The 57,671-nt window shown below is 47.9% G+C and carries 47 protein-coding genes and 1 pseudogene (1 of these 48 running past the window's edge); 30 read left to right on the top strand and 18 right to left on the bottom strand.

Annotation, left to right across the window (positions count from 1 at the left end; genetic code table 11):
* Together PAHA3_RS25100 and PAHA3_RS25090 are read left to right on the top strand one after the other, a co-directional pair.
* On the top strand, positions 1-701 hold the 3' portion of the coding sequence (locus tag PAHA3_RS25100; RefSeq protein WP_062837402.1) for an amino acid ABC transporter ATP-binding protein. The gene continues 55 nt to the left of window position 1, outside the view; the window shows 701 of its 756 coding nt (coding positions 56-756); its start codon lies off the left edge, out of view; its stop codon occupies positions 699-701.
* A 564-nt stretch (positions 702-1,265) separates the two neighbouring features.
* Positions 1,266-1,610 (top strand): DUF4190 domain-containing protein, encoded by a 345-nt coding sequence (locus PAHA3_RS25090; RefSeq protein ID WP_153028301.1) that lies wholly within the window; start codon positions 1,266-1,268, stop codon positions 1,608-1,610.
* 128 nt (positions 1,611-1,738) lie between these two features.
* On the opposite strand, the gene PAHA3_RS25085 is transcribed toward PAHA3_RS25090, so the two are convergent.
* Together PAHA3_RS25085 and PAHA3_RS25080 are read right to left on the bottom strand one after the other, a co-directional pair.
* The gene (locus PAHA3_RS25085; RefSeq protein ID WP_062837399.1) at positions 1,739-3,925 is read right to left on the bottom strand and encodes a YhgE/Pip domain-containing protein; all 2,187 of its coding nucleotides are present in this window, start codon (positions 3,923-3,925) and stop codon (positions 1,739-1,741) included.
* A gap of 76 nt (positions 3,926-4,001) precedes the next feature.
* Positions 4,002-4,580 carry a TetR/AcrR family transcriptional regulator gene (locus PAHA3_RS25080; protein ID WP_062837398.1) on the bottom strand — a complete coding sequence of 193 codons (579 nt, stop codon included), beginning with the start codon at positions 4,578-4,580 and terminating at the stop codon, positions 4,002-4,004.
* Positions 4,581-4,885: 305 nt separating this feature from the next.
* Between PAHA3_RS25080 and PAHA3_RS25075 the strand changes: the two genes are divergently transcribed.
* On the top strand, positions 4,886-5,248 hold the full coding sequence (locus tag PAHA3_RS25075; protein ID WP_062837397.1) for a hypothetical protein: 363 nt from the start codon (positions 4,886-4,888) through the stop codon (positions 5,246-5,248).
* Between the two features lie 231 nt (positions 5,249-5,479).
* Here the strand turns inward: PAHA3_RS25075 and PAHA3_RS25070 are convergent, their stop codons facing one another.
* Positions 5,480-7,216 carry a methyl-accepting chemotaxis protein gene (locus PAHA3_RS25070; RefSeq protein ID WP_062837558.1) on the bottom strand — a complete coding sequence of 579 codons (1,737 nt, stop codon included), beginning with the start codon at positions 7,214-7,216 and terminating at the stop codon, positions 5,480-5,482.
* Between the two features lie 470 nt (positions 7,217-7,686).
* On the opposite strand from PAHA3_RS25070, the gene PAHA3_RS25065 reads away from it, so the two are divergent.
* Positions 7,687-9,690: a CotH kinase family protein gene (locus tag PAHA3_RS25065; RefSeq protein WP_062837396.1), complete on the top strand. Its 2,004-nt coding sequence runs from the start codon at positions 7,687-7,689 to the stop codon at positions 9,688-9,690.
* Positions 9,691-9,781: 91 nt separating this feature from the next.
* Here PAHA3_RS25065 and PAHA3_RS25060 read toward each other — a convergent pair whose 3' ends face one another.
* Together PAHA3_RS25060 and PAHA3_RS25055 are read right to left on the bottom strand one after the other, a co-directional pair.
* On the bottom strand, positions 9,782-10,723 hold the full coding sequence (locus PAHA3_RS25060) for an NADP-dependent oxidoreductase (RefSeq protein ID WP_062837395.1): 942 nt from the start codon (positions 10,721-10,723) through the stop codon (positions 9,782-9,784).
* A 28-nt stretch (positions 10,724-10,751) separates the two neighbouring features.
* Positions 10,752-11,249, bottom strand: a complete 498-nt coding sequence (locus PAHA3_RS25055) for a MarR family winged helix-turn-helix transcriptional regulator (RefSeq protein WP_062837394.1) — start codon at positions 11,247-11,249, stop codon at positions 10,752-10,754.
* Positions 11,250-11,615: 366 nt separating this feature from the next.
* Here PAHA3_RS25055 and PAHA3_RS25050 point away from each other — a divergent pair, with 366 nt between their 5' ends.
* Positions 11,616-13,295 (top strand): methyl-accepting chemotaxis protein, encoded by a 1,680-nt coding sequence (locus PAHA3_RS25050; protein ID WP_235599564.1) that lies wholly within the window; start codon positions 11,616-11,618, stop codon positions 13,293-13,295.
* Positions 13,296-13,329: 34 nt separating this feature from the next.
* Positions 13,330-13,974 (top strand): Vat family streptogramin A O-acetyltransferase, encoded by a 645-nt coding sequence (locus PAHA3_RS25045; protein ID WP_062837392.1) that lies wholly within the window; start codon positions 13,330-13,332, stop codon positions 13,972-13,974.
* A gap of 330 nt (positions 13,975-14,304) precedes the next feature.
* Here the strand turns inward: PAHA3_RS25045 and PAHA3_RS25040 are convergent, their stop codons facing one another.
* On the bottom strand, positions 14,305-14,577 hold the full coding sequence (locus PAHA3_RS25040; protein WP_036606368.1) for an HU family DNA-binding protein: 273 nt from the start codon (positions 14,575-14,577) through the stop codon (positions 14,305-14,307).
* Positions 14,578-14,682: 105 nt separating this feature from the next.
* Positions 14,683-14,883 carry a cold-shock protein gene (locus PAHA3_RS25035; RefSeq protein WP_017690333.1) on the bottom strand — a complete coding sequence of 67 codons (201 nt, stop codon included), beginning with the start codon at positions 14,881-14,883 and terminating at the stop codon, positions 14,683-14,685.
* Between the two features lie 168 nt (positions 14,884-15,051).
* Here PAHA3_RS25035 and PAHA3_RS25030 point away from each other — a divergent pair, with 168 nt between their 5' ends.
* The 7 genes from PAHA3_RS25030 (at position 15,052) to mglC (ending at position 24,847) form a co-directional block, all read left to right on the top strand.
* Complete coding sequence (locus tag PAHA3_RS25030) at positions 15,052-15,942, top strand: tyrosine-type recombinase/integrase (protein WP_062837391.1); 891 nt, start codon at positions 15,052-15,054, stop codon at positions 15,940-15,942.
* Between the two features lie 349 nt (positions 15,943-16,291).
* On the top strand, positions 16,292-18,025 hold the full coding sequence (locus tag PAHA3_RS25025) for a response regulator transcription factor (protein WP_062837390.1): 1,734 nt from the start codon (positions 16,292-16,294) through the stop codon (positions 18,023-18,025).
* Positions 18,022-19,845, top strand: coding sequence for a cache domain-containing sensor histidine kinase (locus tag PAHA3_RS25020; protein WP_082762997.1), 1,824 nt, complete (start codon positions 18,022-18,024; stop codon positions 19,843-19,845). The genes PAHA3_RS25025 and PAHA3_RS25020 overlap by 4 nt, the downstream gene beginning before the upstream one ends.
* Positions 19,826-20,995, top strand: a complete 1,170-nt coding sequence (locus PAHA3_RS25015) for a substrate-binding domain-containing protein (protein ID WP_062837389.1) — start codon at positions 19,826-19,828, stop codon at positions 20,993-20,995. The genes PAHA3_RS25020 and PAHA3_RS25015 overlap by 20 nt, the downstream gene beginning before the upstream one ends.
* A 175-nt stretch (positions 20,996-21,170) precedes the next feature.
* The gene (locus tag PAHA3_RS25010) at positions 21,171-22,232 is read left to right on the top strand and encodes a galactose ABC transporter substrate-binding protein (protein ID WP_062837388.1); all 1,062 of its coding nucleotides are present in this window, start codon (positions 21,171-21,173) and stop codon (positions 22,230-22,232) included.
* A 74-nt stretch (positions 22,233-22,306) separates the two neighbouring features.
* A complete protein-coding gene (locus tag PAHA3_RS25005; protein ID WP_062837387.1) occupies positions 22,307-23,812 on the top strand; it encodes a sugar ABC transporter ATP-binding protein in 1,506 nt (501 codons plus the stop codon).
* A 15-nt stretch (positions 23,813-23,827) separates the two neighbouring features.
* Positions 23,828-24,847 carry a galactose/methyl galactoside ABC transporter permease MglC gene (mglC, locus tag PAHA3_RS25000; protein WP_036606383.1) on the top strand — a complete coding sequence of 340 codons (1,020 nt, stop codon included), beginning with the start codon at positions 23,828-23,830 and terminating at the stop codon, positions 24,845-24,847.
* Positions 24,848-25,085: 238 nt separating this feature from the next.
* Here the strand turns inward: mglC and PAHA3_RS24995 are convergent, their stop codons facing one another.
* A complete protein-coding gene (locus PAHA3_RS24995; protein ID WP_062837386.1) occupies positions 25,086-25,421 on the bottom strand; it encodes a hypothetical protein in 336 nt (111 codons plus the stop codon).
* A 276-nt stretch (positions 25,422-25,697) separates the two neighbouring features.
* Between PAHA3_RS24995 and PAHA3_RS24990 the strand changes: the two genes are divergently transcribed.
* Entirely contained in the window at positions 25,698-27,254 is a 1,557-nt protein-coding gene (locus PAHA3_RS24990; RefSeq protein WP_235599563.1) for an ATP-binding protein, read from the top strand.
* 168 nt (positions 27,255-27,422) lie between these two features.
* On the opposite strand, the gene PAHA3_RS24985 is transcribed toward PAHA3_RS24990, so the two are convergent.
* The 3 genes from PAHA3_RS24985 to PAHA3_RS24975 form a co-directional block, all read right to left on the bottom strand.
* Complete coding sequence (locus PAHA3_RS24985) at positions 27,423-29,246, bottom strand: ABC transporter ATP-binding protein (protein WP_082762996.1); 1,824 nt, start codon at positions 29,244-29,246, stop codon at positions 27,423-27,425.
* Positions 29,239-31,023 carry an ABC transporter ATP-binding protein gene (locus PAHA3_RS24980; RefSeq protein ID WP_062837384.1) on the bottom strand — a complete coding sequence of 595 codons (1,785 nt, stop codon included), beginning with the start codon at positions 31,021-31,023 and terminating at the stop codon, positions 29,239-29,241. The genes PAHA3_RS24985 and PAHA3_RS24980 overlap by 8 nt, the downstream gene beginning before the upstream one ends.
* A gap of 103 nt (positions 31,024-31,126) precedes the next feature.
* Positions 31,127-31,561 carry a MarR family winged helix-turn-helix transcriptional regulator gene (locus tag PAHA3_RS24975; protein WP_062837383.1) on the bottom strand — a complete coding sequence of 145 codons (435 nt, stop codon included), beginning with the start codon at positions 31,559-31,561 and terminating at the stop codon, positions 31,127-31,129.
* Positions 31,562-31,754: 193 nt separating this feature from the next.
* Between PAHA3_RS24975 and PAHA3_RS24970 the strand changes: the two genes are divergently transcribed.
* From PAHA3_RS24970 to PAHA3_RS24960, 3 genes are all read left to right on the top strand, one after another.
* Positions 31,755-32,693 (top strand): NUDIX hydrolase, encoded by a 939-nt coding sequence (locus tag PAHA3_RS24970; protein ID WP_235599562.1) that lies wholly within the window; start codon positions 31,755-31,757, stop codon positions 32,691-32,693.
* Between the two features lie 90 nt (positions 32,694-32,783).
* Entirely contained in the window at positions 32,784-33,269 is a 486-nt protein-coding gene (locus tag PAHA3_RS24965; RefSeq protein ID WP_062837382.1) for an NADAR family protein, read from the top strand.
* A complete protein-coding gene (locus PAHA3_RS24960) occupies positions 33,262-34,191 on the top strand; it encodes a TIGR02452 family protein (RefSeq protein ID WP_062837381.1) in 930 nt (309 codons plus the stop codon). The genes PAHA3_RS24965 and PAHA3_RS24960 overlap by 8 nt, the downstream gene beginning before the upstream one ends.
* A 132-nt stretch (positions 34,192-34,323) precedes the next feature.
* Here the strand turns inward: PAHA3_RS24960 and PAHA3_RS24955 are convergent, their stop codons facing one another.
* From PAHA3_RS24955 to PAHA3_RS24940, 4 genes are all read right to left on the bottom strand, one after another.
* The gene (locus PAHA3_RS24955) at positions 34,324-35,274 is read right to left on the bottom strand and encodes an iron-hydroxamate ABC transporter substrate-binding protein (protein ID WP_062837380.1); all 951 of its coding nucleotides are present in this window, start codon (positions 35,272-35,274) and stop codon (positions 34,324-34,326) included.
* A gap of 60 nt (positions 35,275-35,334) precedes the next feature.
* Positions 35,335-36,351: a FecCD family ABC transporter permease gene (locus PAHA3_RS24950; protein WP_062837379.1), complete on the bottom strand. Its 1,017-nt coding sequence runs from the start codon at positions 36,349-36,351 to the stop codon at positions 35,335-35,337.
* Between the two features lie 2 nt (positions 36,352-36,353).
* Positions 36,354-37,325: a FecCD family ABC transporter permease gene (locus PAHA3_RS24945; protein ID WP_062837554.1), complete on the bottom strand. Its 972-nt coding sequence runs from the start codon at positions 37,323-37,325 to the stop codon at positions 36,354-36,356.
* Positions 37,326-37,526: 201 nt separating this feature from the next.
* Positions 37,527-39,257 carry an AraC family transcriptional regulator gene (locus tag PAHA3_RS24940; RefSeq protein ID WP_062837378.1) on the bottom strand — a complete coding sequence of 577 codons (1,731 nt, stop codon included), beginning with the start codon at positions 39,255-39,257 and terminating at the stop codon, positions 37,527-37,529.
* A 394-nt stretch (positions 39,258-39,651) separates the two neighbouring features.
* Between PAHA3_RS24940 and PAHA3_RS24935 the strand changes: the two genes are divergently transcribed.
* Entirely contained in the window at positions 39,652-40,653 is a 1,002-nt protein-coding gene (locus tag PAHA3_RS24935; RefSeq protein WP_062837377.1) for a Gfo/Idh/MocA family protein, read from the top strand.
* Between the two features lie 21 nt (positions 40,654-40,674).
* Positions 40,675-41,298 carry a pyroglutamyl-peptidase I gene (gene pcp / locus PAHA3_RS24930; RefSeq protein ID WP_062837376.1) on the top strand — a complete coding sequence of 208 codons (624 nt, stop codon included), beginning with the start codon at positions 40,675-40,677 and terminating at the stop codon, positions 41,296-41,298.
* Between the two features lie 854 nt (positions 41,299-42,152).
* Here the strand turns inward: pcp and PAHA3_RS24925 are convergent.
* Entirely contained in the window at positions 42,153-42,995 is an 843-nt protein-coding gene (locus PAHA3_RS24925; RefSeq protein ID WP_062837375.1) for a 1,4-dihydroxy-6-naphthoate synthase, read from the bottom strand.
* Positions 42,992-43,897, bottom strand: a complete 906-nt coding sequence (locus PAHA3_RS24920; protein WP_082762993.1) for a futalosine hydrolase — start codon at positions 43,895-43,897, stop codon at positions 42,992-42,994. The genes PAHA3_RS24925 and PAHA3_RS24920 overlap by 4 nt, the downstream gene beginning before the upstream one ends.
* 1,135 nt (positions 43,898-45,032) lie before the next feature.
* Here PAHA3_RS24920 and PAHA3_RS24915 point away from each other — a divergent pair.
* From PAHA3_RS24915 to PAHA3_RS24865, 11 genes are all read left to right on the top strand, one after another.
* Positions 45,033-45,422, top strand: coding sequence for a GntR family transcriptional regulator (locus tag PAHA3_RS24915; RefSeq protein ID WP_062837374.1), 390 nt, complete (start codon positions 45,033-45,035; stop codon positions 45,420-45,422).
* Positions 45,415-46,317: an ABC transporter ATP-binding protein gene (locus PAHA3_RS24910; protein WP_062837373.1), complete on the top strand. Its 903-nt coding sequence runs from the start codon at positions 45,415-45,417 to the stop codon at positions 46,315-46,317. The genes PAHA3_RS24915 and PAHA3_RS24910 overlap by 8 nt, the downstream gene beginning before the upstream one ends.
* Positions 46,292-48,319, top strand: a complete 2,028-nt coding sequence (locus PAHA3_RS24905) for a hypothetical protein (RefSeq protein ID WP_062837372.1) — start codon at positions 46,292-46,294, stop codon at positions 48,317-48,319. The genes PAHA3_RS24910 and PAHA3_RS24905 overlap by 26 nt, the downstream gene beginning before the upstream one ends.
* Before the next feature lie 396 nt (positions 48,320-48,715).
* Positions 48,716-49,696: a hypothetical protein gene (locus tag PAHA3_RS24900; protein ID WP_167350948.1), complete on the top strand. Its 981-nt coding sequence runs from the start codon at positions 48,716-48,718 to the stop codon at positions 49,694-49,696.
* Positions 49,697-49,767: 71 nt separating this feature from the next.
* Positions 49,768-50,802 (top strand): alpha/beta hydrolase, encoded by a 1,035-nt coding sequence (locus tag PAHA3_RS24895; RefSeq protein ID WP_062837370.1) that lies wholly within the window; start codon positions 49,768-49,770, stop codon positions 50,800-50,802.
* Positions 50,803-50,854: 52 nt separating this feature from the next.
* Positions 50,855-51,391: a nickel-responsive transcriptional regulator NikR gene (nikR, locus tag PAHA3_RS24890; protein WP_062837369.1), complete on the top strand. Its 537-nt coding sequence runs from the start codon at positions 50,855-50,857 to the stop codon at positions 51,389-51,391.
* Between the two features lie 287 nt (positions 51,392-51,678).
* Positions 51,679-53,337 (top strand): ABC transporter substrate-binding protein, encoded by a 1,659-nt coding sequence (locus PAHA3_RS24885; protein ID WP_062837368.1) that lies wholly within the window; start codon positions 51,679-51,681, stop codon positions 53,335-53,337.
* A 42-nt stretch (positions 53,338-53,379) separates the two neighbouring features.
* Entirely contained in the window at positions 53,380-54,375 is a 996-nt protein-coding gene (locus PAHA3_RS24880) for an ABC transporter permease (protein WP_062837367.1), read from the top strand.
* Positions 54,372-55,385 carry an ABC transporter permease gene (locus tag PAHA3_RS24875; RefSeq protein ID WP_062837366.1) on the top strand — a complete coding sequence of 338 codons (1,014 nt, stop codon included), beginning with the start codon at positions 54,372-54,374 and terminating at the stop codon, positions 55,383-55,385. Before PAHA3_RS24880 ends, PAHA3_RS24875 begins: the two co-directional genes overlap by 4 nt.
* Before the next feature lie 2 nt (positions 55,386-55,387).
* On the top strand, positions 55,388-56,344 hold the full coding sequence (locus tag PAHA3_RS24870) for an ABC transporter ATP-binding protein (protein ID WP_062837365.1): 957 nt from the start codon (positions 55,388-55,390) through the stop codon (positions 56,342-56,344).
* Positions 56,334-56,945: an ABC transporter ATP-binding protein gene (locus tag PAHA3_RS24865; protein WP_062837364.1), complete on the top strand. Its 612-nt coding sequence runs from the start codon at positions 56,334-56,336 to the stop codon at positions 56,943-56,945. Before PAHA3_RS24870 ends, PAHA3_RS24865 begins: the two co-directional genes overlap by 11 nt.
* Before the next feature lie 184 nt (positions 56,946-57,129).
* Here the strand turns inward: PAHA3_RS24865 and PAHA3_RS30655 are convergent.
* Positions 57,130-57,671 (bottom strand): annotated as a pseudogene (locus tag PAHA3_RS30655) (cystathionine beta-lyase); the annotation flags it as partial.

Raw genomic sequence — 57,671 nt, 5'->3', positions numbered from 1 at the left:
TGCTGAAGCAGGTATCCTTCAACGTGGAACCAGGCGAAGTAATTGCCGTCATCGGGCCTTCGGGTTCGGGGAAAAGTACGATGCTGCGCAGCCTGATTCATCTGGAGGATATTTCGGGCGGAACGATTCGCATTCAGGATCAGACGTTGGTCGATAATGGCCGTTACGCGGGTGCCGCAGATATTCGCAAGATGACGGATCGTATGGGTATGGTGTTCCAGCATTTCAACCTGTTCCCGCATCTGACCGTACAGGCTAATCTGGAACTCGCACCGAAGACTTTGAAAAAAGAAAGTTCAAGCGTCATCAGGCATCGCAGTCTGGAATTACTCGGCAAAGTAGGACTGTCGGACAAGGCTGATGTCTATCCAGCCAATCTATCCGGTGGACAGAAACAGCGTGTTGCCATTGCTCGTGCACTGATGATGCAACCCGACATTCTCCTGTTCGATGAGCCTACATCGGCACTCGATCCCGAACTGACGGGAGAAGTGCTGCGTGTCATCAAACAGCTTGCGCAGGAAAACATGACCATGATGATTGTTACGCATGAGATGGGCTTTGCCCGTGACGTTGCGGATCGTGTATTTTTCATGGATAACGGGGAGATCGCAGAGTCGGGTCCGCCAGAACAGATCTTTGGCAATCCAAAGCTCGCACGTACCCGGACGTTTTTGCAGCGGGTGGAAGTGGAAGGATAGAAGAAACTTCAAATCTAAGAAACGTAGAAAGAACGCAATCCTATGAGTAATAAGGGAGTGCGTTCTTTTTTTAATAATAGCTTATGCCCACAGGTATATATTCCAGATCATCAATACCAGCGTCAACACGATATAAGTTACTACATTCCAACGTGTTCGCATTCGATAAGTGGTGTAACTCATGATTCCAAACAAAACAATACTAAAAGATAATACAGCTACATTATTTCGATAAAGAGCAATAAGTAGAAGCATCATAATCATAAGTATATTCATGACTTTATCGATTTTCATCTGAGTTAATCCCCCAATGTAATCCAAAAAGTACTACTATAATAATATCTGTATGTTAGAGGTATTATTTATTTGTATCATCACAGTGAAAACAGGTTCTAAACTTCATATACTTGAAGTACAATGTGTAAGCTTACGATTTCAACTATATATCCAGGATGATGGTAATAAAATAAATCTTATAAAAACTCATAATTAACAAAATATGGAGTTCTCTATTTCTATTAATCGATTATAATGAATATACTTAATAAACAGGGAGGATTTACCTTGGAACATCGCGAAAATGATGTGGATCGTTATTATAACGACACATTGTCACCACCGCCTTATGTAGCACCAGCCAAGACCAATAGCAAGTCGATTGTATCACTAGTTTTGGGGATTTTGTCCCTTACCATTCCTTACTTAGGATTCTTAATCGGAATCGTCGCTATCATATTTGCATCTTTAGCTTTCAAAGAAATCAGAATTCGTATGGAGCAAGGAAAAGGATTAGCCATTGCTGGTCTGGTATGTGGAATCATAGGCACAGCAATTTATACAGTCCTTATTGTGCTCTTTCTATTTGTAACCATGATTTTTGTTGGCGCTGATTCTTACTCTACATACTAGGAATATAAAGTTAGCAAACTTAGATTGTATCTCAAACTAAAAAAGCAAAGGCGTACCTTAGCCAACACCTCTGTTGTCCAGAAGAGGGTAGAGCATAGGTGAACGCCTTTGCTTTTTATTTTACTTTTCTACAATTGAATTACGACTTCACTGCTGACGTTTTCGTTCTCCGTGGTGCGATGCATCAGGAAATACGTTAAGGTTCCTCCGAGACCAATCACAGCAAAGATACACAGAATGCCGATCTGATCCCAAGCCACGCCGAACTGTCCACTTGAGATGACTGCTTTATAACCCGTTACGGAATAGGTCATAGGCAACCATGGGTTAAACACCTTCAACCAGTTTGGAATCAGTTCGAGCGGGAAGGTGCCCGCGCTGGTCGTAAGCTGGAAGATCAGCATCAGAATCGCGAGGAATCGTCCCGGGTTTTCCAGCCAAGTCACCAGTGCCTGAATGATGTACATGAAGCTTAGACTGGTAACAAAGCTGAACAAGAGGAACAATGGAATGCTCTGAACATTAAGACCCAAACCGTACAAGACTAGCCATGAAGCAAGCAGGGACTGTACAGCACTCATGAGCGTGAAAGCCAGCGTTTTACTCACAAAACGATTCCAGCCACTTGCCTCGCTAACCGTGCTGCCGCGTGTTGGCACAACCAATGTCGCAATCAATGCCCCGACAAACAGCCCGAGGGACAGGAAGTATGGTGAGAATCCTGTACCGTAGTTAGGTACCTCGTTATATTTATGCTCATCGACCTGAACAGGCTCTGCATACATGGTTACCAGTTCATCGGTCTTTTTCACACTACCCGTCTGCTCAGCCGCTTCATTCAGTTTGGTGGCAAGTTCGCCAGAGCCATCTGTTAGCTTAAGCGTACCTTCTTTTAATTGACCGGCGCCGTCATCGAGCTTATGTGAGCCATCTGCAAGGGTTGAGATTCCGTCTGTAAGCTGGCTTACACCCGTAACCAACTTGCCTGCACCAGCAGTCAATTGACCTGAACCATCCGCCAGTTTGGCTCCTCCAGCGGCTGCTTCGGATAATTTGGAATTGAACTGTTGTAGACCACTCGTAAGCTTTTCTTGTCCGGCGGATAACTGGGTAGCTCCTTGCACAAGTTGTTGTTCACCCTGTACCAACTGGCTACTGCCTTGGTGCAGTTGTTGTTGTGCAGCATACAGGTTTTGGCTGCCTGCCACTAATTGCTGTCCACCCTGATACACTTGTTCGCTGCCAGTGGCTACAGCCTGACTTGCTGCCAGGAGTTGCTGCACAGCAGGACTTGCGGCCAGTTCCGGGCTGGCTTCAGCTAATTGGGCGAGCCCTTGTGCAACTGCTTTGGCACCCTCGCTAACTTTAGCGCTGCCCTCAACAGAACTTTGCAGCCCAGCCGTCAGCTTCGCACTGCCTTCCTCGGAAGCCGCCAGTCCTGCATCCAGCCTGGCTGCGCCTTCCTGAGCAGATTGAAGGCCCGCCTGTAGCTGTTTGCCGCCTGTTTCGGCTTGGGTTGCTCCATCACTCAGCTTCGTGCCTGCTGCTGCCAATTGGGACAGTCCACTGGACAGGGCACTCGCGCCAGTATGGAGATCACCAATGCCTTGGGCCAGAGTAGATGTACCTTCCTTTAACGGAACTAGGCCCGTTTCGAGCTTATCGGTTCCTGCGGCCAGTTTAGAGAGGTTCTCTTTTAATGTAGCAGCACCCTCATCCAGCTTAAGCGCACCATCATGAATCTGACCTGCGCCATCCCCGGCATCCGCCAAACCGCCAGAGATTTTTTCTACCTGATCTAATAGCGTTTCGGTATACGATTCTGTGACTTTGGCAGCGACTTTGGAGCGAATTTGTTTGACCGCCGTCCCGCCAATCTGACCTGCGAGGAAGTTGTATCCTTCATTGGGTTCATAGATCAGATCTGCCGGCTCAGGGTGCTCATCCATCAGGGTTGTTGCTTTGGTGGAAAAGTCCTCAGGAATCACAATTGTCATATAATACGTGTTGTCTTGCATACCTTTTTCTGCTTGTTCACGAGTCACGAATTGCCAGTCGAAATCATCGCTTTTTTTCAATTCATCAACCAGATTCTGACCGACCTCCAGTGATTTGTCGTTGTAGATTGCGCCCTGATCCGTGTTGACCACAGCCACAGGTAACTCATTCATTTTGCCATAGGGGTCCCAGAATGCGTTCAGGAACAGGCCACTATACAGCACCGGAATGAACAGTACAACGAGAATTGGAATAAATACTTTTGGTTTCTTGAAGGCGGACTTCAGATCCTGCCCAAATACGTGGAATGATTTCATCATGTTCTCTCCCTATCCTTACGCTCATCCGTTTGTTCTATCTCTATTATGTTTTGAATCTTGTACATGCCTCTCTCTAGGTGGGGGATAAGCCATTCTTGAGAAAGAGGCCTACAAAATCCTTGATCTGATCCTTGTGCAGCGTAGGATGCGCTTTGTTCCAATCTGAGGTTAAGGTGACATACAGCTTCAGCAGGACAAAAGAAACCAACTTGGGATCATCCCTGCGAATCTGCTCTAATTCCATGGCACGGCTGACCTGACGCTCCAGATATTCGAGAATGGCTGTCTCTACTTTCTGCAAACCTTCCTTGGCTTGCGGCGTACCGAACTCGTTGACCTCCTGAAAGAGCTTGATCAACAGCTCATGTTCCTCCCGGTACTCCAGCAAAGAATCCATACTCATATGCACGTTATCCAGAAAGGAGTTCTCTTCCTTCACCGTCTGCTCTGTAATCTGTCTCATATCCGCAATGATTGAGCGCAGAATCTCGCTGAACAGTTCTTCTTTATTTTCGAAAAAAGTATAGATCGTTCCCTTGCCCACATTGGCAAGTCTAGCAACCTGCTCCATCGTTGTGGCCTTGTAGCCAAACAGGGCAAAGGATTTCTCGGCAGAGTCCATCACCTGTTGCCTTCGATCTATCGTTTTCATCGCATATACACCTCCTTGTAGGTTGAAAGGATAATGGTAAGGTAAACCTCAGGTTGACCAAATTACTATTATGGTCAGTTGGTCGTTAATAACTGTAGCACTTGAACAGGGAAGATGGATGTGATCATTGTCATTGTGTGGGCCGAGAAATGAAAAAAAAAAGTAAGTAGAGAAATTACGGAATAGGGGTTTCTATTATATGGAAAGGTGTCGAATGTATCAGTAATAGAGGTGAATCGCTATAATAGCAAAAGGGTAGCGAAGGAGCAGTGGATTTGAAAATTCAACAAGAATGAGGAATATGTATGGAACACGTTTTATGGACGATCTATCTTGGATTGCTGGGCACAGCATCACTCTCGTATCTTATTAAAGGAAAGTATAAGACAAAACTTAGCAAAATCGATTTTGTCGTATCTGTCATGACATGGATAGGGCTGCTAGGATATGTTACGGAAACAGCTATTTTAAATCCTTCTTTGTGGAAATTTATTACCGTGGCAGCTTTGTTATGGGATGTATTATTCGCAATGCTTTTAAAGGATAACGAGGGGGAAGAGATTTTTGATGGATTACCGATCATGACGAGGAGAGTTTGGATGTTGATAACACTAGTTATCGCGATTGGACCTTTATACTATGGGCTGTTTAGATATGCTTTCTCTTAAGATGAGAATATTCTAATATTTTATGAAGATAGCTGGTATTCGGAAAAAGTTGAAATCACCCTCACGTCAGAACAGGTTCAACAACTTTCCGATGGTGAGGTCAACGTTGTTCTAAAAAAACAAAACACCTGATAACAATAAAAAAAACCAAGGCCTCGAGTGTAATCACTCATGAGCCTTGGTTTTTTATTGGCATTACATGTAATGTATTAACGATTCTTCAACGCTATCTTAGATTTCCTTTACCTTGAAGAACGAGATTAACTCCTGCAACTGCTCAGATACTTCCGCCAGTTCGTCAGAGGCACTGACGATTGAAGCCATGGAGGCTTCTTGTTCAGCAACGGATTGTTCGATGCGTTTCGTGCTGTTCGCCGCCTTGCTGACATTTGCGGATAATTCATCCGCGGTAGCGGACATTTCTTGAGTGCTTGCAGAGATCTCTTCAGTAGAGCTGGAGATATCCTGAATCTGGTTCGCCACCTTATTTGTCGCATTCAAAATGTTTTCGAAGAATACGCCAGTCTCTTGCGTAACTTCCAAGCCTTTCGTTACTTCCTGAGAGCCCAAATGCATGGCTTCGGAAGACTGCACGATATCCCGCTGAATTTCCTCAATCAACTGTCGGATTTGCTTCGCTGATTCCTGGGATTGCTCTGCCAGGTTACGTACCTCGCCTGCAACAACGGCAAAACCTCTGCCTTCTTCACCTGCGCGGGCCGCCTCAATCGATGCGTTGAGCGCCAGCAAATTGGTTTGTCCGGCTATCTCCGTGATCAGATTGACAATGTTGCTAATCTGGTTCGAGTTATTTTCCAAAGACTGAATCGAGTTTGACGTATTTTGCACCGCACCTGAGATCAGACGCATCTGCTCAATAACTTGCTGCATAACCACATTACCTGTACTGGAACGTTGCTCCATACTGAGCGCTTCGTCAGCCACATCGGCTGAACTGCTCGCAATCGTCTGCACTACCGTTGACATCTCTGTCATGGCGCGTGCGTTCTCCACGGTGGCTTTGTCCTGAGATACCAAGCCAGTGGATATTTCACGAATATTATTACTGATGGATTGAATATTATCGTTGTTTTTCGCTGAAATCTCCAATAGTTGTTTAGACGAATTCGAGAGGTGAGTGGATGTGCTTTGCACCTTGAACATCGTCGTGTTAAATCGCTCGATCATGGCATTGAACTTCTCGTTAATGATACCCAGATCATCCCGGCCTGTTTGAATGGTAACATTCAGATTACCTGTACTGACTTCTTCAATACCTTTCATCAGGTTCCGAATTGGCAGCAACGTTCTTTTTAGCAAAATAAATTGCAGCACCATGAACAGGATCAGGAAACCGACAAGGAACATCAATCCATACGTAAGCAATTCATTAAGTCCTTTTGGAACGGCACTTGCATCGACATCGAAGAATAGAGCAGCGTACATGGAGCCATCTGCGTTATTAATCGGATAGATTAGTGTAGTCCAAGTTCCGTACTCATCGGTGTAGAAATCACTGAAGGCAGGTTCTCCGTCTTCTTTCATCTGTTCCAGCACCACAACGTTATTCTCGGGCAGCGGGTACATGGCACCTGCGGGCAGATTACCTTCCTCGAATGGTTGCAACAGGTTCGTTGGAATCGCGATGATGGACGTTCCATTTCCTTGCTCAAGTTCTGAACCGAAAATGTACGCCTGTGCGATGTTTGGATAGAACTCATGGATGGAATCGAGATAAGCTTTCATTTCCTGCTGTACAGGACCGGTGTAGCTTTTTTCACTGGCGGCTTGAGCGACTTTGGCCGTGTCCAGATCATCGTACCATTTCTGGGTGATGACGGTGGCCTGGTCGTGCAGCTGTTCAACCAGAATGTTCTTTTGCAGCTGGTAAGCCACGGTAATCAGGATAATACCAATTAAGGTAATGCTACCGAAAGAGATCACCAGATTTTTAACAAAGAAAGGCATGGTACTCCAGCGAAGCTTATTAAACAAGGTTGTTCACTCCTTCTACGATTGTGACAAGGACTTATCCTGGGCGTTGTACACGCTATGTAATTGTGGATCAAATGCTGTAGAATCGTTTCCTATATATTGTGTCTAATCAAATTCTCTATTGCTTCTGAAAAGCTTTTTCATCATGTCTTTTAATATTCACGTATATGAACTCCAGGTAAGTTCACTCCTTAGTTATATCGTTATTTCGACAAATTAATGTTAGATATTTCAAATAAAATAGGTCTTATGAACCGGTTCTGCAGGATTATATTGCGTTTTTACATGGCTCCACGTATGTCGATGAAGTCTTCTTTTGCACAACGCTTCTCGGGTGTTTATTGACGATGACTATCATTTAAGATTCACTAAAGGTTCGTCCTCTACCATGGTTACATAAGCCTCAGTTGCTTAACAGAAACCCAAGAAGGAGGATTCATCATTTGAATATTTTATTACGAAAAGTCGCAGTAACGGCATTGTCCGTGACGTTGGTAACGACATCTTTTGGCCTGATTGCAAGTCCGAATGCGGCATTTGCCGCAGAGAGTACAGCGACAACTACGAGTGCCGGCGTGACGCAGGCCTATGAATCGTTGTTCCAGACGGATAACGTCATTGATGTGAATGTAACGATTGATGATGCAGACTGGAAGAGCATGCTCGAAAGCCCGCTGGATAAGGATTATAAGAGTGTTAGTGTGGAAGTGGACGGCAACAAGCTGGACAACGTCGGTTTCTCAACCAAGGGGAATCTCACATTGAAAGCTGTAGCTTCGATGGAGGATTCGGACCGTTACAGCTTCAGACTGAAGTTTGATAAATACGACAAAACGCAAACGCTGCTTGGACTGGACAAAATGGTACTGAACAACAACTACGCCGATCCATCGTATATGCGTGAGGTACTTCATTACGAAGCACTTCGTAGCATCGGCATGGATGCACCGATGACGAACTATGTTAATTTGTACGTTAACGGCGAGCTTGTTGGTTTCTATACTGGTGTTGAAGCGGTGGATGACAGCTATCTGGAGCGCAACTACGGTGAGGATTACGAAGAAGGCGTCCTCTATGATACCGATGAGAAGAGTTATCTTCAATATGAAGAGGGAAGCGACTACAGTACAATCACCAAAGACTTGGGTACGGATAAGGACAAAGCCAAACTCAAAACCTTCATCCAAACGCTGAACGAGATGCCAGAAGGTGAAAAAGGCGATATCGAGAGTGTGCTGGACGTGGATTCGGCGCTTCAATATATTGCAGGGAACATGGTTTTCGGCAACTATGACAGCTATAACGGCGACAAAGGGCACAACTACATGCTCTACAGTGATGCCGATGGCAAGTTCACGGTTGTTCCTTGGGACTTCAACATGTCCTTCAACGGGTACTCGGGTGGAGGCGGACGCGGCACAACGACCGGATCAACCACGACCAACACCAATGCAACGAATGTATCTGTGGACGAGCCTGTATTGGGCATTAGCATGGAAAATGTACCGATGATTAACAACCTGCTTGCTGTGCCGGAGTATAAGGAAAAATATTTGAGCTACGTCAATGAACTGACGGATTATATGGAAGGCATTCAGGATCGTATCACTGGCCTTGCCGATGAAATTCGTCCTTATGTGGAAGCAGATCCAACGAAATTTTATACGACAGAACAGTTCGAATCCAACATCGCTTATTCTGCAAACGCAGACGCAGCAGGTGGTATGGGCGGAACACCCCCAGAAGGATTTGAAGGCATGACCCCACCCGAAGGCATGGAAGGTATGACGCCTCCTGAAGGCTTCGAAGGAATGACACCTCCAGATGGAACAACACCTCCGACTCAGCCGGGTGCCACAACTGGAAACGGTGCAACAAATGCAACAACGGGTACAGACAATACGCAGACACGCCCTGGCGGTAACTTTGGCGGCGGTGGAGGCGGAGGCATGGGCTCTATGGCTGCCGGATCACTGACGACATTTGCACTGAACCGTCTAGCGAATCTGCAAGAGCAACTTGGACGTGAAGTGACACCTTTGCCTGAGACTTCGGAAGAAACTGGTTCGAATACTTCATCCGGAGCAACGGACAAAACCATTACGGTGACACTCGATGGTAAATCGATTACATTCCCGGATCAGGACCCGCTGCAGCAAAGTGGCCGAGTAATGGTACCTGTGAATGCAATCCTCGAAGCAATGGGGGCAGAAGTAACTTGGGACAAAACGGCGAAGACGGTAACAGCCGTTCTGAATGACCAAACCCTTGTGCTCAAGATCGGAAGCAGCACCGCAACCGTAAATGGGGAGACACTCGAAATTGATGCACCAGCGATTATTGAAAACAGTCGTACACTCGTGCCTGTACGCTTCATCTCAGAAGGACTGGGATTGACCGTGGATTGGGATCAAACCGCTGCACAAGTAAGCCTTACATCCAAATAAGATCTATCTCCGAAGAGCAACGTTTTTGCTCGGAAAAAAAGAGAAGGGATTCGATGGTCAGATCGAATCCCTTTTTGCTGTGTTTTTCAGGTTAGACGGAGCGAACATCTAGCAAAATTCGGCCACGTCCATGTCTGGACTCACTTTTGGCATGCGCTTGATTAGCTTCACTTAGAGGAAAGATGGAATCAATCTCTGAACGAAGGGAACCCTCAGCCATAAGCTGAGCGATCGTGTAGAGATCCTCGGATGTCGGAAATTTGGAATTAAACTTGACGGTAACGCCATACTGCGCTGCTTTTTCGGCAGAAGGCAGTTGAGTCAACGATACCAGTTTTCCCCCACGTTTTAGAACACCCCATGAGCGATCTTCGATCTCTCCACCAACAGCTTCAACAACGAGATCAACATGGCTTACCAGCTCTTCAAATAAGGTTGTCTTGTAATCAATCACTTGATCAGCACCCAGTGAAGCAACAAAGTCAACATTAGCACCAGATGCGGTAGCAATAACGTGAGCACCTTTCCATTTGGCTAGCTGTACTGCGTATTGTCCAACACCACCCGCAGCAGCATGGATCAGCACCGTGTGTCCGGCTTCCAGCTCACCCTCAGTGAACAATGCTTTCCATGCAGCTTCGGCTCCGCCTTTGATGGTCGCAGCATCCTCAAAACTCAGATCGTCTGGCAGATGCACCAAATCCTGAGCAGGAGCCACACCATACTCGGCATAACTTCCGTTCACATTACCAAAAACGCGATCTCCCGGCTGGAAGGAATCGACACCTTCTCCCACGGATTCGACGATGCCAGACATGGCCGTTCCGGGTGTATAAGGTAGCCTTTTGACAAATACGTCCTGCAACCAGCCGTTACGAATCTTCCAGTCCAGCGGAATGGCTCCGGCATACTGAATGCGTACCAAAACTTCTCCGGCAGCTGGCTCGGGTATATGGACTTCCTGTTCGAACTGTAATGTCTCTGGACCCCCGTATTGATGAATTTGAATAGCTTTCATTTTGGATGTATGCATTGTGTACTCGCTCCATTCGTTAAGGGATTTAGGATGAAAATGAATCAATCTGTGCAGCAATTTTCTGTGAAAGAGATAACAGCAAGTTCTTCTCTTCATCGGATAGACCAGCTGTAGTAATCTGCTCCACTTGGCGCCATGCATTATTCACTTGATCCTCCAGTGCGCGTCCGGCTTCTGTCAGGGATACAATGGTGACTCGTCCATCTACTTTGGAGCGACTCCGAGTAACGAGACCGGCATCTTCCAAGCGACGAACAGACTTGGCTACAGTTGAATGGTCCAGACGAAGTGTGCGACCCAGAGAGTTTTGCGATTGGTGGTCTTGTGCATATAACTGCATCAGCATAATCTCTTGACCGGGAAAAAGCCCGGTATCCCGGATCAATTGCGCAGCTAGACCCTTGTGAGAGCGTGCCAGAGTAAAAATGCTAAAACTGATGGGGTAGTTCTCTACTGCGCTGAATTCCTCATTATTTAATTCATGGAGTTTATTATGTTGGTTGAAATCATCTTTGGCTGTCATAATGTACCTCAACTTTCTCATTTATGTTGTCGGCAACATAAATATAGCATTATAGTATGTGGTTGGCAACATATTTTAGAGGTAATATTTTTTGGTTCGTACTTATATGTGTATTATGACATATCTAATTTATCTTTCTAGGTTATTTAAATTTCCAGACAGAAGAACATTCTTACATGATTACGGAGAATGCGTAAAAGATTAGATTTCAACAGGCTATTTTTGTGATAAAAGTCACTGAAACATTATAAATATTGTGAACACTCCTACCGATAAGACTATAGTGATATTCGAAACAGAATCGAAATTGGCTTGAATATCCCCACAATTACATAGGGAAAAGGGTGGCTCACACACATGCGAAGCATGAGCATCGGTACCAAAATTAGTTTGATCGTTATCAGTATATTTATCGTCTTCTCCTCAGCCGTGGCGGTAAGTGTAATCATGGAGATGAGACAGGGGATTACGACATTTGCTACAGAGAAGGCGAAGCGTGATTTGGAGATGGCGAATCATATCATTACATATAAGCATCCAGGAGATTGGGCCATTAAGGACGGACAATTATTCAAAGGAGATACCGCGCTGGAAGGCAACTTTGAACTTGTAGATGAGATTGGAGAAGCATCCGGGGACACGGTGACGATCTTCCGAGGTGACGAACGTGTTGCTACGAATGTTATGGTGGACGGGGAACGCGCTGTCGGCACGAAGGTATCGGCAGAGGTCGCCCAGACCGTTTTGCAGCAAGGGGAAAAATACTTCGGTGAAGCCGTGGTTGTGGGTCAGAAATATCAGACGGCCTATGAACCAATCAAGAACGCGTCCGGAGAGATTATCGGGATTTTCTATGTAGGGGCGTCTCAATCGTTAATTGATGTGATTATCTCCTCGTTCCTCAAGACGTTCCTGATCGTATTCCTGCTTGCGATGTTGGTCGCTATTACCCTGATCCTGTTGTACGTTCGCAGGGTGAGAGTAAGAATTGAACGGGTATCCGTGGCGATTAAACGTGCGGGGACGGGCGATTTTACACAGCCGGTTGTGGACGACGTCCAAGACGAGATTGGCATGCTGGGCACGGGATACAATGAGATGAGAAGTAATCTGCAGGTTATCATTCAGGGTGGACTTCAGGCTGCGGAGAAAGCAGAGCATTCGACTGGGCTGCTACTGAAGATTGCGGATCAAACGTCCAAAGAATCGGCGCAGATTGCATCCTCTGTTGAACAAGTGGCACAGGGAGCCGAGAGTCAGACAATTAGTACGGAAGAAAATCTGCAGGCGATGGAAGAAGTGGCGATAGGCGTACAACGTATGGCAGACAAAGCATCCAGTATCTCGGAATCTGCATTGTATTCACGGAGGCAGGCAGAAACCGGAGGGGAAGCAGTGCAATTGACCGTTCGGCAGATGTCTACGATCGAAACCTCCGTGACCACAACGGATGAAGTCATTCGTATGCTGGAAGGGAAGTCGGCCCAGATTAGCCAGATGGTTACCACCATTCATGAGATCGCGAATCAGACGAATCTGCTTGCCCTCAATGCATCCATTGAAGCGGCAAGAGCCGGCGAGCATGGCAGAGGATTTGCTGTAGTATCTACTGAGGTGCGTAAGCTGGCTGAACAAGCGGGAGACTCTTCCGATCGTATTGAAGAACTGGTTCAAGCCATGGAGCAAGATATGAAGCAATCGCTATCGGCCATGTCGAGAGTGAAGGACGAAGTGCAGGAAGGACTACGCTTGACCCGTGAAACGGAACAAAACTTCAGCCTGATCCGGGATACGAACCTGCGTATTGCTACAGAGATTGAGGACATGGCTGCGACGAGTGAAGAGATGTCCGCAGGCGTGGAGCAGATTGTGGCTTCTGTCCATGAGATCGCTCGCCATGCGCAGACGGCTAGCACCAATTCACAACAGGCAGCGGGTTCTGTGCATGAACAGCTCAAGTCGGTAGAACAGATCAAGGCATCTGCGGCTATTTTGTCTGATGTGTCCACAGAACTGCAGACTTCACTTAGTCCGTTTAAGATTTAATATCTGTTACAATAGGGAAAAGGAGGGACTTCGTATGGCCCCTGATAAAACAAAACTTTTCCCGAACGAGAATATCCCTACGGTATGTTACATTCAAAACCTGCCGCCGCGTTCCAACGTGGACATCGGTGATTATACGTATTATAGCGATAACACGAATCCCCCAGAGCAGTTCTATGACCGGATACAGCATCATTATGACTTTATTGGTGATCGCCTGGTGATCGGCAATTTCTGTGCAATTGCGGAAGGTGTGACATTCATTATGAATGGCGCAAATCATCGGATGGAGGGCATGACGACTTATCCGTTCAACATTTTCGGTGGCGGATGGGAGCGCGTGACACCTACACTGGAGCAGCTTCCATATAAGGGGGATACGGTACTGGGGAACGATGTCTGGCTCGGACAACATGTGACGATCATGCCTGGTGTCACGATCGGAGATGGTGCGATTGTTGCCTCCAATTCAACCGTTGTGAAGGACATTGAACCGTATACGATTGTTGGTGGTAATCCAGCCAAGACTATCAAAAAGCGCTTTGATGAAGAAACGATTGCGCTCCTGCTGGAATTGAAGTGGTGGAATCAGGATGAGGAGTGGCTGGATACTCATCTGGAACGTCTTGTCTCTACATATGATTCCCAGACACTGCGCGAACTTCTGAACAGTAAGTAAGATAGGTGTGAAAAAGAAGATAAGAAAATGGCGGGTTCCTGACGGAGCCGGCTTCCAAGCAAATCAGGCCCTGGACCGTTTTGAGCGGATCAGGGCCTTCTGTTGTCCAAGATGAAATGTTAGTTTAGCGGGTGGGTGGTCGTAGTGTACAATCAGACGTTGTTGATGATGGGGGCTTAGAATGAGTGTGATCTTCTGTATGATCCGGGTTGGTCTGCTTACCTGAATAAAAGTTAATGATATCATCAACGGTAGTAAACACGACATTTAAATCCATATTATCATTGTGTGTTTGAATAAAAACCTCTTTTCAATGGGTTGTTGCGTTGTTTAATTTAAAGCTTCTTTCATGCTTAAGCCTGCTGTGAATACAGGAACTTTACCTGCAGGTAGTTGAATTTCTTTGCCTGTTTTGCGACTTCTTCCCGTTCTTGCTTCACGCTTTTGTACTTCAAATTTCCCGAATCCAACCAGTTGAACTTCTTTACCTTCTTTGAGAGCTTCGAGAATCGAGTCCAGTACAACGGTTACAGCTTTTTCAGCATTCTTCTTGGAGAAACCGCCAGCCTTGGCTACTTCTGTGATCAATTGTTCTTTATCCATGGGGAAAACCTCGCTTTCATTCTTGGGATGTGAAATCTTTTCTTTAACTGTGCGACATATGTGTAAATAAAAAGCTGCCTTATTAATAAGGCAGCTTTCATATAATTAAAGTTTAGTAACGTTCTCAGCTTGTGGTCCACGGTTACCTTGAGTTACTTCAAATTGAACGCGTTGACCTTCGTCCAAAGATTTGTAACCTTCACCTTGAATTGCACTGAAATGAACGAATACGTCTGTTCCTTCTTCAGTTTCGATAAAGCCGAATCCTTTATCCGCGTTGAACCATTTAACTGTACCTGTTTGCATGTGATTCCTCCAAAAAATAAGTTTTTAGCCGATCATTATGACGAGTATAAATTAAAATTGACACTCACCTGGTGCATTTAAACCACAGACTTGATGTCCGCTAATGTATCGATTAATATGATAATACCATGTCCGCTAATATAAGTCAAGATTTGGAGGTATTTTCTAATGAATCAGTCATCAGGGATTTCGGTGCAGCGGGAACCGACGATAGAGGAATTCGTACATATGCTTGCCAATGAGGGAGATTTGCATCCCAAAACCGTGAAGGAATACGCAAGTGATCTGAAGCACTTTATCGAATGGTACAAGGAAAGCACCATGCTCGGCGAAGAATTCGCACTTCGAATTGAAGATGTGGATACACCCACCTTAGTCAATTATCGTGAAGATGCACACAAAGTTATGCTATTGAAGCCGGCTACCATTAACCGGAGATTAATTACGTTGAAACGTTTTTTCAAATGGGCTGTCTTGGAATCAAGGCTCAGTCAGGATCCTTCCAAAGCATTGAAATTCATTCCGGAAGACAAAGTCAGCCCACGCCGAATGACAGTCGAAGAAGAACAATCGTTCATCACGGCAGTGGAGTATGGGAACTCCCTTCGTGATCAGACCATCCTGACCCTTATGTTTCACACAGGCTTGCGGACGATGGAGGTATGCAACCTCACGCCTCAAGATATCGAGCTTGGTAGACGAAGTGGTCACCTGACAGTAAGAGCCGACAAGCGCAACGGGCAGCGAAAGATTCCTTTGAATATGCAGTGTGTTGTCATATTGAATCAGTATTTAGCCGGTCTGACTACCGATAGTTCTTACCTTTTTCCTTCAGAGAAGACAAATGATCGTTTAACAGAGAGAGCACTGCGCCATTTAATTAAAAAGGTAATGATTGCAGCAGGGCTGGAAGGACTGAGTTCACACGACCTGCGTCATCGTTTTGGCTACGCCATGGCAGAGCATACGCCGCTGCACCGTTTGGCGGAAATGATGGGACATACCAATCCTGATACGACAATGATTTATGTTAAAGCATTGAGTACAAATCACCGTTGAAACTAGAATGAAGGATTGAAATTATAATTAGAATCATAACTCCTCTTATTTAGAAGTACTTCGAAATTTTCCGTGTTTGTATTACTTTAACCTACCCTTAGCATTCATATACTATCCTTAACATGTTATATAGGAGACTGCCCGTCAGGGTTGCCTCACCTCTAATGAAGAAAGCGATTACATATCTCGTATAATATTGTATATTATGATGGCAACCTCGAGACGTATCATCAGGAGCACTTTGTATTTTTGCATAATCCCGTGAGCAATAGAAACCAAATGTTACACAGTGCTACATATTATTAATTGCTGGGGCAGAAGGCCTGTCATAAAAGGGAGGAATCCGATCGTGTACCGGGTACTGCTGGTGGATGATGAAGAAGATGTGCGCGAAGGATTGGTTGTAGAGGTCGATTGGGAAGCGCTCGATCTGCGGATAGTTGGTTTGGCGGAGAATGGGCGGGAAGCATTGGAGATGGCGGAACGGGTAGAGCCGGATATTGTGGTGACCGATATCAGCATGCCGTTCATGAATGGTCTGGAACTCGCCCAAAGATTGAGGAGACGCAATCCACTTGTGAAGGTGGTCATTTTGACTGGATATGATGAATTTGATTATGCCCGGCAAGCGATCTCCCTTAGTGTGGATGAATATCTGCTGAAGCCGTTCTCGGCAGGGCATCTCACGGAATTGCTTACAAGACTGCGCGCCCAGATGGCGGCTGAAGTCGCTGAGCGTGAAGATGTACAGCAACTGCGTGAGCACTATCACACCAGCTTGCCTTTACTACAGGCAGATCTGATGGCGACCTTGCTCCATCGGCAGAAATCCTCGACATATATTCATAGTAAAGCCAAACAATGCGGATTGGATCTGATAGGAGAACGCTATGGGGTGTCTGTATTGACACTGCACATGGATGGAGATGTACAGAAAGAGAAGCCAGAGGGCGTATTCAACGAGTCTCCACAGCGACATAACCAAGCAACATCTGAGGAAGCGGGTCAGTCTGAGATATTCAATCCCGGAGGTTCCTTGCGTCAATCTGAGGATGCTGAACTGAAACGCTTTGCTGCACTTAACATTGCGGCAGAAGTTTGGGCGGAGCATGGGGCTGGTCATGCCTTTATGCATCAGGAGACGATTGTCCTGCTCTATGTGGATCGCACGGGCGGTACAGATGGAGCGAAGCGGCAACAGAAGGCATTGGAAAATGTGATGCGCAGCATCAACCACTATTTACGTATCCCGGCTACGGTGGGCTCTGGTCAGATTGTGGATACACTCGCGGATGTGAATCATGCCTATGAAGATGCCCTGCTGGCGTTGGATTATCGGCTTGTGCCCGGGACGGATTCAATCATATACATTGCGGACGTAGAGCGACAGACGGCGGGCAAGCTGCGGTTCGACGAATTGAAGCAACAGACGCTGACACGATGCCTGAAGGCAGGTACACAAGCAGAGCTGGAGGAAGCACTGGCGATCATTTTCCGGGAAATTACCGTGGAACACGGGCGAAGTGATATTCAGCTCTATTTAATTGAAGTATTAACAACAGTATGGAAGGCAGCACAGGCATCAGGAGAAGCGATGGAAGACATCTTTGGTGCAGGGTTCCAGTTGTATGCGGATTTGTTCCGACTGCCGGGACTCACTGAGGCACAGAAGAAGGTACAGGAGGTCTGTCTACTCGTGCAACATCGCATTGCGAGCGGACGCCAGCATGTATACAAAGATATTGTTGAGCAGGCGTTAGTCTTCACCAAAGAGCATTATGCCGACCCGGATCTGTCCATTCAGAAGGTGTGCGGGCATTTGCACATCAGCTCCGGTTATTTTTGTGGCATTTTCAAAAAAGAGGTGCAACTTACCTTCCTGCAGTACCTGATGCAGATCCGAATGGAGGCAGCGCGTGAACTGCTTCGCTCGACTGAGCTGAAGTCGTTTCAGATTGCGGAGCAGGTGGGCTTTGCCGAACCGAATTATTTCAGTTTTTGTTTCAAAAAACATATTGGCGTCTCGCCCAAAGAATATCGTAAACAGGCTTCCCAGGCAGCAAATGAAGGTTCAATCCGATGAAGTTCTTGTCCAGATGGGTGAAGTTCTTGGGACTTCAATTGCGCTCTCGTCTGCGTTCGTCCAGAGTCAGCAGTATCCGGTTTATTATTACGTGGTCCTTTTCCGTTTTCATTGTCTTGGTGCTGACCATCATGGCGATGCTTCTGCATGACAAGTTCACGCAGGCTGCCGAGCGAAGTGCGGAACTGACGACGAGACAGATTGTGGATCAGGTCAGTTATAACCTGGAGGATTACGTCCGCAGTATGTCGCATCTATACCGTGCCATTGAGGAACACATGTTGCGTGACGGGACATGGGAAGGGGAACTGGTGGACAAACAGCTTGACACACTGCTCAGCAGTCGTGAAGATATCATCTCGATTACTCTACTTGATTCCACGGGGAAATTGCTCAAGAACCGACCTACAGCCGAATTAAAACCGAGTGCCCATGTGACACAACAAGGGTGGTTTCAGTCTGCACTTCGTGTGCCGGATCATCTGAGTTTCTCGTTACCTCATATTCAGAACATGTACACAGGCCCATATAAATGGGTCGTTTCCATGAGCAAAGGCATAACGATACGGCAAAATGGTCAGGATCGGCATGTTATCCTGCTGGTCGATATCAATTTCAAACAGATGGATGAACTGAGCCGTCGGGTAAGTCTGGGGCAACGAGGATACGTGTATATCATCGATGAGAGTGCGGGCAATATCGTGTACCATCCGCAGCAACAATTGATGTATATGGGACTTAAAAGCGAGAATATCGAACAGGCTTTAGTGGCTTCCGGCAGTTACGAAGATGAAGCAGATGGACAGAAAAGGCTGAATACCGTGAAGTCCGTTGCCAATATCGGGTGGAAAATCGTCGGTGTTGCCTATCTGGATGAGATTATGACAACGCGTCAGGAAGTGAACGGATATCTCATTCGTGTATTGGTCGTTGTACTGGTGCTGGTCATTCTCGTATCCCTGTTTCTTTCCTCCAGTCTGACTCGCCCCATCCGGCGAATGGAACGGAAGATGAAGGCAGTAGAGCGCGGGGATTTCAACGTGGAGTTGCCTATTGAAGGGCCGCTGGAAGTGGAACGTTTATCCCGTCGCTTCAACCTGATGGTCAATAAAATCCGAACCCTGATGGATGAGATCATCCACGAACAGGAACAGAAGCGGCGTCTGGAGCTGGAAGCCTTGCAGGCCCAGATTAATCCACATTTTTTGTACAATACGCTGAATTCCGTGGTTCGCATGGTAGGCATGAGCCGTAATGAGGAAGTGATCACGATGATCACGTCTCTTTCGCGCTTGTTCCGCATCAGTCTCAGTCAAGGTAAAACGATTATCACGATCAGGGAAGAGCTGGAGCATGCGCAGCATTATTTGACGATTCAGCAGATGAGGTTCAAGCGCAAATTCAACTTTACGATTAAGGCCGATGATACGCTCCTGGAATGCCTTACATTAAAGCTGGTGCTACAACCCCTGATTGAGAACGCCATTGTTCATGGCATCGAGTACCACATGGACGAGGGATGTATTGAAATCGATGTCTATCGCGAGGACAACAAGTTGGTGTTTCGTATTACAGATAATGGGGTCGGTATGACGGAAGAACAGATGGCAGGGTTATTAAGTGGCAGTCCGGTTGTCAAAAGCGGTGCAGGATCAGGCGTAGCGGTACGCAACGTACATGATCGAATTCGGCTTTATTACGGGGAGGCATACGGCCTTGAATTTGCAAGTGAGCTGGAGGAAGGCACCACGGTCTGGATGCGGATCCCCATTCAATCGCAGCAGAAGGAGGGCGAGCCTGATGACGGACAACCAAGTTAATAGGAATGATGCCGATCGCGTTGAAGGATTGAACATCGGTGCGTTTTTGAAAAAGGTTGGTGCGAGCTTCTCTGGAATTTGGAAACGTCGATTGTTAACTCTGACAGCAAACTGCTGTCTGCTGCTATGCGCTGCCTGTGGTCTATCGAGTCCCGATGCTACGGCAGTACCGCCACGTATCGCGCTGATTACGCCAGCTGGAACAGGGGAGCTTGCGGAAGCCATCCGGCTTGGTGCCGAAGCGGCTGCCAAAGAGAACGGGGCGGAACTGATGAACGTGGAGGCATACCCTTCCGATGGTAATATGTACACGCCTGCCATTGCGGACTCCGTGGGTAGTCAGTTACAGGTCAAGCAGGCCAATGCGGGCCATGGATCGTTGTCTCGCAGTATGCGGGAGCAGGCTCAGGTGGATGCCGCGGCATTGGCTCTGAAGCAGGGCGCATCAGCTCTATTAGTCGATCCTTTGAGCGAGAAGGCGCTTAGCGACATTGTTCAGGAGGCGCAGGCAATGAATTCAGATGGAGCCATCGTTCCGGTCATTGTGCTTAATGATGAATTTCCCGTGAAAGGCATCACCAGCGTGATCTCCATGGATAATGTGGAGGCTGGACGGCAGGCAGGGCAGGCCATGGCGGAGCTGTTGGAAGGGAAAGGGCGTGTTGCCTTGTTGGGTCCGGACCCTCTTAATTCTGGTTTGATTCAGAGAGAGCAGGGGGTTATGGAAGCCTTGGTCCAGTATCCTAATATTCAAGTGGAACCCAAATCGATATGTAACACCCGGGATGGATGTTGGCAGACTGCGAAGCAATTGCTGGATCAGCAGCAGGTGGATGGCTTCATTACTCTTCAGGAACCGGCTTCACTGGGAGCAGCCGATGAACTGAATCGACGTAAATCTGCGGACAAGGTAAGGATTGTTGGATTCGGCAGTGAACAACAGCAACTGGAGCAATTGCAAGAAGGGGTCTTCGATCATCTCATCGTCCAGAATGGATATAGTGCAGGTTATCTGGGGTTGAAGCAAGCCGTTGCGCGGCTGAAAAATCAACAGGTACAGGCTAGGGTCCTACTTGAGACGAAGCTGGTTAGCACCGACAATATGTTCTGGATGGATAACCAGAAGCTGCTGTTTCCTTTTGTACAATGAACCAATGCTGGAACGAGTGCCGAAACGAATGCTGAATGATGAAATTAATCCATTTTCTTAACTTGAGGAAGATTTCGATAAAACAGGTGAAGATATTGTATTCGAATTTAATGTAAACCCTTTCATAATAAAGACATCGGTAAAGCCGAATGAACTTGGGGGAGGTCATTAGGAAATGAAGAAAACGTGGATGACACTGTTAATTACGGCATGTATGGTTGTGGCGGCGGGTTGTAGCAGTGGTGGAGACAGTGCAGGTGGAAGCACGGGAACGGATACAGGAGGCCAGACAGCAGCTGGGACGGAAACGCCCAAGATTGGTGTCGCTATCTACAAATTCGATGATACGTTCATGACGGGTGTACGTAATGCGATGACCGCAGCAGCGGAAGGCATTGCGACCCTCGATATCGTGGATAGCCAGAATGCACAACCGACACAGAACGAGAAAGTCGACCTGTTTGTATCCAAGAAATATAATGCAATGGCTGTGAATCCGGTAGACCGCACGGCGGCGGGTGTCATCATTGACAAGGCCAAGGCAGCGAACATTCCGGTGGTATTCCTCAACCGTGAGCCGGTAGCGGAAGACATGAACAAGTGGGATAAAGTGTACTACGTAGGAGCGAAAGCGGAGGAGTCGGGTACGATTTCTGGACAGTTGATTGTAGATTACTGGAAAGCACATCCGGAAGCGGACAAAAACGGGGATGGCAAACTGCAATACGTCATGTTGAAAGGGGAACCGGGTCACCAGGATGCAGAGCTTCGGACCAAATATTCGGTTCAGGCGATCCAGGATGCCGGTATCGAAGTGGAAGCACTGGCGGAAGACACGGCAATGTGGGACCGCGTGAAGGGGCAGGAGAAAATGCAGGCGTTCCTTGCTTCCCATGGCGACAAGATTGAAGCCGTGCTCGCGAACAATGATGATATGGCGCTTGGAGCTATTGAGGCATTGAAAGCAGCCGGATACTTCAAGGATGGCAAATCCATGCCGGTGGTAGGTGTGGATGCAACAGCTCCGGCTATTCAGGCTCTACAGGATGGTACGATGCTGGGTACGGTGCTCAATGATGCCAAGAATCAGGGTGCAGCTACGGTGGCCTTAGCTTCCGTTCTTGCCAAAGGTGAGACACCAACAAAGGAAAATACCCAATATGACATTACAGATGGTAAGTACGTCTGGATTGCCTACAAAAAGATTACGAAAGACAACATTGCCGACGCCCAATAACAGCACGAGACAGGGACGTCCGTCATTCGGGTAGCGTCCCTTTTTTGCCGGTCATATGGAAGGGAGGAACCAAGATGCAGTCACCTTACCTGCTGGAGATGAATGGAGTTTCCAAAGCATTCCCGGGTGTGCAGGCACTAAGTCAGGTCACATTGAAGGTGAAGCCGGGAACGGTTCACGCCTTGATGGGAGAGAATGGAGCGGGAAAATCCACGTTGATGAAATGTCTGTTCGGCATGTATCGCCCGGATGAAGGAACCATACGCATCGAAGGGAAGGATGTGGATATTCCGAATTCCAAAGCGGCACTTCAGCATGGGATATCCATGATTCATCAGGAGCTGAATCCGGTACCGCATCGTCCAGTGATGGAGAATATCTGGCTGGGTCGTTTTCCGATGAGGGGAATTCTGGTGGACGAGAAACGCATGTATACCGATACACTGGCTCTATTCAAGGACTTGAACCTGGATATTGATCCGAAGGCTCAAGCTGGAACACTATCTGTTTCCAAGATTCAATCGATGGAAATCGCCAAGGCGGTCTCTTTTCAATCCAAAGTCATCGTCATGGATGAGCCGACTTCCTCCCTGACGGGGAAGGAAGTGGATCAGCTCTTCGCCATTATTAATGAACTGCGCAGTCGCGGCGTGTCCATAATCTACATTTCTCACAAGATGGAGGAGATCCTGACGATCTCGGATGAAGTGACGATCATGCGTGATGGCTTCGTTGTTGGGACATGGGATGCTGCTGATTTAACGACAGATCTGATTATTACGCGCATGGTGGGCCGTGATCTGGATGAACGTTTCCCAGAACGGACAAACGTACCCGGTGAAGTGATATTGAAAGCCGAGGGTCTGACATCGAACCAGTCCAAATCATTTCGTGATGTATCCTTCGAGCTGCGAAAAGGCGAAGTGCTCGGCATTGGCGGCCTGGTTGGAGCACAGCGGACAGAACTAATTGAGTCCTTGTTCGGACTGCGCGGACTCGCTTCAGGTACCATTTCCATTCATGGGCGCAAGGTGAAGATTAACTCTCCTGCAGCAGCAAAGCGTCATAACATCGCGTTGCTCACGGAAGAACGAAGGGTCACTGGGATTTTCCCCGTGTTGTCGGTGTATGAGAATACGATCATCGCCAGTCTGGGGCGCTACCGAAATCGCGTGGGCTTGCTGGACGAGAAAAAGGGTCGGGAAGAGGCGCGGGAACAGACGCAGAAGTTCAGAACCAAAACGCCTTCAGTTAACACGCTGATTCGCAACCTGTCTGGTGGTAATCAACAGAAAGTTCTGCTGGCTCGCTGGTTGCTGACCGACCCGGAAATTCTGCTGCTGGATGAACCGACACGTGGAATCGATGTAGGGGCCAAGTTCGAGATATACACTATTATTACGGAACTGGCTCGTCAGGGCAAAAGCATTATTATGATTAGCTCAGAGATGCCAGAACTGCTGGGCATGTCGGATCGCATTATGGTGATGAGCGAAGGGCGTCTCACCGGAATCGTGGACGGAGCCGAGGCAACCGAGCAGGATATTATGAGGCTGGCCGCGCAGCAGCGGATGGCTTAGTCAGGAGGGAAACAGATGAACACACAGATGATCAATCAAGTGAAACAATATGTTACACAGCGCGCCATCTTTATCGTACTGATTCTGCTCATCATTGGGATTGCGATTGCCGATCCGAATTTTCTAGCCTTCTCCACACTGCGGGACATCTTACAGCAGTCCTCCACACGGGCCATTATTGCGCTCGGTGCAGCCTTTATCCTCGTCACGGGCGGGGTCGATCTGTCCGCTGGACGGGTGGTTGGACTGACGGCTGTCGTATCGGCATCGATGTTGCAAATTGATGAATATGCAAATCGCTTCTTCCCCGATCTGCCCCAGTTGTGGGTGGGTCTGCCGATCCTTGTCGGGATTACCGCAGGTCTGTTTGTGGGATTGGTGAATGGACTCATTGTCGCCAAATTGCATGTGCCCCCTTTTATTGCAACGCTGGGTACGATGGTTGCTGTGTACGGGCTGAACTCCATTTATTTTGATACGGAACCCAACCAATCGCAGCCGATCGGAGGCTTGAGACCCGACTTCACCGTCATTGGCTCTGGCTACATTGATCTGGGCGGTGGGTATTCCATTCCGTATATCGTATTGATTGCTATTGCGGTGGCTTTAATCTGCTGGGTGATCTTTAACAAAACACGGCTTGGCAAAAACATGTACGCCATCGGTGGCAACATTCAGGCAGCGCATGTATCCGGGATTCATGTGGCGCGCAACCTGGTTGCCCTGTATGCCATTGCGGGTGCATTGTATGGTCTGGGTGGTGTACTTGAAGCGGCTCGGACAGGTGGAGCTACGAACAATTACGGTAACATGTATGAGCTGGATGCGATTGCTGCATGTGTGGTAGGTGGTGTATCAACGGCGGGCGGTATTGGAACCGTGCCTGGAGTTATGGCGGGGGTACTGATCTTCGGGGTCATTAACTATGGTCTGACGTTTATCGGTGTAAGTCCATACTGGCAATTGATTATCAAAGGATTAATCATTGTTGCTGCGGTGGCTTTTGATATCCGTAAGTATATGGCAAAGAAATAGGATGAGCCTCAAGAGGTTACACCAGTCATTCCGATGACAGAACAACCTTCTGATCGCTGTTATCCCCAGATTTTTGGATTCCCTTCTAGAGAAGTGAAAATCCGGGGATAAAGGCGAACGCTCCGCTTCTTCAGGTTATTTCTGTCCTCTACGTTATCGTGTAAATAATTTGTTCATCTTATATGGAAAAGCAGCAAAGAAGCCAGCCCTCGGGATATAGAGAGCTGGCTTTAATTGTTTAACCATTGACCATCCAATCGATAACGGGGATAACGGGTCCAATAATACATAAGAGCAACATAAATCCGGCGACGTTATAAGAGACACTTGTGCCAAAATGTGCACGATATTTTTTGGCGATCCAGAAGGTGGGAATCCAGAAGATCGCTGCGACTACAAAGGGGATATGAAGTCTTTGATCTCCGTTGCTATAAATAGGCATGTTTATTAAGTTCAACAGGTAATGGCTGATCATAAAATTTTCTTTGCCCCATGGAAAGTTAAAGGCGAGACCCATCAACAGTACGAGCAGAGAGAGCGTTCCGAGGCCCAGTGGTTTTCGTTGTATTGTCATGTAGTTTCCTCCATAACTAAGATTTTATCCTAAATTAATCCATTAATGTATTGTAACACAATGATGATCGATGCGTAGAATAATTGTTTCACTTTTGCCTATTACAATTCATGCATATGTCCTATTGCCTTCATAATTTATACATTCATGCGAATTTGACGAGCCTCCACTAATCGACAACATCAGCTAATCATACTCGATATAATACATGTACATAAGTTGTTAGGTGTGATTTTTTATGTCAAAGGGGGGCGAGGCTATTTGCTAAGTTACACGATGAAAATGGTGATATTCCCACTAGGCTGTCTGCTTGTCATTCTGTCCTCTTATGTTCTAAGGCTTACCCCTCATCCGGCATTCATGTTGTTAGCGGGGACCTTATTTGTAGCGAGTATTTATGGGGAGCGAAGATATCCTGTGCTGCGGAAGTTTCATTGGATTTTTCTCGGACTATTCCATTATTTCAGTCAACTGAACTGGTGCAACATGCTGTATTATATGCTCATCATTTCGGTGATTCAGGATAAACAACGCGTAGCACAGACTTTACCAATCTCACTGCTGCTCATGCTGCAATATACGGTGATTCGGCTTTCGTATGTGCCTGTAGATACATATGCTTTGCTGGTTTCGTTATTTGATCTATTAACCTCGGTTGTAATCATTTTTTTGTATCACACGATGATTAACAGTGAGGCTGAGAAGCGTCGGCTTCGGGAAAAAAATCGGTTTCTGACCCTTCATGATCCGCTTACCGGATTGTTAAATTATGAAGGTTATATGGAAGTGCTGCATAAGACGGTGGAAGAGCGTCGCTCTTTTCTGCTTGTCCTTTTGAATGTCAATAATTTTAGCGGATTTAAAAAAGATTCAGAAGATCCCTGGTGCTCCGTGATCACGGGTACAGGCGAAATGATTACTAATCAGTTTACCGATGCGTATGGCATATCCCGATATGCTGGAGATCGTTTTGCAGTCGTTTTGCCGGAGATACAGGACGTGGAAGAACGAATGGCGTCATTACTTTCCGTTCAGCTTCAAGGCCTGCAGGTTAGCTATAGCATCTCTCTATACCCGGAAATGTCGGACACCTTGCAGCACTTTATGACGGTTGCCGAGGACAGGTTACTTCAACAACAGCGCAGCAAATGGCTAAAAAATGAAGAAGAAGTATTCCGTTCCGAAAGACTGAGAGCGGTAGGGGAACTGGCTGCTGGTATGGCTCACGAAATTCGTAACCCGCTCACCGCGATACGGGGATTCCTACAGCTGTCACGTGGACAAGCGTACAATATCGCTCCGTGGTATGAAGTGATTATGGGAGAGGTGACGAGGGTAACCGATCTGACGGCTGAATTTTTACAATTTTCCAAACCACATGCCAATCACATGAAACCGGAACAGTTGGGGCATTGTCTTGAACGTGTCATGTCTTTGACCGAGTCAGATGCGGCATCCCGAGGGCATCGAATTACGCTTGAGATGACGAGTGAGCCAATCGTGGTCAACATGGACCGGGATAAAATCGTGCAGGTATTGATCAATCTGATTCGTAACGCTTTTGAAGCGATGGAAGACCCTGGTGAGGTTCATATGGATTTGTTGCAGGACGGGGAAGCAGTACTCGTCTCCATTACTGATACGGGCAGTGGCATTCCGGAAAATTCGCTTTCCACGATCTTTAATCCATTTTATACGACCAAAGAAGAAGGTACGGGACTCGGACTTGCACTCTGCCAGAAAATCGTTCAGGACCACAACGGTAAAATTACCGTCCATAGTGAGATGGGGGTGGGTTCCACTTTCACGCTTCATCTGCCAATGGAGGCGTAACTGGTATAACAGGATCAGGGAAAGCAACAACATAGTCATTAAACAAAATAACGCCGCATGGGTCCTTGAGAACCCATGCGGCGTTTAGTATTTCGGTTAAACCTAATGGGCAGAAGCCACATCGGTTCAGATCAAACTATATTTGGTTGAACTAATCATTAGTTCGACTTATTTTAGTTGTCCCTGATGTAACTGATAGTAGAATCCTTGTTGCTGCATCAACTCATCATGATTTCCCCGTTCAGCGATCTGTCCATCATCTATGACGAGAATCTGATCGGCTTCGCGAATCGTGCTCAGCCTGTGGGCGATGACGAAGCTGGTGCGGTCCTTCATCAATGTGCGCATCGCTTCCTGGATCTGCATCTCCGTACGCGTATCAATACTGCTCGTTGCTTCATCCAGAATAAGAATGGCTGGATCAGCCAGAATTGCCCGGGCAATGGTTAACAGCTGTCGTTGTCCCTGACTCAGATTGCTTCCTCCAGAAATGATAGGGGTATCGTAGCCCTGGGACAGTTTGCGGATAAACGAATGTGCATTCGCAAGTTCAGCCGCTTGCCTGATCTGTTCATCCGTTGCGTCCGGCTTGCCGTAGGCGAGATTGTCGCGAATGGTACCTGAGAACAGGTAGGCATCCTGAAGCACAATGCCGAGTTGCCGCCGCAATTGATCCTTCTCCAGTTCGGAGATGTCATATCCATCGATGGTAATCCGTCCGCCTGTAATCTCGTAGAAACGGGGTAACAGGTTGATAATGGTCGTTTTACCTGCACCGGTGGGTCCAACGAGTGCAATCATCTCACCCGGTTTTGCGGTAAAGCTGACCTTCTTCAGAATGTCTCGCTCCGCACTGTACCCGAAGGAGACGTCTTCAAATACCACTTTGCCTTGAATCTGATCCAGTTGTTTCTTCTGTTCCTCCACGTATTCGCCAGGCGTATCCATGATGTGGAACACCCGTTCAGCACCTGCGATTGCAGCCTGAATCAGATTGTACTGATTGGCCAGATCGTTAAGCGGCCTCTCAATCTGGCGGGAGTAAGCGAGAAAACTGACGATCAGTCCGATGGACGTCAGATCATGATAAGCCATCCATCCACCTACAGAAGCCAAAATGGCAAACCCGATGTTGTTCATCACGTTCATCGTAGGTCCAACCAGACCCGAAACAGTCTGGGCTTGTGTGCTGGATGTGCGAAGTTTCTCGTTCAGGTTTTCAAAATGCTGGTGTGCCTGATCCTGACGGTTATAGGCCGCTACGACTTTTTGTCCAGCAATGGTTTCCTGAGCATACCCGTTAAGCTCACCAAGTAATTTCTGCTGGGCGGTGAAGTGTTTACGTGTTCTCGAAGCGATCAGGCGAGTGGCAATGGTAATCAACGGTACCGTTATCAGACTGAGCAGGGTAAGCCGGACATCGAGTGCAAACATGATCGACAAGGAGCCGACGAGCAGAATGGCACTGGACATCAACTGGGTTACGCTTTGATTCAGCGTGGTGGACACGTTATCGATATCATTGGTGGCCCGGCTCATCAGATCCCCGCTTTGATTTTTATCAAAAAAGCTAACAGGCAGCTCTTGTAGTCGGGAGAACAACGCATGCCGCAGATCCTTGACGGTCAACTGTGACACACCAATCATGACATAGGATTGAGCCCACATCAGGAGTGAGCCGAGGACATAAACACTCAACAAGAGAAGACATTCCTTCAGCAAACCCGTTGTTATTTTGGGAACGATATGTTCGTTAACGGCGCGGCCGAGAAGATAAGGTCCTGCCAGATTGAGCAGTGTTCCGAGAGCAGTCAGCACTAATGCAGCAATAACTCCTTTGTGATGACGACCCATGTATGACCATACCCGGATGAGGGCGTGGCGAGCATTTTTGGCTCTGACTTTGGGAACAGGGCCTCTGCCCGTTGGACCAGGTCTTCCGATAGGAGGCACGACGGTTTGTTGAATGGAGGAAGATGCAGGTTTAGCCAAATTGAACATCCTCCTTCCGTTGCTGCGAATAATAGATCGCCTGGTAGTGTGATGAATGAGCCATAAGGTCATCATGTGTGCCCCTGGCAACGATCTGTCCTTCATCAATGACATATATACAGTCTGCATCCTTCACGGAGGAGATTCGCTGTGCAATCAAAAATGTCGTGCTGTCTTTCATCAAAGATTGCAAAGCCTTCTGAATGCTCGCTTCCGTACGCAAATCCACAGCACTGGTGCTATCATCCAGAATTAACACTTCCGGTCGCATGAGTAGGGCGCGTGCAATGGATATACGCTGTTTCTGTCCACCGGACAGATTGACCCCGCGCTGACCCAGCTCCGTGTCATAGCCATCCTTCAGTTTCATAATAAAATCATCCGCTGCTGCAGCTTGTGCCGCAGCACGCAATTCAGCATCTGTTGCATCGGGCCGGCCGAAGCAAATGTTATCCCGGATGCTGCCGCTGAACAGAATGGATTCCTGCAGCACAATGGAAACTCGGCTGCGAAGGTCCTGAAGATCCCAGTGACGAACATTCACTCCATTCACGAGCACTTCCCCCTGCGAAGCATCATACAGACGGGGAATCAGCTGCACCAGCGAGGTTTTGCCTGAGCCTGTTGAACCGATCAGGGCCACTTTCTCACCCGGGCGAGCCATCAGATTAATTCCGGTAAGTGTATGGTCTCCGTCATAACAGAAAGATACGTCCCTGAACTCCACTTGACCCGCTACGCGCGAGGGAATAGGAGTCGGTTGGGTTGAGGGCTGATTACGATTAGACTGGTGGGAATGTGCATTCCCGGAGTTATCGAATCCCGATTGAATATCCGGCTCTGTATGTAACACCTCGTTGATTCGCTCAGCAGATACCTTGGCTCGGGAGAAGCTCATCATCATCATGCCGATGGACGTGAGGGACGAGAGTACAACCGTGACATAGTTGATAAAAGCGATCAGATCCCCGGCAGCAATATCGCCTCCCACTACCTGGAAACCTCCGAACCATAGCACCGCTACAATCGTAGCATTCAGCATGAGGCTGAGCACAGGTGCATTCAGTGTGACAATCCGCCAGGCTTTCACAGCAGTTGACGTGTAATCTTCATTGGATTGCTTGAAGCGCTTTTTCTCCAGACGCGCACGTGCAAATGCCTTGACGACTCGGATGCCAGCGAGATTTTCCTGAAGAACGGCATTGACCTGATCGAGCTTGCTCTGAACACTGGCGAACAGCGGATAAGAAGCTTTTATCAGAATAAATAAAATAATAAACAGTACCGGCACAGTCGCAATAAGAATGAGTGCCAGCTTCACACTGATCGTAAACGCCATGATGATACTACCGATGATCAGCATCGGCGAACGGATAAACATCCGCAGCAGCATCTGTACAAAGGTCTGCATCTGCGTAATGTCACTCGTCAGACGAGTAATCAGGGATCCTTCCTGAAACGTATCCAGATTACGGAAGGAGAAGGTTTGAATATGGTCAAACAGTTCCTGGCGCAGATCCGTGCCGTATCCCACGGCAGCCTTGCTTGAATAGAGTGTACAGCCTGCGCCGCCGACCCAGCCAATTAACGCAACAAGTAGCATAATCAGACCTGTAGTTACGATATGGGACAGGTTGCCTGCAAGCACACCATCATCCACGATGCTGGACATCAGCTTGGGCTGGAGCAGGTCCATGGCAACCTCAAGTACCATGAGCAGCGGGGCGAGGATCGCCGCCGACTTATACGGGGTCAAGAATCGTTTTAACGTCCACAATAGGAAATCACCTCAATCTTCATAGCATAAGTGAATCAATTCCATCACACCTTTAGCTGCTTCAATCCAGTTGTTGTTAGCGCTGTCGCGAGTATGCATCACTTCAAGATTCACGCAGGTTTTGGAGCATACGCTGTGCGAGTGCAGACATCAGCTGGGATTCTTCCGGTGTAAAATCTTTCTCGGCCTGTCGTTCCAACTCCTGAACTACTTCTCTCAGTTCTTGTAGTGCAGAGCGCCCCTGATCCGTCAGGAATACTCGCAGACTGCGCAGATCCTTCGGGTCCGCTTCACGTCTCACATAACCGGACGTTTCCATGCGCTTGAGCATGACGGTTACGGTTGCGGGACTGCGTCGAAGTTGTTCGGCCAGATTTTTCTGGGATTGGCCATCCTCCCGTTCAAGCTGGAACAACAAAGGAGGCTGTCCCGGATACAACTCGGGGTGGTTCACAAGTTTCTCATGAACTTTGTAGCGTTTCAGCTTCACGAGTTCGGATAGCTGTCCCATTAACCGATCATTTTGGACTGGGTTCATATCATCCGCTCCGTTCATATCCTTTTAGTTAGTCGACTAACTAAATCATAAGTTTGATTTGACATATCGTCAAGCCAATACACTTCATTTATTTTGAACTGGAAATATTGACCTGAGATAAAATGATGTGATAAATTGATATAATCTAAATGTTAATAACAAATTGTTAATAACAGAATGGGGTTTGTATACGATGACTAACGAAGGTCCATCTGGAGGAAAAGCCCCCGATTACCGGGAGCATCAGGATCATGTACATATCAGTGAACAACAGTTTCTGGAAACGTATAATGCTGGTGATTACGAACGTCCTTCCGTCACCGTGGACATGTTGGTGTTTACGATTCGCAGTGAGGCTCAGGAGAACTATCGCAAGCTTGCGGAACCCGAACTCCAGTTACTGCTGATCCGGCGGGGCGGCCATCCTTATCTGGGACAGTGGGCGTTACCTGGCGGATTTGTCTCCATGCAGGAATCATTGGAAGATGCTGCTCGGCGGGAACTGCTGACGGAGACGGGGCTGGATGATATCTATCTGGAGCAACTGTATACATGGGGAGATGTGGAACGTGATCCACGTACGCGTGTTATTAGCTGTTCCTACATGGCGCTGGTCGATAGCAGCGAGTTGCAGCTTCAGGCTGGCGATGATGCCAGTGAGGCCAGTTGGTTTCGGGTGGAGCAGCGGCTTCTGGAAGAGAAACGCCATATCCATGAGCGTGGACGTGTGACAGAACGCAAGCTCCAGTTGATTTTGACCAATGGAACCGAAGAGTTGTCGGCCATTGTTGAGACGAAAGAAACGATGGAAGGAAAAGTACGAAGTCATCGTATGACGTTGGGTGAGGTTCAGGGGATTGCCTTTGATCATGCCAAAATCATTCATTATGCGCTTGAGCGTCTGCGATCCAAGATCGAGTACACGGATATTGCATTCAATCTGATGCCGGAGACGTTTACGCTGACTGCGCTTCAGAAAGTACATGAGATCATCAGTGGCAAAAAATTGCTGGCTGCTGCTTTCCGGCGTAAAATCGCCGATTGGGTCATTGAGACTGGAGAGTATGCGAGTAGTGCCGGTCATCGACCATCACGTTTATACAGATTGAACCCAGAGAGGCAGACACCCTGAAAAGGGGAAGCATCAATGAAATAGGAGAAGTGATTCAAGCCATGGGCGGGATCGCTGCATACATGAGGAACAAGTAAAGAGGGGATATAGATGGAAAAGTTTACGTTTTTCTGGCGGACTGCATCTCCGTTCTCACAGTGGCACCCGGCGGATTTTACCGTGAACGGGGTTCACTACACAAGTGCGGAGCAATACATGATGCATCAGAAAGCGCTGCTGTTTGGCGATCAGACCATCGCAGACAAGATTCTGAAGGCAAGCTCTGCTTCGGTACAAAAAAAGCTGGGCAGACAGGTCGCAGGCTTCGACCAGACAGTATGGGAAGCTGAATGTCAGCGCATTGTCTATGAGGGCAATTTGGCCAAATTTACACAAAACGAAGAACTGCTAACCGCGCTGCGTGCCACTCGTGGAACGACCCTTGTGGAAGCAAGCCCAGATGATCGCATCTGGGGTGTAGGGCTGGCGGAGGAAGACCCGCGTATTCGCAATCGAAGAACATGGCGGGGAACCAACTGGCTGGGTGAGATTCTGACCCGTCTAAGAGAAGATATAGGAAGTGATTCAGATGAATAATTTTAATAAATCAACAGGCTCCACTAGCTTCAATCCACGTTCCAAGCGGGCTAATATCGCACAGCAGACGTTGGCTATTTTGGATGAAGGGCAATACGTAAATGGGTATGATCGCAAGGTTGAGATCGGCACCGATGTGCAGCAAGCCATCCGAAATTCGGTATTATACCGTCCTTTAGAGCTTTCCGGGCTCAGAGAAAAGCTACGTACAGAAGCTCGCGCAGAAACTCATTCGGTAGCTTCATTAACTGAAGCAGAATCTGAGGCTGTGTCCGTTCGCATTGAGGTTACTGGCGAGACTACACTTGGAGCGGCTTCACGTTTGACGGTAGCTGAAGGAAGAGAAGATGTGGTCTGTCTAAACTTTGCATCGGCGAAAAATCCCGGCGGTGGTTTCCTTGGCGGAAGTCAGGCACAGGAAGAGAGTCTGGCCCGAGCGACGGGGCTATATCCGTGTATCGCTCAAATGGATGAAATGTACGAGTACAATCGCAAACAGCGATCGGGTCTCTATTCGAATTATATGATCTATTCACCGGATGTTCCGGTGATCCGGGATGACGAAGACCGATTGCTGGACAAATATTATGTATCATCATTCATTACTGCGCCGGCGGTGAATGCGGGTGTGGTGAAAGAGTGTGGAGAAGCGGATGATCTACAGATTGAGTCCGTGATGAAGGAACGTATCCGTTATATTCTGGACGTGGCTGCTACGAATGGTCATCGGACAATTGTTTTGGGCGCGTACGGTTGCGGCGTATTTCGTAATGAACCGGCAGTGGTGGCGAAGTATTTTCATGATGTGTTAGTGGGAGAGGCATTTAAGGACTCCTTTGAACGCATTGTATTTGCTGTATACGACCGGACAGCTGGGCAGCGAACATTAAAGGCATTTCAGGATCGCTTGACTGGGGTATAAACAGAGTAAAAAAAGATAATAGAAAACAAAAACCTCTGCTTTGAGCGGAAGAGATTATGATAACTCTCTAATCCCGTCTCTAAAGAGAGGTTTTTTGGTATTGTCACAAGTTAGTGTTGAGTGTACGGAAACTTACTTCTTGGAGAACATTTCTTTGGCTTCATCCATGGCCATTTTATTACCGATAGATGAATAATCCAGCCAAGGCTGTGCACCAATTGGGTAGACGTGACCGGCTTTGACTGCTTTCAGGCCTTGCCAGATCGGATTGTTTTGCAGCTCCTTGAACATGCTTTGGGCTTCATCATCCGAATTCACAACCACAAAGATCGCATCTGCATCATAGTCCGGCAAGATTTCACGGGAGACCACTTGATAAGGTTTGGTCGAATCGATGTCTGTAATGCCTTTGGCAGGAGTCAGACCGAGATCTTCATATAAAATGGGACCCATGGGACGGCGTGTGCTGAACACACGTAACTCTTTGGCAGTCACACGGATCGCCATCACAGTACCATTATCTCCAATCGTGTCATGAATCAGAGATTTCACTTCTTCCGTTTCGGCCGCGTAGTCCTGAATGTATTGCTCGGCTTCTTTCTCGCGATTCACGAGTTTGCCAATGTCTTTCAGATGGTCACGCCATGTACCGTCATCCAGATTGAAGACATGCACCGGAGCAATTTTTTCAAATTTGGCAATATCATCACCGGAGAATTCTTCGTCCAGATAGATTACATCGGGTTTCAGGGCAAGCAAAGCTTCCATATCCGGGTCTTTAACCGGACCAAGTGGCGTTGTATTTTGAAGACGATCAGCAACATGGGACAGGAAGGCCTTGGCTTCGCCACCGATAACGGAACCAACCGGAGTAATGCCGAGAGACAACAGATCATTGGTCAGATGGATCGACATGGAGGCGATGCGTTGCTCGCCCGAACTTGCGCTGTTGTCTTGATTTTCGGTTGAAGTATCTATGGACGAACCGCCAGAAGCAGATGATGAATTATTGGCCGTTCCACAGGCTGCGAGTACAAGCACCAGACAGATACTCATGACAAGCATAAGATTTTTCTTTAACATGGGTAGTCACATTCTCCTTGAACATCTCTTGGATGTCTTTATTGTTTTTGAAAAAAAAGATCACTTGCTTCGTACTAAAAGGTACAAAAAGTAAGGTGCACCAATTGCAGCAACCACCACGCCTGCGGGAATGGCGTTAGGCTGAAAGATCGTTCGCCCGATCGTATCGGCACTCACCAGAATAACCATACCGATGAGCCCGGCAGCTGGAATCAGATGCCGATGCATCGGACCGACAAGTCTGCGTGCCAGATGTGGCGCTGCCAGACCGATAAAGCCGATCCCACCAGCCATCGATACACTGACGGCAGACAAAGCCACGGCACAAAGCAGCAAAATAACACGCTGTGATCGGACAGGTGTTCCAATACTGGTTGCAGCAGCATCTCCAAGATTGAAGGCATCGAGTGTTTTGGATCGACTCCAAATATACGAGATACATAGCACCACCCAAGGAAGCAACGCTTGCACATGAATCCAATCCCGGCCCCAGACGCTTCCTGCCAGCCAGCGAGCGGCAAAGGAATAAGTGTCTTCATCCAGACGCAGGGACAGATAGAGTGTTAACGCATGGAACCCGGCCGCGACCGCGATTCCAACCAGAATCAGCTTAATGGGCGATACGCCGTTGTGCCGATCATAAGATAACAGCATGATGATCAGGGCGGCGGCCACACTGCCTGCAAAAGCAAACAGCGGAATCAGCAAGGCCACAGAGCTATCCAGTGTAAAGGAGAGACTAACAAACACCATTAGTCCAAACGCTGCCCCGGCATGCAATCCCAGAATGCCTGGGTCCGCCAATGGATTGCGAGTGATCCCTTGCAGCGCCGCTCCAGCAATACCAAGCCCCGCTCCGGCCAGTACAGTCACCAGAATGCGAGGCAGTCGGTAATCGAACAATACAATCTGATCATCCGGACTACCATTACCAAACAAAGTCTGCAACACAGCCATTGGGGAGAGACGAATGGTTCCCGTGTTCAGGCTGATCACAATAACGGCAATGGCGATGCAGAGCAGCGTAATACTGACAACTATCGAACGTTTACCTCGTGAAGGTGCATTAAAATTCATCGCTACAAGGCCCTCCTTTCTTTACGGGCCAGATAGAGGAAGAACGGTACACCGACAAAGGCGACCATAATGCCCACCGCGAGCTCCTCGGGAGGGTTCACGATACGTGAGCCCAGATCGGCGAGCACTAGCAGTACCGCTCCCAGCAGGGAGGACATTGGTATGATGAGTCGATAATCCACACCAACTAGTTTGCGGGAGATGTGAGGGATGACGAGTCCCACAAATCCGATCGAGCCCACTGCCGACACCGACACGCCAGCCAGCACAACAACTGCTGCCAGGGCGAGAAACCTCGTCCAACGCAGGTTGATCCCGAGATTAATCGCCACTTCTTCACCGAGTGACATAAGGGATACACGCCGGGCGAGTGGCATGATCAACACCAGCGTCACGAGCAGCACGGGAAGAATTAACTTCAGATGCCGCCATTCAATCCCGCCAAACCCACCCGCATACCAGAAGGCCAGATCCTGACTCAAGTCAAAATAAATGGCTACGCCTGTGCTGAGTGAGCTTAACATGGCGGCAACCACGGCCCCGGCAACGGTCAGTCTGATGGAACTCAGCCCACCAGGCGCTACCATTCCGAGTAGGAAGATGAGCAGTGTGCCCAGAACAGCCCCCACGAATGATAGAAACATGATCCAGCCGTAAGGCAGTCCGGGCCAAAAGGCAAAGCTCAGTGCCACGACAAAAGTAGCTCCTGCATTGATGCCCAGAATGCCCGTGTCTGCCAGCGGATTACGCGTAATACCTTGCATTAAAGCTCCTGCAACCGCAAAGGCAGAGCCGATCATAACGGCAGCAAGGACACGAGGCAGCCGCAGCTCATGAATAATCTGGTGTGGCGTCAGAGCCGGATTATACTGGAAAATGGCAGTCCATACCGTTCCCAGTGTGAGTCCTTTGGCACCTAACGAGATTGCGACAAACATACTTAGCAGCAGTACGGCTATGGCAGACAAAAACATCAGCCCAACCGTCACTGCAGATTTTCGTGAATTGGACGGACGATGTGGCAGTCCCGGATGTTGAATACGGGTCACTCCTTTGTTACCAACAACGTATTTCATTGTTATTGATTATCATTATCAATTAGTGATCATTATAAAATCTTAATTCAGGCCCGTACATGGCATAAATTAAGATTTCGGGAATGGACATTTTTTAGATTACAAAAGTGAAGGTTTGTTCGTCAACATAGAGAGCGCTTCATCCAGCTGGATGTTAATGGAATATGGAGCATATACGACCCATGAGTTCCAATCGATAAAATGAACCCTTCCGTTTTTTACGGCAGGATGGCTGTTCCACAGTGGATTCGAAGCCATCTCCTTCAACAGTGTTGCCTTTTCATGCATGGAGTTAATCGCCAGTACCAGCACATCTGCCTCCAGCCCGTCCCATTCTCCTGGTGTGAAGGGTAGCCAGTTGAAACCAACACCGGGAGATTTGCCAGCCACTTCATTCTGAATTCGCTGAGGAGCGGCCAATTGCAGGCTGCGGTAAAAGACATGTCCGAAGTTACGGTGACTGTACATCCGTGGTCCTTTAGGGGTCAACGTACCGACGGCAACCGTAATGTCCCCGACGAATTCCTTGATTTTTTTGCGTGCACGCTCTGCCTTACGTTCATGTCGATCCAGCCAATCTTTCGCTGCCTGGGTGCGATCCACAATGGATGCAATCTTCTGCAGATGACCGAAGACGTCTGTCTGGTTCCAGGGAATGGTGATAATTGGGGCGACATCGCCAATATGCTCCATCGCTTTCACAGCTGCGTTATCCTTGGTCAGAACCAATTCGGGATTCACATCAAGGAAGGCCTGACGCCCCTGTTCCCATGGTTCATAGGCGTGAAAGGGCAGCGTTAGTGATTTGGGCATATGAGGCAGGTGGCCCTGGATCTGAGCTGCACATGGCGTGATGCCAAGTGTCATCAGGTGATCCGTGTATGGATAAGAGAGTGACACGATGTTCCGGTGCACCTGCTTCGCATAGGAAGTTGGCGCATAACCGGCATGGTTCCGGAAACGTCGGCTGAAATAGAATTCGTCACGGTATCCCACTTCGCGAGCCACATCACGGATACGGAGATCGGAAGTGAGCAGTAATTCTTTGGCTCGGTTCATGCGCAGATGGGTGATGTATTCAATTGGATTTTTCTGCATGCGGCTCTTGAACAGCTGTGAGTAATAGGATGGGTGCATGCCTGCCAATTCTGCCAGCTTCTCCAGTTTGATCTCGTGCATGTAGTTTTCCCGCATATATTGCAGAGTTGACCGGAGCCACTGTTCAGGTTCATCTTGTCCCACCACAACGTCCGTCTGGTCTTCCTGAGGCCAGAGCATCTGGAGCAGGTCCGTCAGGAGGATTTGTGTTTTCAAGCCGGTGTGCGAACCTTCGTGGGTCATTTGTGTAAGTTGTGCAGCAATCCGTTGTATGCCATAAAAGGGCCCTTGAATCCAGCCAGTGACAGGTGAACCGAGTTCTCGTTCGTAGATTCGTCTAGCTTCTGTTTTCTCCGTTGCCCGAAACAGATCGAAGTGAATGATGTACAATTCAAACTCCTGGTCTTCATCACCAATCAGTTCAATCGCAGTGCCTGGTATACACAGACAAGCTGATTTGCGAACCACGTTGGATTCGGTCCCATTCATGATCAGTGTGCCAGTATATTTGTGCATATATATGAAGGTATGATTCGCAAGATCGTTTGCCTGCCAGCGCCATTTCCCACGTGTTGTAACATGCTCTGCCTGACGAAGTTCGATCAGGATATCATTTAGGAATGCATCCAGTTCCATCCGAGTAGTAGATTCCTTTTCTGAATTGGGACTTGTCTGCTGATGCAATATGTGTGGATTCATGCCGCTGTGGGCGGTACCGGGGATGGTAGTCATGGTGATATGCGACCTCCTCTCTTTTGAACAGTTTAGGTAATGATTGAATCTGGAACGTACAGTATAGTCAAATATTTATAATTAGCAGAGGGTATATAATCCCGTTATCAGGTGTGATCGATAGTTTAACCAGATTGTCGTTAGTTACAAGTATACTAAGGGACAAGAACTCTTGGCCCTAGTCTGCTGATTATCTTAGCAAATCTGCTGCAGAATTGAAATGTGTACAGATACGTTCGAGTCGCTAATAAGCTGGTGAAGCCTGATGAGAGAACATATTCGAAATCGTTTTCTGACGTAAGCGTTTCTTTTTGGTAAAATAAAGGGGATAACATGTTGGCCTGATCTGAATCATGAACCTTTTCAACTCAATTTGCAGTAGGGAGGCTATAATATGACAGAAGTAGTGGGACGGGATAAAGTACGTTGGGGCATTATGGGCACGGGATGGATAGCATCCCAGTTTGCAAAGGATTTGGAACATGCCGGGAACGCGGAGAAAGCAGCGGTAGGCTCGCGGACAGCGGGAAGCGCGGAGAAGTTTGCAGCTGAATATGGTTTTGCACGCGCTTACGGCTCGTATGATGAAATGCTGCAAGATCCTGAGGTAGATATTATCTATGTGGCAACACCTCATCCTTTACATAAGGAGAATGTGATGGCTTGTCTGGAGGCAGGCAAGGCGGTTCTCTGTGAAAAGCCGTTCACCATGAATGCGCGTCAGTTGGAGCAGCTGGTGGAGACTGCACGGGAGCGCAAGCTTTTCCTGATGGAGGGCATGTGGACACGCTTCTTGCCACCCATTGAACAAGCCAGAGCATGGATTGCAGAAGGACGGATTGGTGAAGTTCGTTTGGTCCAGGCAGACTTTGGATTCCGTGTGGGCTGGGAGCCGGAAGGAAGGCTGCTTAATCCGGATCTGGGTGGAGGCGCATTGCTGGATGCAGGGGTGTACCCGATCTCCTTTGCTTCGATGATCTTTGGCGAACAGCCCCAGCATGTATGGAGTACGGCAAATATCGGTGAGACGGGTGTGGACGAGCAGTTTTCGGTGTTGTTGTCCTATTCCGAGGGGCGTTCTGCATCACTTAGTGCTGCCATTCGTCTGAACCTCAGTAATGAAGCGGTTATCTACGGTACGGAAGGCAAGATTCGTCTGCCTTTATTCCTGGCGGGCAAAGAAGCTTATCTGCATGTGAATGGTCAAGACGAGCCCGAGAAGTTCACGGATGATCGAACATGCATTGGTTATGCTTTTGAGGCAGAAGAAGCGGGACGCTGTATCTTGGAAGGCCGCACGGAGAGCAATACCATTAAACTGGACGAATCTCTGGAAATCATGAAGCTGATGGATACGATTCGGGGCCAATGGGGATTGCGTTACAAATCGGAGTAAACAGACAGGAGTTGGCGTGTGATGGTGAAGATTCTGATATCCGGGTTTGAACCTTTTGGCGGGGATGCGGTGAATCCAACGGGAGCGTTAATGGAAGCTCTTGCGAACGAGGTGATGGAGGGTGCTGAGCTAAAAACAGTTCTGTTGCCCGTGCACTTCAATGAATGTGCAGATCTGCTGATCGCAGAGATGGAAGCCTATCGGCCAGATGTGGTCATCGCCTGTGGGCTGGCCAAGGGCAGAACGTCCATCACACCGGAGCGGATCGCCGTGAATGTCAAAGACATTCCGCCTGGCTCCTACGCGGATAACCAGGGGCAACGTCCGGTGGACGAGCCGATTGTAGACGGCAGCCCGGACGGTTTGTTCTCCACCTTGCCCATACGTGCCATGGTGAATGACATGTCGGCAGCAGGTATTCCGGCTTCCGTATCCAATACAGCGGGCACGTATATATGCAACAACACGATGTACCGGGTGCTGGATCACATTCGAGTAGGTCAGCTCCCGATCCGTGCCGGATTTGTACACTTTCCAGCCTCAACAGAGATGGCGGTGTTGCAGCCTTCTGTTCCTTCGCTGCCTATTCCCATGATGCTGGATGCGCTGCGGATTATGATCCGCACGGTTGTAGCTGAATCGTAGGGGAAGGTTGAAGTCTCGTTTGTCTGCGGTTGCAGCAGATCTTAGGCGAGGGTTGAATGCGTAGACTACGCGGTTGCGAAAGGAAGAGTAGTTGGTTGGGATGACGAAGTACAGTAGGGTTCAAGATGACGTGGAGAGCGTGGAGTTGCATGGGTTTCTTTCTGCTTCAATTTTGGGTTGAGTAGAGTGATAGATATGAGTATAGGTATGAAGTTGAATAAAACGTCAAAAAAAGAGTTGTCCCATCGTCATAAGTTTGACGTTAGGGACAGCTCTTTCTATTTCGTGTGTCATGTGTAGTGTAGTCCAAGATGGTTAGTGATGTCACTAGTTTGCAGCAAGTATCTTGATGCAAGTATTTCGCCTAGTTAAAAATCAGACTCTAAAACCGCAAACCGCAAACCGCAAACTCAGTAAGGCTTTTACAGATCTTGCTGGAAGTAGAGATTTAACTGAATAGGTACGGGGGAGTTAAAGAACAGAATCCTATTTATGAGCCTTCTGAATACAACCTTTACTAACCAGAAGTAACCAAACTCTTAAAAAACAAGACGTTAGAACACGACCATCATCCTGGCTAGCTAAAAAGTTTGTCTCCCCGAATGTACCCTGTACAGGACTCTAACGAACCGAGCGCACGCTATTCACTGGAAATCCGCACTCACCAATTTCTAACGAATCGTAGAATCGTTATTGTGCTTGAGTGTGAGAGTCTATCGGCAATTTGAACGAGATTTAGCCGAATAAGGTGTCTGAGATTCGTTAGAATTCTCAAATCACGTTATTCGGCTAAATAAGATGTGTTGGGTTCGTTAGATATACAACGAATAAATGTATCTCAAATAAAAACTTTGTTAGATTCGCAACAGATCAAGGTCGAATTCGGGGACGAGTCCTTCTTTCATGGCACGACCAAGCAGTGCAGTGATTGCACCGTAACCATCATCGCCCAGATTAGCGCTGAACTCGTTAACGTAAAGGCCGATATGCTGTGCAGCTACGTCAGGGTCCATTTCTTGGGCATGTTCCATAACGTATGCTTTCGACTCATCCGGGTGCGCCCATGCATATTCAACGGAGGCGCGTGCCCATCCAGCGAGGGCGTGAGCATCCATGTTGCGACGTGCAATGATTGCTCCAAGCGGAATTGGAAGACCCGTATCGCTTTCCCACCAGTTACCGAGATCCGTCATCAGTTTGAGATCGTAGTTCTGGTACGTGAAGCGTGCTTCATGGATGACAAGTCCGGCATCGATTTTACCGTCACGAACAGCAGGCATAATCTGGTCGAATGGCATGACGACAATTTCGCCTACGCCGCCAGGAACATTTTGAGCTGCCCACAGACGGAACAACAGATATGCTGTCGAGCGCTCGCTTGGTACAGCAACTCGTCGTCCGGACAGATAGCCAGGATCGGTCGTGCCATTTGCGGTCAGAACCAGCGGACCGCATCCTCTGCCGAGTGCACCTCCAGCAGGAAGCAGAGCATAGTCAGATAGCACGTATGGCAGTGCTGCATAAGATATTTTCATCACTTCAGGTGTATCGGGTCCATCGGGATTTGCCGCCAGACCATTGGTAATATCAATATCAGCATAACGGACATCCAGCTCAGGTGCGCCCGGGATCAACCCATGCACCCACGCGTGAAAGATAAATGTATCATTTGGACAAGGGGAAAATGCAATTTTCATGATGTAATAACCTCCCGTAAAATGGAACTTGCAGCCTGGAGCGCATCGAGGGCATCCTTGATGCGCCAAGCGTCGCGGTCGCGTGGACCGACCGCGTTGGATATGGCCCGCAGTTCGAGTGCTGGCACGCCGAACTGCTGAGCAGCTGTTGCCACGCCGAAGCCTTCCATGCCTTCGGCGGCGGCATCCGGCACGCGGCGCAATAGCTCCGCGGCCGTCTCTGCTGTTCCGGTCGCCGTTGACACGGTGACCGCAGTGCCTCCGCTGACAGCGAGCCCGGCCCGCTGCAGCTCATGGCGCAAGCGAGCGGCAAGCTCCGCGTCCGCCGCCACAATGGACGAGCCGAATCCGAGCTCGTCCACACTAAGGAAGCCGTCTGGCGTCTGCGAGCCCAGATCGGCAGCAACCATGGCGTCGGCTACCACGAGGGAGCCGACGTCTGCCCGGCCGGGGAACCCGCCGCCGATGCCGGCACTGATCACCAGCATGTAGGCTGGTGAATATCCGGCTCCGGCAAGGGGCCCCGGCCTTGAAGATGTGGCAGATGCCTGTGCCACATCGGATGGGCTTGGCGCAGTAGAACCCTGCGCCAACGCCCTAGTGCTTGCAGCCGCTACGGCATATGCCAATGTAGCGGCTGTTCCTGCTGCGGCCGAGGCTGGGCCAACGCCCGCTGCGATGACGTCAAATCGTTCCGCGCCCGTGTCTCCCAAACCACGGAGGACCGCATCTTTCTCCGCATCAACCGCGGTTACAATTAACACACGTTGTGATGAATTTGCTTGGACCGGACTTATATCTGAAGTGTTTATTTCCCCAGTTGAATCCCCGTGGTGTCCATTATTTTCGAATGATGCGTTGGGTTCATTATTCTGCTCTTTATCCTGTCTATGTTCATTCATCTCGGATTCTCCTTGTGAGGTATTCGAAGCGTAACCTATGCCTCCATAGTATCTTTCTTACAGCAAGCTTCTAGTTACACTTCTTAGGGTTATTACTTACTTCTATATTTTCGTGTATATATAGTTCAGCTTATATAAATGGAATTAGGACATAGTTTTGTCCACTACAAAAGGACATTTATCTTCATTTTGTCTTTCAAAGAGTGGACACTTTTTCTAAAAAGATACTATATCCATCCAGGAATATAAAACACTACATGTAGATGTTTTCAGATATAAAATTAAAAATAATCTATATGTAGAATATCAATTCCGGAGTACTTTCTCATGTCCGTGTCCACCCTTTGAAAGACAAATATGCAATATGTATGCTCAGTGCGGACAGCACGAGTTGGCCCTCCAAACGAACAGATAAACGATTGAAAAGGCCGGAGTCTGCCCGACCCATTCAACGCGAATGATATACAGACCTTCGATTTTTAGACCAACAAGCCAAATGAATAACGGGCCCAGTGTACACTCGACCACTGCATAGTAGCTCATTTGTGCAAACCCGAATTTATGCAAATACACAGTTTTGCTAACTCTGATAAGCTACCTGCTAAACAGCCACTACTGTGCAGACAATAGATCTATAACACAACACAACATATAGAACGCATAACAGACCCAACAATCATTCAGATTAAACACGCACAAAAAGTAACAAAGATAAAGATACAGTGATCATTGAACAATATTTCATTCCCATCATAACGGAAGGGGAAAGACCTGAACAACCTTTGCATGTAATTCTCTCAAAAGCGGTCAAGCAAAGTTTTGGGTAGCCGTATCACTTCGAGTAGCCACATCTAGTCACATCGCTTCAGATAGCCGTTTTGCTTCACTTTATGTGAACGCCACCCTGATAGAGCCCCGTCGTAAGCCAAGATGAACCTGCTTCCCAAAATTATATATGTCATTTAGACCATATGATATCTCTTTCTTAACGTACTCCGAATAAAACAAGAAGTCAAAGTCAACGGTTGACAATTCGATTTAACTGTATTAATAATAGTAGTACAGTTAATACACTTTAGATACAGTCATTTAAACCGATAGGTTATTTCACACATGTACAGAAAGGAGGTGCGGGATGTTCGAATTAGATGTACGCAGCCGTAAGGCGATCTACGAGCAACTAGTGGACAAAGTCAAAGAAATGATCGTATACGGTATTCTAAAGCCCGACGAGCAGCTTCCTTCCGTTCGTGCGTTATCCACGCAGCTGACCGTAAATCCAAATACGATTCAGAAAGCGTATCGTGAGCTTGAACGTGAAGGTTACATTTATTCTTTGCAGGGAAAAGGAAGCTTCGTATCATCGTCAGTGGAACATCCGAATGAAGCCATGAGAGATGAGATCAGAGAGTCTCTGGTGAAATTGATTGCAGAAGCTTCCTTTTCCGGTTTGACCAAGGCGGATATGACGCTTTTGTTTGAGGAAGCGATGGCCCGTATAGAAAAGGAGGAGCCTCATGATTGAGCTGAATCAAGTCGTCAAAGCGTTTGAACAGGAAAAGGCAGTGGATGGCGTAACGATGCACATACATAAGGGATCGATCTATGGTTTGCTCGGTTCCAACGGGGCAGGCAAGACTTCGCTGCTCAAAATGATGGCTGGTATTTACCGTCAGGACAGCGGGACTGTTCGTATCGAGGATACTGAAATTTATGAAAATATGGATCTCAAGGGCCGCACGATTTTTATGGCCGATTCGCCCTACTTTTTCCCGCAATCTTCAATTACGCAAATGGCTACATTTTATCGTTCTGTCTATCCGCGCTGGAATGAGGAACGGTTCAAGCAACTGGCGACCGTGTTCAAACTGGATGTAAAACGCAAGCTGCATCGCATGTCCAAAGGCATGCGCCGTCAGGCAGCCGTATGGCTGGGACTTAGTTGTATGCCTGAAGTGCTGCTGATGGATGAGCCGATTGACGGCCTCGACCCCGTCATGCGCCAGCAGATTAAAAACCTGCTGTTCCAGGAAGCAGCTGAGCGTCAAGTAACCATTGTCATCTCCTCGCACAATTTGCGTGAGATCGAAGATCTGTGTGACCATGTGGCAATTATGCACAAAGGCCGAATTATTGTAGAGAAGGATCTTGATGATCTGAAGGCTGATACGCATAAAATTCAGGTCGCTTTTCGCCACCCGGACCATGCCAAAGCCATGGATGAGCAAGTTGATATTTTACATGAAGAGAAGCGGGGAAGCGTATCCCTGTACATTGTCAAAGGCAACCGACAACAGGTAACCGATCAATTCCGTGTACATGATCCGTATCTGCTGGATGTATTGCCACTAACACTGGAAGAAATCTTTATCTATGAAATGGAGGACGCAGGGTATGATATTCAACCGATTGTTCTGTAACCGGGGCATCCTGATCCAAAATTTCAGACAGCATGGATGGATAGGCATCCTCTACCTGATCACATTGTTGTTCTCGTTACCGTTATATATCGCTACCGAATACAGGGACGCGCCACAGCAGATTACAAGTCTGTTTCAAGCTAATGGTGAGGTGCAGATTCTGTTCGCCATTACATTGCCCGTAGCGGCTGGCATCTTTCTGTTTCGGTATATTCAGTCCGGTGCACCGTCTGATCTGTTCCATAGTTTGCCGTTACGTCGTAAACATCTATTAACGGTAAATTTGTTGACCGGATATGCCATGATTTTGCTTCCAATCTGGATTACAACTGCAATTACCGGCTGGGTATGGGCAGTACTGGATCAACCTGCTTTTCTGTTCGATGGCAGCACGATCTGGATGTGGGGCTTGAGCATGAGCATCTACTCGCTATTTATGTTCATGCTTACTGTGGCGGTCGGCATGTGCATCGGGCAATCTGTGTTGCAGGGGCTTACCGTGTACGCGCTCCTCTTGTTACCTGTTGTTGTATGGTTCATTATGTCACTTCATCTCCAGCATTATTTGCTTGGATATCCGTACGATGAATTAGGACGTAATGCGGAAGAAATGTCACTTGTTCTTCGCATGGCTTCAATCAGTTATGCTCCTATCACTAATGGAGAACTTATAATCTATTCGATATTCGCAATCCTGTTTATTCCTCTGACTTATGTGCTCTATGCGAGAAGACAGGTTGAATCTGCTACGCAAGCAGTTACGTTTACTCTTGTGAAACCTATATTCCGATTTGGTTTAATGTTTACGTTGGTTCTGATTGGCGGAGCTTACTTCACGATTATTGCTCCAAGAGGATCAGCTGGATGGGGAATCTTCGGATATATTCTTGGTGGAATTGTAGGTTATATCGTTGCCGAGATGATTATTCGCAAAACATGGCTGATCTGGAGCAGCAGGCTATTGCCCAAGCTGATTCTGTATGGTATCGTCGCTGGTTTGGTATTGTACATCCCTATTGCCGACTGGAATGGATACGCTGCCCGAGTGCCTGAACTGAACAAAGTGAACAGCATCAAGCTTGGTGGGGAGCGTTATATCTATAGTAACGGTGTCAATCAGAAGATGGATGACGGTCACCTCTATTCCAATGATCCGGAATATATGGGGGCAGTTATCGCTCTTCATCAAAAAATTGTAGATTCCGATCTTCCTATACTGAATGATCCAATCAATCCAGGTATGCGTAATGATGAGTATGTATTTATTAACTACAAGCTGGATAACGGCAAGGTGATGAAACGTAAATACTATATTCCAGAAGCCGAATTCCATCAGGAATTAATGGCTCTGAAACAGTCTCAGGATTACAAAAGAGTCGCCTTTGAAACGTATAAGCTGGAAGAAGATGCATTAAGTTTTGGCATTCGCTCTGCCACTAGTTCATACCGAAAGGTGTATATTAGCAATCCGGAGCAAGTCCGTGAATTCAAGGAACTCTTGAAACAGGACATTTTGGACCAGACCTATGAAGAACAGCGCTCTCCGTGGCAGTCGTTTGCTTACGCGGAGATGAATCAGGACTCTACTTCGAAAGATCCATCTCAACCGAGGGAGATGTGGAACTTTGAGATCAAACCTAGCTATGATCGGGTATTGGCTTGGCTGAAGGAGAACAAATTATACGATCAGTTGCTTGTCCAAGCAGACGAGATTATCTCCGCACAGTTTGCGAAGCAGGAGATCAACAGTCCGGGTTTTCTTCAGTGGGCGAATCCGCAGCCAGAATATATCGATGGGAGTCTAAGCATCAAGAAGCAGGTCGCAACCCAAAACAAAGAAATCATTAGCGATTTGCTCAAACGTCAACGGTCTGGTTATAAAACAGAGAAAGATACCATCTACCAGATCAAGTTGAATGTAACTCGTGGCGAGAACATCTACATGATGCTGAAAGAAGAGGATCTGACCGAGGAAATGAAAGCTATTTTGGTCAATCAATAAGCTGAGCTGTATCAGTTGTTAACTATAAGCGGGAAGGGTTCTCCCGTTGATCGAAGGGTTGATATTAGACCAGTCAAACTAACACGACTTGACCAGATCCAGTCAATGGAATATATTAGAAAAAGGAAAAGTTCGAGCGACTCGTTCAATCGAATCTCATATGGAACGGCTTATGAGGGAAGCACCCGTAAGAGCAGGCAAATGCCTGACTTGCGGGTGCTTTTTTTGTCGTTCGCTTATTTTGTTGCGATTCTGCTAAATATTTTAGAAGAAAGGGTGTAGGGACGGATGCATACAGAAGCGTGGAAGGAAACGATGAATGAACAGGAGGTAATGGCATGTTGTTCCCTATTGGAACGATCAAGCGAAACTGACTTCATAGATTATCCTGGCTTGATGGAAGGAACGAAGGGTCGACAGCATATCGAAGATATAGCTTTAATGGAGACGAGTGACATTCTATTTCCTTCTCCAATAGGAGTTAGCCATAGTCACATGATGGAACAAAGTAACGTCCGGCGTCGTCAATTGCCATCGTTCGCTCGTCTTATTTTCGGAACACGTCTACTTATAGGGCTTGTAATTCTGTTCAGCGCAGGCACAATTTATTTTGCTTCCACAGCCGAGGCAGCGGGTATAGATCTTGGCGTAACCGCGCAGAAAGCTTGGGATTCCGTTCTGAACAAGGCAGATGCACAGACCAAATTAACCCTACAACGAGCGTACGAGAAAGTGGGGAGCTGGAAGACACAAGAGCAAGCTTGGGAACAAAAAATAAAGGCACTTCATGCCACCAATACCACGGAATTGGAACGATTGCGTGTAGGAATAAGACAAACTGACGACGCTAAGATCGCAGTTCTAGCTGAAAAGGTAAAGCAAACCCAAGCCCGTTATGAACCACTATTCGCCCTCTATAGTTCAGTCAATAGACAGCTGGATGCAGCCAAAGCGATCAAAAATAAGGAATGGAGTGCAGCGATTCGTACGCAGGCCGACACATTAAGACCCGTTGTACAGCTTGCCAGAGAAGACATTCGGATCAAGAAAAAGGAGCTTGCCGAAGCACGTAAACGGAAGACCACGGAAGTAAAACGTTTGCGCGCTATTCTGGCGGGGGCCGATCCGGTGAAGAAACAGATTCAAACGACGAAAAAACAGGCGAGCCTGGCGAAAGAACGCTATTCAAATGCCCTGCAACAGTTCAAACAGAGTACAAAGCAAGGTCAAACGTCACGTGTACTCAGCTCATTGAACGCATTGGCTTCAGCAACAGAGAAGTGGGCAGGCTCAAAACAAAATATCCACACACTGGAGCAAAAAGTATCCTCTACATACGTGAAAGTCAGACAGGAAATCGCCAAGAGACCCAAATAAGAGGAAACCCGGTTCACTCCGCAACGTACACCACTTTAGATGTAAAGACGCTTCAATGATGAGGGAACGAGGTGGAGCTGTTGCAGTCGAAGTTGGAAACGAAACGGGCGGGGAGAACAGGTTTTAAACGTAAAAGGTACTGGATTCCCATTCTAGTACTAGTCTTGATTACAGGTTTTGTTGGAATCGGTGCTCAACTAACACCGAAAATCACGATATTTTTACTGAAATCAGGCTTTGAACTTGCCAGTGCAGACAAGAACAGTAACGAAGCTGTTATCGCCGAAGGAGTAACACGTGTTGCGGATGTGCCCTATGCAGACGATGGTCGTAATGACAGTACACTGGATATCTATTATCCTTCCGTAACATCAGAACCTTTGCCTGTCGTACTGTGGGTTCATGGTGGTGGATGGGTCTTGGGAGACAAAGCGGACATCACAAATTATGCCGTACAATTAGCCAAACAGGGCTACGTTGTGGTCAGTATGAATTATGCGCTCGCACCGGATACGAAATATCCCACTCCCGTGGTTCAGACGAATCAGGCTTTGACTTACGTGAAGAACCATGCCAGTGAATTTCAGGGTGACCCGAAAAAAATATTTCTCGCAGGCAATTCGGCAGGTGCCCAGATCGCAAGTCAGACTGCGGCCGTGGTGACGAATCCATCCCTCGCCAAGCTGATGAATATAACGCCAACCACCCAGCCGGAAGAGTTACGCGGGGTCCTTTTATTCTGTGGACCTTACAATCTGAGCACGGTAGCGGAAACGGGATTTCCGCTCATACGGACATTTCTCTGGTCATATACCGGAGTCAAAACATTTGAAGAGTACCCGCGTCTGGATGAAATGTCTACCGTGTTTCAGGCCACAACAGAATATCCACCTGCCTTTATTACCTCAGGCAATGATGACCCATTGACCAGTCAATCGATTGAACTTGCACAAGTCTTGAAGCGACTTGATGTTGATGCGGAAACCTTGTTCTTCTCGAACTCATCCGAGAAGCTGGGGCATGATTATCAATTTGATCTGGAGACTGAAGCTGGACAACAGGCGATGCATTCAGCAGTACGCTTTTTGCAAGAGTATAGTCGATGAGCAGACAAGTCTATGGTACACTCGAAGCAAATGAGGGCGCAGGAGGAGAAGCATGGCAGATAAAGAAGATTTGACCCGGTTCGGGGTGGCGTTTCCGACACCTTTGATTGAACAGTTTGATCAGTATATTGAGGAACAGGGGTACAAAAACCGATCTGAGGCTTTCCGTGATCTTGTTCGAAAAACATTATTGCAACCCTCTGCACTGCAATCCGAGCAGGATGTGGCTGGCACCATTGTAATGGTCTACGATCACCATATTAGTGATCTTCCGATCCGCTTGATGGAGCTGCAGCATGAGGCGCATCATGACATCATCTCCAATATGCACGTGCATCTGAACCATGACCAATGCCTGGAGGTAATTGCAGTACGGGGGAATCTGGGACGATTGCGTCATCTGCATCAACAGATCCAGGTGCAAAAAGGGGTATTGTATGCAGAGCTCTCCGTGACTTATGTGGATGAACTCAACAAACTGGCTCATGCTCAGAGCAGCGGTCAGGATAACAATCCGAATCAAAGCCTGGATCATGATCACAGTGCGGGTCAGCATGGTCACAGTCATCATCATCGCTCTGCGGATTAAGACGAATTGCGAGTGTAATTTCTATGAAAATATAGCGAATCTAAAGAACAGACCATTGGTTAAGTGCCAACCGTCTGTTTTTTTGTCGTTTGTTATAATACCTGACTTTATAGAACGGTCTAGATGCTCGTTTATATAACTTTATAATTATAAGTTCGGTAATATGAAAATATTTGGATTTTGAAGTCAACTTAATTGACATACGGTTTGTGTTTTGTGCTACAATTTCTGTAAAAAGTAACACGAAATGAATCAGAGTAGCACATATTAGAGGGGGAACGACGAGAATGGGCAGATTTTCATGGAGATGGGGAAAACGAAAAGGTAGAACAGGATTAGGGATCCTGCTTGTATGTTCCATTGGTTTATCTGGTTGTGCACAGGGCACAGCGCCAACAGCTTCATCAGCAGAGAATGGACAATCAGGTACAGCCTTAACCAAAGATGAATTGGTGCTGGCCGTTGGCACAGAGCCGGAAGGCGGGTTTGATCCAACAACCGGATGGGGGCAATATGGGTCACCACTTTTCCAGAGTACCTTGCTGAAGCGAGATGCCAAGTTGCAACTGGTTAACGATCTGGCAACGACATATTCTGTTAGCGAAGATGGTCTGACCTGGACAGTTACGCTTCGGGACGATGTGAAGTTTTCGGATGGGGAGCCTCTAACGGCTGAGGATGTGAAATTTACATTTGAAACAGCTGCCAAGAGTGGGTCCGTGATTGATTTGACCAATATGGCTGATGTACAGGCATCCGACAATCGAACGGTCGTATTCACACTGAAGTCGCCGCAGTCCACATTCATCAGTCTGCTGACGACACTTGGCATTGTACCTGAACATGCCTATGGTGCTGATTATGCAGAACATCCGGTGGGATCAGGACCGTACAAGCTGGTTCAGTGGGACAAAGGACAACAGGTCATCGTGGAAGCGAATGAAGAATATTATGGTAATAAGTCTGCATTCCACAAACTCACCTTCCTCTATCTGGATGAAGATGCCGCCTATGCCGCTGCACAGGCAGGTACAGTGGATATCGCTGCTATCCCGGCAGCGTTTAGCAAACAACAGGTGAATGGCATGACATTAGAGGCCGTGAAAACCGTAGATAACCGGGGCATCATGTTCCCCATGCAACCTGCTGGTGCCAAGTCGGGCGATGGTCTTCCCGCAGGGAATGATGTGACATCCGATCTGGCGATTCGCCAAGCGGTGAATGTCGTGATTGATCGTAAGGCTTTGGTTGAGGGCGTACTGGAGGGGTACGGTCGTCCGGCTTATTCCGTCAGTGATGATCTGCCTTGGAGCAATGCGGAAGCTGTATTTACGGATGCCAATCTCGAAGAAGCGAAGCGAATTCTGGCCGCTGGTGGCTGGGCGGATGCGGACGGTGACGGTATCGTCGAGAAAAACGGCGTCAAGGCCGAATTCAATCTGCTTTATTTTGCAGGGGATTTAACAAGACAATCTCTGGCACTGGCTGCTGCGGATATGGTTGCCCCGGCGGGAATTAAAATCAATGTGGAAGGCAAAAGCCGTGAAGAAACGAAAAAAATGGCTTACTCCAACGCTGTATTATTTGGTTGGGGCAGTCATGATCCACTAGAGACGTATAACCTCTATAGCAGCACTCACAAGGGAGAAGGATATTACAATGTGGGACTGTACAGTAATCCTGTCGTGGATTCTTGGATGGACAAAGCCCTTCAGGCAACAAGTGAAGAAGAGGCATTGCCGTTCTGGCAGAAAGCCGAATGGGATGGAACAACAGGTTTCAGTTATCAGGGTGATGCACCATGGGCATGGCTCGTAAATATAGATCATCTGTACCTGGTTACGAATGGACTGAACATTGGCGAGCAGCAGATCCATCCCCATGGTCACGGCTGGCCGGTGACAACCAATCTGGAGGAATGGTCCTGGGATAACAGTACAAAGTAGGAAACGTAGCGGTAGCTTTAACCTGAATTGGGGAGAGATTGGATGACAGGCAGGAATGGATGGGCCAGATTTGTTGGTTTTAAAATGTTGCGACTTGTATCCTTATTGGTCGGAGTCAGTGTGTTGTCTTTTATATTAATGCAATTCTCTCCAGTTGATCCGATCGAAGCCTATATTGGTGGAGACATGATTAGAGTAAGTGCCGAACAGCGCAGTCTTATCGAAGAACGATGGGGATTGAATGAATCCCCTACAGAACGATTGCTCACTTGGGGACAAGCGCTGATTCAGGGAGATCTGGGAACATCGATGATTTACAGACAACCTGTAGCAGATATTATTCAGGAACGGTTCATGAATTCTGTCACGCTTATGGCTGTAGCCTGGCTATTATCCGGCATCTTCGGGTTCGCTCTTGGGGTAGTTGCTGCCATGAGACGTGATTCGAAGCTGGATCGCCTGATCTGCTGGTATTGTTATACACTGGCTTCCACGCCAGTATTCTGGATTGCGCTGTTGATGTTGATGGTATTTGGTGTGTGGCTTGGCTGGCTTCCGGTGGGGCTTGGGGTACCCGCAGGGATGTCAGCTGATCAGGTCACATGGGGAGATCGGGTTATTCATATGATTCTGCCAGCGTTGACTCTCAGCCTGACTGGGGTAGCTTCCATCGCTTTGCATACCCGGCAGAAGCTTACGGATGTGCTGGAGTCAGATTATATTCTGTTCGCGAGAGCGCGGGGTGAGCGTGGATTTCAGCTGTTCCGTCGACATGGGTTCAGACATGTTGTTTTACCAGCCATAACACTACAGTTTGCTTCATTCAGTGAACTGTTTGGTGGGGCTGTGCTTGCAGAACAGGTATTTTCATACCCCGGGCTGGGTCAGGCAACGGTCCAGGCGGGGTTACGCGGTGATGTTCCACTGCTGCTCGGACTTGTGATGTGCAGTGCAATCTTTGTTTTTACAGGTAATATGGTGGCCGACATTCTGTATCGTATGATTGACCCGCGGATGAAGGAGGAGCTGATGTCATGAAGCAGACGGTAGAACGCTCCTCTGAGCAGACGAGAGAATCAGTGGAAGTACAGAAAGTGAACACTGCAACTCAAGAGGCAAGGTACAACATTAATCAGGTATTACTACAAGCTGAGACTGGAAAAGAAACAGGAGCAACGCGTCAAACGAGAAAAGGTTATGCGGGTACCAACAATAACAACCAACATTTCCGTAATCCTCGAAAAAAGGCTTTGATCTGGGGCAGTTTCGCCGTGATCTGGATTGTCATCGTGTGGTTGACGGGCAGACTGCTTCCCGCTGGTTCTACGCTGACTTCATTAATGGATCGGAATTTGGCTCCAACCTGGGCGCATCCATTCGGCACGGATTGGCTCGGAAGAGATATGTTCATGCGTACGTTAAAAGGATTGGCGACCAGCATTCAAGTTGGATTACTTGCTGCATGTGGCGGTGGACTGATCGCACTGTTACTGGGTCTGGGCGCCGCTTCTAGCAAGGCTGCTGACCGAGTGATCTCGTGGATTATCGACTTGTTCCTCAGTGTGCCTCACCTGGTATTGCTGGTCATGCTGGCATTTGTATTCGGTGGAGGTTTGGCAGGAGTGGCGGCAGCGATTGCGCTGACTCACTGGCCGAATCTGGCCCGGATTGTAAGAGCGGAGATGATTCAACTGAAATCCGCAGAATACATTCAAATTTCACACAAGTTAGGCCAATCACGGTTACAGATTGCGGTGCAGCATATGCTGCCACACCTTGTTCCACAACTGTTCGTGGGCGTACTGCTAATCTTTCCCCATGCAATTCTGCATGAAGCAGCCATTACGTTTCTGGGGCTGGGGTTGTCCCCGCAGCAACCAGCAATCGGAATTATTTTGTCCGAATCGATGAGATATTTATCTGCTGGCATGTGGTGGCTCGCCTTTTTCCCGGGACTGGCATTGTTGCTGGTTGTTCGTGCGTTTGATGTATTGGGCAACAGTCTGAAGACGTTGACGGGTACAGGTAGTTCGAGGGAGGTGAGGTAAATATGGCTCTTCTTGATATTGAGGGAGTGTCGGTGTCATTTCGGCGTGCTCGCGGCTGGTTTGGGCACGAACAGACTTATGTTATTCAGAATCTGGATCTTTCCGTAAACGAGGGCGAGATCGTGGCTGTTGTAGGCGCAAGCGGATCGGGTAAAAGTGTGTTGGCGCAGGCCATCATGGGCATTTTGCCTGCCAATGCCAGGTTGGAAGGGCGTATTAGCTATAGTGGTGAGCCTTTGACCCTAGAGCGGCAGCTTCATCTGCGTGGTGATGAACTGATGTTGATTCCACAATCCGTCAGTTATCTGGACCCGCTGATGCAGGTGGGAAGGCAAGTTGAACCGGTAACCCGAAATTCGAGACGGAAGCGCGGGTTCATAACTCGATCTCTTATGAAAAAGACGGAGCAGGAGCTGACCGAGCGGTATCATCTACCTCGCGGAACAGTTGGAAAATACCCGTTCGAGTTGTCCGGTGGTATGGCAAGGCGAGTGCTGATGGCGACAGCGACCTCAGGTCAGCCCAAGCTGATCATTGCAGATGAGCCGACACCAGGCATCCATCCCGAAGTGTTGGCCGAGACGATGAAGCAATTTCGCGAGCTTGCAAATCAAGGCGTAGGTATCCTGTGGATTACGCATGATGTTACGACGGCCCTGACGGCCGCTGATCGCATCGCTGTATTTTATGCGGGTACCAATGTAGAGACGGCGCAGGTGGATGATTTTAAAGGGAATGGAGAACGTCTGCGTCATCCATATACGAAAGCGCTCTGGAATGCGTTGCCGCAGAATGGATTTCAGCCACTCCCAGGCTCCCAGCCATTGGCAGGTCAAGAGATCACGACAGGATGTTCATTTGCTCCCCGATGTAATGCAGCAACCGCTGTATGTACCCGCGAACGTCCAGAGCTTCGTAAGGTTCGGGGCGGAGAAGTGAGGTGTTTCCATGTCACTTGAAGCACGGGACGTGAGTTACCGTTACGATCCGAAATCGTGGGTGTTCCAGCAGATGAATATGCAGGTGCAACGGGGAGAAGTGGTGGGCTTATGGGGACCGAGTGGCTGTGGCAAAACAAGCCTTGGGCGCATTCTTGCAGGATATGCCGAACCCGTGGCAGGACAAGTACTTCTGGATGGGAAACCACTTCCTCATACAGGAGTATGTCCGGTTCAGCTGGTGTTCCAGCACCCGGAGAAAGCCGTGAATCCACGCTGGCGAATGCGTCGTGTACTTCAAGAAGCGGCTGTGCAGGATGAGCAGTTGCTCGAAGCTTTGGGTATTCAGCAGACCTGGTTGGACCGTAGACCGAGTGAATTATCCGGTGGAGAACTGCAGCGTTTCTGTGTGGCGCGAGCACTTGGGACAGCGACACGTTACGTGATCGCAGATGAGATGACAACGATGCTGGATGCGATCACGCAGGCACAGATCTGGCATACCGTGATGGAAGTGGCTCGCCAGCGTGATCTTGGATTACTGATCATAAGCCATGATCGGGATTTGCTGAACAGGTTGTGCGACAGAATTACACCGATGCCGATATCGATGTCACTGTAATTTTAAATATGTTCGAATAAACAAAATGATCAAATACAAAAGGGGAGCCCCTTGTTCAGTCATTGACCATGAATGTGAGTCATGGACTTGACTACGGGGCACCCTTTTTTTATTTTGACAAATATTCACCATTTAACGAACAGTATACGTTATGTTCGCAACGTACATAGATCTAACTAACAGTTTATTTGCCCGACACATTGCTTAACAACACAGACAATCTGCGCATGGCCTCTTCCACCGTAGAACGTGGACAGGCTACATTAATACGCATGAACCCTGTACCCTCTGCTCCAAAGAAGCTCCCGTCATTGAAAGCAAGCCCTGCTTCATGAAGCAGCATGTTGCATAGTTGCGCATGTGGGATATTCAGCTCCCGGAAATCCATCCATAACAGATAGGTTGCTTCGGGCAGAACCATTTTAATCTTTGGCATATGTTCCGCGACATATTGCTGTACATACTCCATATTCCCGCGGATATATGCAAGGCACTCATCGAGCCATTCCTCGGCACCGTTGTAAGCAGCTTCGGTTGCAACAGCTCCCAACGTACTGATACTGGCAAGTCCCATCGTTTTTACACCCTGCGCGAACGATTCCCGTAACTTGGCGTTAGGGATGATGATGTTGGATGTGCAGAGGCCAGGAATGTTGAACGTTTTGCTTGGAGCCGTACAGATTATACTTAGATCAGAGACGGCATCCGAGATCAGGGTCAGCGGTG

This window comes from Paenibacillus amylolyticus (genome assembly GCF_001570725.1).
Lineage (GTDB): Bacteria > Bacillota > Bacilli > Paenibacillales > Paenibacillaceae > Paenibacillus > Paenibacillus amylolyticus_A.
The sequence above is the reverse complement of the archived record's forward strand: the minus strand, read 5'-3'. Positions and strand labels throughout refer to the sequence as shown.

Excerpts from the sequence above, each read along its gene's own strand:
- PAHA3_RS25085 (WP_062837399.1), bottom strand. The coding sequence starts at position 3,925 with ATGAAATCATTCCACGTATTTGGGCAGGATCTGAAGTCCGCCTTCAAG.
- PAHA3_RS25080 (WP_062837398.1), bottom strand. The coding sequence starts at position 4,580 with ATGAAAACGATAGATCGAAGGCAACAGGTGATGGACTCTGCCGAGAAA.
- PAHA3_RS25075 (WP_062837397.1), top strand. The coding sequence starts at position 4,886 with ATGGAACACGTTTTATGGACGATCTATCTTGGATTGCTGGGCACAGCA.
- PAHA3_RS25070 (WP_062837558.1), bottom strand. The coding sequence starts at position 7,216 with ATGCCTTTCTTTGTTAAAAATCTGGTGATCTCTTTCGGTAGCATTACC.
- PAHA3_RS25060 (WP_062837395.1), bottom strand. The coding sequence starts at position 10,723 with ATGCATACATCCAAAATGAAAGCTATTCAAATTCATCAATACGGGGGT.
- PAHA3_RS25055 (WP_062837394.1), bottom strand. The coding sequence starts at position 11,249 with ATGACAGCCAAAGATGATTTCAACCAACATAATAAACTCCATGAATTA.
- PAHA3_RS25050 (WP_235599564.1), top strand. The coding sequence starts at position 11,616 with ATGAGCATCGGTACCAAAATTAGTTTGATCGTTATCAGTATATTTATC.
- PAHA3_RS25045 (WP_062837392.1), top strand. The coding sequence starts at position 13,330 with ATGGCCCCTGATAAAACAAAACTTTTCCCGAACGAGAATATCCCTACG.
- PAHA3_RS25040 (WP_036606368.1), bottom strand. The coding sequence starts at position 14,577 with ATGGATAAAGAACAATTGATCACAGAAGTAGCCAAGGCTGGCGGTTTC.
- PAHA3_RS25035 (WP_017690333.1), bottom strand. The coding sequence starts at position 14,883 with ATGCAAACAGGTACAGTTAAATGGTTCAACGCGGATAAAGGATTCGGC.
- PAHA3_RS25030 (WP_062837391.1), top strand. The coding sequence starts at position 15,052 with ATGAATCAGTCATCAGGGATTTCGGTGCAGCGGGAACCGACGATAGAG.
- PAHA3_RS25020 (WP_082762997.1), top strand. The coding sequence starts at position 18,022 with ATGAAGTTCTTGTCCAGATGGGTGAAGTTCTTGGGACTTCAATTGCGC.
- PAHA3_RS25015 (WP_062837389.1), top strand. The coding sequence starts at position 19,826 with ATGACGGACAACCAAGTTAATAGGAATGATGCCGATCGCGTTGAAGGA.
- PAHA3_RS25010 (WP_062837388.1), top strand. The coding sequence starts at position 21,171 with ATGAAGAAAACGTGGATGACACTGTTAATTACGGCATGTATGGTTGTG.
- PAHA3_RS25005 (WP_062837387.1), top strand. The coding sequence starts at position 22,307 with ATGCAGTCACCTTACCTGCTGGAGATGAATGGAGTTTCCAAAGCATTC.
- mglC (WP_036606383.1), top strand. The coding sequence starts at position 23,828 with ATGAACACACAGATGATCAATCAAGTGAAACAATATGTTACACAGCGC.
- PAHA3_RS24995 (WP_062837386.1), bottom strand. The coding sequence starts at position 25,421 with ATGACAATACAACGAAAACCACTGGGCCTCGGAACGCTCTCTCTGCTC.
- PAHA3_RS24990 (WP_235599563.1), top strand. The coding sequence starts at position 25,698 with ATGAAAATGGTGATATTCCCACTAGGCTGTCTGCTTGTCATTCTGTCC.
- PAHA3_RS24975 (WP_062837383.1), bottom strand. The coding sequence starts at position 31,561 with ATGAACCCAGTCCAAAATGATCGGTTAATGGGACAGCTATCCGAACTC.
- PAHA3_RS24970 (WP_235599562.1), top strand. The coding sequence starts at position 31,755 with ATGACTAACGAAGGTCCATCTGGAGGAAAAGCCCCCGATTACCGGGAG.
- PAHA3_RS24965 (WP_062837382.1), top strand. The coding sequence starts at position 32,784 with ATGGAAAAGTTTACGTTTTTCTGGCGGACTGCATCTCCGTTCTCACAG.
- PAHA3_RS24960 (WP_062837381.1), top strand. The coding sequence starts at position 33,262 with ATGAATAATTTTAATAAATCAACAGGCTCCACTAGCTTCAATCCACGT.
- PAHA3_RS24955 (WP_062837380.1), bottom strand. The coding sequence starts at position 35,274 with ATGTTAAAGAAAAATCTTATGCTTGTCATGAGTATCTGTCTGGTGCTT.
- PAHA3_RS24950 (WP_062837379.1), bottom strand. The coding sequence starts at position 36,351 with ATGAATTTTAATGCACCTTCACGAGGTAAACGTTCGATAGTTGTCAGT.
- PAHA3_RS24945 (WP_062837554.1), bottom strand. The coding sequence starts at position 37,325 with ATGTTTTTGTCTGCCATAGCCGTACTGCTGCTAAGTATGTTTGTCGCA.
- PAHA3_RS24940 (WP_062837378.1), bottom strand. The coding sequence starts at position 39,257 with ATGACTACCATCCCCGGTACCGCCCACAGCGGCATGAATCCACACATA.
- PAHA3_RS24935 (WP_062837377.1), top strand. The coding sequence starts at position 39,652 with ATGACAGAAGTAGTGGGACGGGATAAAGTACGTTGGGGCATTATGGGC.
- pcp (WP_062837376.1), top strand. The coding sequence starts at position 40,675 with ATGGTGAAGATTCTGATATCCGGGTTTGAACCTTTTGGCGGGGATGCG.
- PAHA3_RS24925 (WP_062837375.1), bottom strand. The coding sequence starts at position 42,995 with ATGAAAATTGCATTTTCCCCTTGTCCAAATGATACATTTATCTTTCAC.
- PAHA3_RS24920 (WP_082762993.1), bottom strand. The coding sequence starts at position 43,897 with ATGAATGAACATAGACAGGATAAAGAGCAGAATAATGAACCCAACGCA.
- PAHA3_RS24915 (WP_062837374.1), top strand. The coding sequence starts at position 45,033 with ATGTTCGAATTAGATGTACGCAGCCGTAAGGCGATCTACGAGCAACTA.
- PAHA3_RS24910 (WP_062837373.1), top strand. The coding sequence starts at position 45,415 with ATGATTGAGCTGAATCAAGTCGTCAAAGCGTTTGAACAGGAAAAGGCA.
- PAHA3_RS24905 (WP_062837372.1), top strand. The coding sequence starts at position 46,292 with ATGATATTCAACCGATTGTTCTGTAACCGGGGCATCCTGATCCAAAAT.
- PAHA3_RS24900 (WP_167350948.1), top strand. The coding sequence starts at position 48,716 with ATGGAAGGAACGAAGGGTCGACAGCATATCGAAGATATAGCTTTAATG.
- nikR (WP_062837369.1), top strand. The coding sequence starts at position 50,855 with ATGGCAGATAAAGAAGATTTGACCCGGTTCGGGGTGGCGTTTCCGACA.
- PAHA3_RS24885 (WP_062837368.1), top strand. The coding sequence starts at position 51,679 with ATGGGCAGATTTTCATGGAGATGGGGAAAACGAAAAGGTAGAACAGGA.
- PAHA3_RS24880 (WP_062837367.1), top strand. The coding sequence starts at position 53,380 with ATGACAGGCAGGAATGGATGGGCCAGATTTGTTGGTTTTAAAATGTTG.
- PAHA3_RS24875 (WP_062837366.1), top strand. The coding sequence starts at position 54,372 with ATGAAGCAGACGGTAGAACGCTCCTCTGAGCAGACGAGAGAATCAGTG.
- PAHA3_RS24870 (WP_062837365.1), top strand. The coding sequence starts at position 55,388 with ATGGCTCTTCTTGATATTGAGGGAGTGTCGGTGTCATTTCGGCGTGCT.
- PAHA3_RS24865 (WP_062837364.1), top strand. The coding sequence starts at position 56,334 with ATGTCACTTGAAGCACGGGACGTGAGTTACCGTTACGATCCGAAATCG.